Origin of the sequence: Pedobacter planticolens, assembly GCF_014172375.1 — a bacterium.
Lineage (GTDB): Bacteria > Bacteroidota > Bacteroidia > Sphingobacteriales > Sphingobacteriaceae > Pedobacter > Pedobacter planticolens.
Window position 1 is genome coordinate 1,384,115 of the sequence record NZ_WNXD01000001.1, and the last position, 57,671, is coordinate 1,441,785.

At 32.9% G+C, this 57,671-nt stretch carries 59 protein-coding genes (2 of these 59 running past the window's edge); 24 read left to right on the plus strand and 35 right to left on the minus strand.

Translation table 11 applies throughout. The features are described 5' to 3' along the window. A protein-coding gene (locus GM921_RS05640; protein WP_182921620.1) for a bifunctional 5,10-methylenetetrahydrofolate dehydrogenase/5,10-methenyltetrahydrofolate cyclohydrolase crosses the window boundary here: on the plus strand, positions 1-853 show its 3' portion. Its footprint begins 29 nt before the window's first position; the window shows 853 of its 882 coding nt (coding positions 30-882); the start codon falls outside the window, past its left edge; it ends in the stop codon at positions 851-853. Between the two features lie 7 nt (positions 854-860). On the opposite strand, the gene GM921_RS05645 is transcribed toward GM921_RS05640, so the two are convergent. Beyond that, the gene (locus tag GM921_RS05645; RefSeq protein ID WP_182921621.1) at positions 861-1,196 is read right to left on the minus strand and encodes a Rieske (2Fe-2S) protein; all 336 of its coding nucleotides are present in this window, start codon (positions 1,194-1,196) and stop codon (positions 861-863) included. A 46-nt stretch (positions 1,197-1,242) separates the two neighbouring features. Here GM921_RS05645 and GM921_RS05650 point away from each other — a divergent pair, with 46 nt between their 5' ends. From GM921_RS05650 to GM921_RS05660, 3 genes are read left to right on the plus strand one after another with little or no spacing between them, the layout of a single operon-like run. Further along, positions 1,243-1,866 (plus strand): 7-carboxy-7-deazaguanine synthase QueE, encoded by a 624-nt coding sequence (locus GM921_RS05650; RefSeq protein ID WP_182921622.1) that lies wholly within the window; start codon positions 1,243-1,245, stop codon positions 1,864-1,866. 50 nt (positions 1,867-1,916) lie between these two features. Then, the gene (locus GM921_RS05655) at positions 1,917-3,812 is read left to right on the plus strand and encodes an OmpA family protein (RefSeq protein WP_182921623.1); all 1,896 of its coding nucleotides are present in this window, start codon (positions 1,917-1,919) and stop codon (positions 3,810-3,812) included. Between the two features lie 5 nt (positions 3,813-3,817). Further along, complete coding sequence (locus tag GM921_RS05660; RefSeq protein WP_182921624.1) at positions 3,818-4,252, plus strand: DUF6526 family protein; 435 nt, start codon at positions 3,818-3,820, stop codon at positions 4,250-4,252. A gap of 1 nt (position 4,253) precedes the next feature. Here GM921_RS05660 and kdsA read toward each other — a convergent pair whose 3' ends face one another. Next, the gene (kdsA, locus tag GM921_RS05665) at positions 4,254-5,069 is read right to left on the minus strand and encodes a 3-deoxy-8-phosphooctulonate synthase (protein ID WP_182921625.1); all 816 of its coding nucleotides are present in this window, start codon (positions 5,067-5,069) and stop codon (positions 4,254-4,256) included. A gap of 38 nt (positions 5,070-5,107) precedes the next feature. Beyond that, positions 5,108-7,297, minus strand: coding sequence for a DNA helicase RecQ (recQ, locus tag GM921_RS05670; protein WP_182922245.1), 2,190 nt, complete (start codon positions 7,295-7,297; stop codon positions 5,108-5,110). An 87-nt stretch (positions 7,298-7,384) separates the two neighbouring features. Between recQ and GM921_RS05675 the strand changes: the two genes are divergently transcribed. Together GM921_RS05675 and GM921_RS05680 are read left to right on the plus strand one after the other, a co-directional pair. Next, positions 7,385-8,350: a KpsF/GutQ family sugar-phosphate isomerase gene (locus tag GM921_RS05675; RefSeq protein ID WP_182921626.1), complete on the plus strand. Its 966-nt coding sequence runs from the start codon at positions 7,385-7,387 to the stop codon at positions 8,348-8,350. A gap of 21 nt (positions 8,351-8,371) precedes the next feature. Further along, a complete protein-coding gene (locus tag GM921_RS05680; protein WP_182921627.1) occupies positions 8,372-9,463 on the plus strand; it encodes a mannose-1-phosphate guanylyltransferase in 1,092 nt (363 codons plus the stop codon). 278 nt (positions 9,464-9,741) lie between these two features. Here the strand turns inward: GM921_RS05680 and rlmB are convergent, their stop codons facing one another. After that, entirely contained in the window at positions 9,742-10,509 is a 768-nt protein-coding gene (gene rlmB / locus GM921_RS05685) for a 23S rRNA (guanosine(2251)-2'-O)-methyltransferase RlmB (RefSeq protein WP_182921628.1), read from the minus strand. A gap of 188 nt (positions 10,510-10,697) precedes the next feature. Here rlmB and dnaB point away from each other — a divergent pair, with 188 nt between their 5' ends. After that, entirely contained in the window at positions 10,698-12,263 is a 1,566-nt protein-coding gene (gene dnaB / locus GM921_RS05690; protein WP_182921629.1) for a replicative DNA helicase, read from the plus strand. An 89-nt stretch (positions 12,264-12,352) separates the two neighbouring features. Here the strand turns inward: dnaB and chrA are convergent, their stop codons facing one another. Together chrA and GM921_RS05700 are read right to left on the minus strand one after the other, a co-directional pair. Further along, complete coding sequence (chrA, locus tag GM921_RS05695; RefSeq protein ID WP_202985632.1) at positions 12,353-13,552, minus strand: chromate efflux transporter; 1,200 nt, start codon at positions 13,550-13,552, stop codon at positions 12,353-12,355. Between the two features lie 11 nt (positions 13,553-13,563). Then, positions 13,564-13,899 (minus strand): tetratricopeptide repeat protein, encoded by a 336-nt coding sequence (locus GM921_RS05700; protein ID WP_182921630.1) that lies wholly within the window; start codon positions 13,897-13,899, stop codon positions 13,564-13,566. 111 nt (positions 13,900-14,010) lie between these two features. Between GM921_RS05700 and GM921_RS05705 the strand changes: the two genes are divergently transcribed. From GM921_RS05705 to GM921_RS05725, 5 genes are all read left to right on the plus strand, one after another. Continuing rightward, positions 14,011-14,748 carry an electron transfer flavoprotein subunit beta/FixA family protein gene (locus GM921_RS05705; protein WP_182921631.1) on the plus strand — a complete coding sequence of 246 codons (738 nt, stop codon included), beginning with the start codon at positions 14,011-14,013 and terminating at the stop codon, positions 14,746-14,748. A gap of 68 nt (positions 14,749-14,816) precedes the next feature. Next, positions 14,817-15,785, plus strand: a complete 969-nt coding sequence (locus tag GM921_RS05710; RefSeq protein ID WP_182921632.1) for an electron transfer flavoprotein subunit alpha/FixB family protein — start codon at positions 14,817-14,819, stop codon at positions 15,783-15,785. A 48-nt stretch (positions 15,786-15,833) separates the two neighbouring features. Beyond that, positions 15,834-16,448 carry a bifunctional nuclease family protein gene (locus tag GM921_RS05715; RefSeq protein WP_182921633.1) on the plus strand — a complete coding sequence of 205 codons (615 nt, stop codon included), beginning with the start codon at positions 15,834-15,836 and terminating at the stop codon, positions 16,446-16,448. Positions 16,449-16,613: 165 nt separating this feature from the next. Further along, positions 16,614-18,002, plus strand: coding sequence for a nucleoside permease (locus GM921_RS05720; RefSeq protein WP_182921634.1), 1,389 nt, complete (start codon positions 16,614-16,616; stop codon positions 18,000-18,002). A 24-nt stretch (positions 18,003-18,026) separates the two neighbouring features. Then, complete coding sequence (locus GM921_RS05725) at positions 18,027-19,127, plus strand: DUF3667 domain-containing protein (protein ID WP_182921635.1); 1,101 nt, start codon at positions 18,027-18,029, stop codon at positions 19,125-19,127. A 70-nt stretch (positions 19,128-19,197) separates the two neighbouring features. Here GM921_RS05725 and GM921_RS05730 read toward each other — a convergent pair whose 3' ends face one another. The 10 genes from GM921_RS05730 to GM921_RS05775 all read right to left on the minus strand — a co-directional run bounded on the left by GM921_RS05730 (position 19,198) and on the right by GM921_RS05775 (position 27,938). Next, positions 19,198-20,484 (minus strand): citrate synthase, encoded by a 1,287-nt coding sequence (locus GM921_RS05730; protein WP_182921636.1) that lies wholly within the window; start codon positions 20,482-20,484, stop codon positions 19,198-19,200. A gap of 127 nt (positions 20,485-20,611) precedes the next feature. Further along, on the minus strand, positions 20,612-21,151 hold the full coding sequence (locus GM921_RS05735) for a DUF3347 domain-containing protein (protein WP_182921637.1): 540 nt from the start codon (positions 21,149-21,151) through the stop codon (positions 20,612-20,614). Between the two features lie 149 nt (positions 21,152-21,300). Beyond that, complete coding sequence (locus GM921_RS05740) at positions 21,301-21,795, minus strand: hypothetical protein (RefSeq protein ID WP_182921638.1); 495 nt, start codon at positions 21,793-21,795, stop codon at positions 21,301-21,303. A gap of 169 nt (positions 21,796-21,964) precedes the next feature. Then, positions 21,965-22,501, minus strand: coding sequence for a hypothetical protein (locus tag GM921_RS05745; protein WP_202985633.1), 537 nt, complete (start codon positions 22,499-22,501; stop codon positions 21,965-21,967). 82 nt (positions 22,502-22,583) lie between these two features. After that, on the minus strand, positions 22,584-23,711 hold the full coding sequence (locus GM921_RS05750) for a DNA adenine methylase (protein WP_182921640.1): 1,128 nt from the start codon (positions 23,709-23,711) through the stop codon (positions 22,584-22,586). A gap of 84 nt (positions 23,712-23,795) precedes the next feature. Beyond that, a complete protein-coding gene (gene miaA / locus GM921_RS05755) occupies positions 23,796-24,713 on the minus strand; it encodes a tRNA (adenosine(37)-N6)-dimethylallyltransferase MiaA (RefSeq protein WP_182921641.1) in 918 nt (305 codons plus the stop codon). 2 nt (positions 24,714-24,715) lie between these two features. Next, entirely contained in the window at positions 24,716-25,558 is an 843-nt protein-coding gene (locus GM921_RS05760; RefSeq protein ID WP_182921642.1) for a hypothetical protein, read from the minus strand. Further along, on the minus strand, positions 25,549-25,926 hold the full coding sequence (locus tag GM921_RS05765; RefSeq protein WP_182921643.1) for a DUF1801 domain-containing protein: 378 nt from the start codon (positions 25,924-25,926) through the stop codon (positions 25,549-25,551). Before GM921_RS05765 ends, GM921_RS05760 begins: the two co-directional genes overlap by 10 nt. A gap of 62 nt (positions 25,927-25,988) precedes the next feature. Continuing rightward, positions 25,989-27,074, minus strand: a complete 1,086-nt coding sequence (locus tag GM921_RS05770) for an MBL fold metallo-hydrolase (protein ID WP_182921644.1) — start codon at positions 27,072-27,074, stop codon at positions 25,989-25,991. A 396-nt stretch (positions 27,075-27,470) separates the two neighbouring features. Next, on the minus strand, positions 27,471-27,938 hold the full coding sequence (locus tag GM921_RS05775; RefSeq protein ID WP_182921645.1) for a YMGG-like glycine zipper-containing protein: 468 nt from the start codon (positions 27,936-27,938) through the stop codon (positions 27,471-27,473). Positions 27,939-28,300: 362 nt separating this feature from the next. Between GM921_RS05775 and GM921_RS05780 the strand changes: the two genes are divergently transcribed. Together GM921_RS05780 and GM921_RS05785 are read left to right on the plus strand one after the other, a co-directional pair. Further along, on the plus strand, positions 28,301-28,486 hold the full coding sequence (locus GM921_RS05780; protein ID WP_182921646.1) for a hypothetical protein: 186 nt from the start codon (positions 28,301-28,303) through the stop codon (positions 28,484-28,486). A 117-nt stretch (positions 28,487-28,603) separates the two neighbouring features. Then, positions 28,604-29,989 carry an MBL fold metallo-hydrolase gene (locus GM921_RS05785; RefSeq protein ID WP_182921647.1) on the plus strand — a complete coding sequence of 462 codons (1,386 nt, stop codon included), beginning with the start codon at positions 28,604-28,606 and terminating at the stop codon, positions 29,987-29,989. Between the two features lie 3 nt (positions 29,990-29,992). On the opposite strand, the gene GM921_RS05790 is transcribed toward GM921_RS05785, so the two are convergent. The 4 genes from GM921_RS05790 to GM921_RS05805 all read right to left on the minus strand — a co-directional run bounded on the left by GM921_RS05790 (position 29,993) and on the right by GM921_RS05805 (position 32,336). Further along, the gene (locus GM921_RS05790) at positions 29,993-30,331 is read right to left on the minus strand and encodes a hypothetical protein (RefSeq protein WP_182921648.1); all 339 of its coding nucleotides are present in this window, start codon (positions 30,329-30,331) and stop codon (positions 29,993-29,995) included. A gap of 54 nt (positions 30,332-30,385) precedes the next feature. Continuing rightward, complete coding sequence (locus GM921_RS05795; protein WP_182921649.1) at positions 30,386-30,769, minus strand: DUF3037 domain-containing protein; 384 nt, start codon at positions 30,767-30,769, stop codon at positions 30,386-30,388. Beyond that, a complete protein-coding gene (locus GM921_RS05800; protein ID WP_182921650.1) occupies positions 30,747-31,550 on the minus strand; it encodes a HipA family kinase in 804 nt (267 codons plus the stop codon). Before GM921_RS05800 ends, GM921_RS05795 begins: the two co-directional genes overlap by 23 nt. Before the next feature lie 99 nt (positions 31,551-31,649). Further along, on the minus strand, positions 31,650-32,336 hold the full coding sequence (locus GM921_RS05805; protein ID WP_182921651.1) for a DUF4397 domain-containing protein: 687 nt from the start codon (positions 32,334-32,336) through the stop codon (positions 31,650-31,652). Between the two features lie 348 nt (positions 32,337-32,684). Here GM921_RS05805 and GM921_RS05810 point away from each other — a divergent pair, with 348 nt between their 5' ends. The 7 genes from GM921_RS05810 (at position 32,685) to GM921_RS05840 (ending at position 43,170) form a co-directional block, all read left to right on the plus strand. After that, positions 32,685-33,491, plus strand: coding sequence for a PorV/PorQ family protein (locus GM921_RS05810; RefSeq protein WP_182921652.1), 807 nt, complete (start codon positions 32,685-32,687; stop codon positions 33,489-33,491). Then, positions 33,481-35,517 (plus strand): helix-hairpin-helix domain-containing protein, encoded by a 2,037-nt coding sequence (locus tag GM921_RS05815; protein ID WP_182921653.1) that lies wholly within the window; start codon positions 33,481-33,483, stop codon positions 35,515-35,517. The genes GM921_RS05810 and GM921_RS05815 overlap by 11 nt, the downstream gene beginning before the upstream one ends. A 5-nt stretch (positions 35,518-35,522) precedes the next feature. Next, positions 35,523-37,619 (plus strand): ComEC/Rec2 family competence protein, encoded by a 2,097-nt coding sequence (locus GM921_RS05820; protein ID WP_182921654.1) that lies wholly within the window; start codon positions 35,523-35,525, stop codon positions 37,617-37,619. Between the two features lies 1 nt (position 37,620). Next, positions 37,621-38,400 carry an enoyl-CoA hydratase/isomerase family protein gene (locus GM921_RS05825; RefSeq protein ID WP_182921655.1) on the plus strand — a complete coding sequence of 260 codons (780 nt, stop codon included), beginning with the start codon at positions 37,621-37,623 and terminating at the stop codon, positions 38,398-38,400. 18 nt (positions 38,401-38,418) lie between these two features. Beyond that, the gene (locus tag GM921_RS05830; protein WP_235969784.1) at positions 38,419-39,069 is read left to right on the plus strand and encodes a hypothetical protein; all 651 of its coding nucleotides are present in this window, start codon (positions 38,419-38,421) and stop codon (positions 39,067-39,069) included. A gap of 62 nt (positions 39,070-39,131) precedes the next feature. Then, on the plus strand, positions 39,132-40,997 hold the full coding sequence (locus tag GM921_RS05835) for an LTA synthase family protein (RefSeq protein ID WP_182921656.1): 1,866 nt from the start codon (positions 39,132-39,134) through the stop codon (positions 40,995-40,997). Between the two features lies 1 nt (position 40,998). After that, complete coding sequence (locus GM921_RS05840; protein ID WP_182921657.1) at positions 40,999-43,170, plus strand: S9 family peptidase; 2,172 nt, start codon at positions 40,999-41,001, stop codon at positions 43,168-43,170. A gap of 362 nt (positions 43,171-43,532) precedes the next feature. On the opposite strand, the gene GM921_RS05845 is transcribed toward GM921_RS05840, so the two are convergent. The 8 genes from GM921_RS05845 to GM921_RS05880 form a co-directional block, all read right to left on the minus strand. After that, positions 43,533-44,234 carry a DUF3307 domain-containing protein gene (locus GM921_RS05845; RefSeq protein ID WP_182921658.1) on the minus strand — a complete coding sequence of 234 codons (702 nt, stop codon included), beginning with the start codon at positions 44,232-44,234 and terminating at the stop codon, positions 43,533-43,535. Continuing rightward, complete coding sequence (locus GM921_RS05850; protein ID WP_182921659.1) at positions 44,235-44,846, minus strand: transcriptional regulator; 612 nt, start codon at positions 44,844-44,846, stop codon at positions 44,235-44,237. It abuts the gene before it with no gap. A 116-nt stretch (positions 44,847-44,962) separates the two neighbouring features. Beyond that, positions 44,963-45,673, minus strand: a complete 711-nt coding sequence (locus GM921_RS05855; protein ID WP_182921660.1) for an outer membrane beta-barrel protein — start codon at positions 45,671-45,673, stop codon at positions 44,963-44,965. A 154-nt stretch (positions 45,674-45,827) separates the two neighbouring features. Further along, positions 45,828-46,361, minus strand: a complete 534-nt coding sequence (locus GM921_RS05860) for a hypothetical protein (protein ID WP_317170966.1) — start codon at positions 46,359-46,361, stop codon at positions 45,828-45,830. A 79-nt stretch (positions 46,362-46,440) separates the two neighbouring features. After that, the gene (bioA, locus tag GM921_RS05865; protein ID WP_182921662.1) at positions 46,441-47,709 is read right to left on the minus strand and encodes an adenosylmethionine--8-amino-7-oxononanoate transaminase; all 1,269 of its coding nucleotides are present in this window, start codon (positions 47,707-47,709) and stop codon (positions 46,441-46,443) included. Continuing rightward, positions 47,706-48,584, minus strand: a complete 879-nt coding sequence (locus GM921_RS05870) for a CPBP family intramembrane glutamic endopeptidase (protein ID WP_182921663.1) — start codon at positions 48,582-48,584, stop codon at positions 47,706-47,708. Before GM921_RS05870 ends, bioA begins: the two co-directional genes overlap by 4 nt. Beyond that, positions 48,585-49,022 carry an NUDIX domain-containing protein gene (locus GM921_RS05875; protein ID WP_182921664.1) on the minus strand — a complete coding sequence of 146 codons (438 nt, stop codon included), beginning with the start codon at positions 49,020-49,022 and terminating at the stop codon, positions 48,585-48,587. It abuts the gene before it with no gap. Further along, a complete protein-coding gene (locus tag GM921_RS05880) occupies positions 49,019-49,996 on the minus strand; it encodes a cation diffusion facilitator family transporter (protein ID WP_182921665.1) in 978 nt (325 codons plus the stop codon). The genes GM921_RS05875 and GM921_RS05880 overlap by 4 nt, the downstream gene beginning before the upstream one ends. 116 nt (positions 49,997-50,112) lie before the next feature. On the opposite strand from GM921_RS05880, the gene GM921_RS05885 reads away from it, so the two are divergent. Then, the gene (locus tag GM921_RS05885) at positions 50,113-51,309 is read left to right on the plus strand and encodes a pyridoxal phosphate-dependent aminotransferase (protein ID WP_182921666.1); all 1,197 of its coding nucleotides are present in this window, start codon (positions 50,113-50,115) and stop codon (positions 51,307-51,309) included. A gap of 167 nt (positions 51,310-51,476) precedes the next feature. Here GM921_RS05885 and GM921_RS05890 read toward each other — a convergent pair whose 3' ends face one another. Further along, complete coding sequence (locus tag GM921_RS05890; RefSeq protein WP_182921667.1) at positions 51,477-52,724, minus strand: ABC transporter permease; 1,248 nt, start codon at positions 52,722-52,724, stop codon at positions 51,477-51,479. Between the two features lie 160 nt (positions 52,725-52,884). Here GM921_RS05890 and queA point away from each other — a divergent pair, with 160 nt between their 5' ends. Both queA and GM921_RS05900 read left to right on the plus strand, forming a co-directional pair. Continuing rightward, the gene (gene queA / locus GM921_RS05895) at positions 52,885-53,934 is read left to right on the plus strand and encodes a tRNA preQ1(34) S-adenosylmethionine ribosyltransferase-isomerase QueA (protein ID WP_182921668.1); all 1,050 of its coding nucleotides are present in this window, start codon (positions 52,885-52,887) and stop codon (positions 53,932-53,934) included. A gap of 73 nt (positions 53,935-54,007) precedes the next feature. Continuing rightward, positions 54,008-54,673: a 2-C-methyl-D-erythritol 4-phosphate cytidylyltransferase gene (locus GM921_RS05900; protein WP_182921669.1), complete on the plus strand. Its 666-nt coding sequence runs from the start codon at positions 54,008-54,010 to the stop codon at positions 54,671-54,673. Positions 54,674-54,733: 60 nt separating this feature from the next. Here the strand turns inward: GM921_RS05900 and GM921_RS05905 are convergent, their stop codons facing one another. The 6 genes from GM921_RS05905 to GM921_RS05930 form a co-directional block, all read right to left on the minus strand. Beyond that, positions 54,734-54,886 carry a lmo0937 family membrane protein gene (locus GM921_RS05905; protein WP_182921670.1) on the minus strand — a complete coding sequence of 51 codons (153 nt, stop codon included), beginning with the start codon at positions 54,884-54,886 and terminating at the stop codon, positions 54,734-54,736. A 141-nt stretch (positions 54,887-55,027) separates the two neighbouring features. Continuing rightward, positions 55,028-55,249, minus strand: coding sequence for a DUF2795 domain-containing protein (locus GM921_RS05910; protein ID WP_008240955.1), 222 nt, complete (start codon positions 55,247-55,249; stop codon positions 55,028-55,030). Positions 55,250-55,334: 85 nt separating this feature from the next. Continuing rightward, on the minus strand, positions 55,335-55,883 hold the full coding sequence (locus GM921_RS05915) for a cob(I)yrinic acid a,c-diamide adenosyltransferase (RefSeq protein WP_182921671.1): 549 nt from the start codon (positions 55,881-55,883) through the stop codon (positions 55,335-55,337). 54 nt (positions 55,884-55,937) lie between these two features. Next, positions 55,938-56,696, minus strand: a complete 759-nt coding sequence (locus GM921_RS05920; RefSeq protein WP_182921672.1) for an ABC transporter ATP-binding protein — start codon at positions 56,694-56,696, stop codon at positions 55,938-55,940. Positions 56,697-56,745: 49 nt separating this feature from the next. After that, positions 56,746-57,036 (minus strand): Asp-tRNA(Asn)/Glu-tRNA(Gln) amidotransferase subunit GatC, encoded by a 291-nt coding sequence (gatC, locus tag GM921_RS05925; RefSeq protein ID WP_182921673.1) that lies wholly within the window; start codon positions 57,034-57,036, stop codon positions 56,746-56,748. 5 nt (positions 57,037-57,041) lie between these two features. Further along, a protein-coding gene (locus GM921_RS05930) for a lysophospholipid acyltransferase family protein (protein WP_182921674.1) crosses the window boundary here: on the minus strand, positions 57,042-57,671 show its 3' portion. 93 nt of this gene lie beyond the right edge of the window; 630 of the gene's 723 nt are visible here — the last part of the coding sequence; the start codon falls outside the window, past its right edge — the gene reads right to left on this strand; its stop codon occupies positions 57,042-57,044.

Sequence of the window (57,671 nt, forward strand, 5' to 3'; positions counted from 1 at the left end):
AGAAAAGATAAAAACAGAAATCGCAGAAGAAGCAGCAGCTTTTTTAGCACAAAGTGGACGTAAACCTCATTTAGTTGCCATTTTGGTTGGTAACGATGGTGGTAGCGAAACCTATGTAGCTAGCAAGATGAAGAACTGTGAGAAGGTTGGTTTTAAATCTTCTTTATTTAGATATGATAATTCGGTTACTGAAACTGAGCTGTTAGCTAAAATTGAAGAAATTAATAAAGATGCAGATGTAGACGGTTTAATTGTTCAATTACCTTTGCCAAAACACATTGATCCAGAAAAAATTACTGAAACTATTGATTATCGCAAAGATGTTGATGGCTTCCATCCAGTGAATTTGGGTAGGATGATGCGTAATTTACCTTGTTTTATTCCTGCTACTCCTTATGGCATCTTATTAATGTTGCAAGCTTACAATATTGATACTACTGGAAAACATTGTGTCGTAGTTGGTAGAAGCAACATTGTTGGCAGTCCGATGAGTATTTTAATGGCTCGTAATGCAAATCCAGGAAACTGTACTGTAACGCTTACGCACAGTAAAACTCATAACTTAAAAGAAATGGTTTTGCAGGGCGATATCGTTGTGGCAGCAATCGGCAGAAAAAACTTTGTAACTGCAGATATGGTTAAATCAGGTGCAATTATCATTGATGTAGGTATCAACCGAGAAACCTCAACAGAAACTAAATCTGGCTTTAAATTATATGGAGATGTTGATTTCGAGAATGTAGTTCCAAAAGTATCATGGATAACTCCTGTTCCTGGTGGTGTAGGTTTAATGACAATTGTAGGTTTATTGAAGAATACATTGGCATCTGCTAAAGGAGAGATATATAGTTAAGGTATAATTATCCAAAAAATCTTTTCCATAAACTTTCTTTAAAACCTACATATAAACCATCTTTTTTCAATTTTGTTGGATAAATATTGATATAGTCTCCTTGTCCCTCGGCTCCTCTTCCAGTCGCTAAATTATATTCCCATCGATGAATTGGGCAGACAATATTTCCTTCTTTGCACCAACCCCCGCTTAAAATTCCACCAGCATGTGGACATGTATTTTGAATAGCTGAAAATTTTCCTTTATGTTTAATTACACAAATTTTCTTCCCATCGGCTTTTGCCATTTCTACAAAATCTTCTCTTTCAGTTTCTTGTTTTGACAAAACCTTTACCCAAATCATCTTTTCTGCTTTTTTGAATGTGTATATTTGCGCTCTAATTTACGAAATGGCACACAATATACCAGAAGATGGGACACTACTTCCTTTAATGGAAGAATTTTATACAATACAAGGCGAAGGATTTAATACAGGAAAAGCTGCTTATTTTATTCGTTTAGGTGGTTGCGATGTTGGTTGTCATTGGTGTGATGTTAAAGAAAGTTGGGATGCAGAATTACACCCGCTTACTTTAAGTGATGATATTGTAACAAAAGCTGATACTTTCCCAGGAAAAGCAGTGGTTGTAACTGGAGGTGAACCGTTAATTTATAATCTTGACTATTTAACTAAAAAGCTGAAAGAGCGAAACATTTTAACTTTTATAGAAACATCTGGTGCTTATCCTCTTTCTGGATCATGGGATTGGATTTGCTTATCTCCAAAGAAATTTAAAGCTCCAAGACCAGATATAACACCTTTTGCAAACGAATTAAAAGTTATCGTTTTTAACAAGAGTGATTTTGAGTGGGCAGAGAAATATGCCGAAACAGTATCTCCTACTTGTAAATTATATTTGCAACCAGAGTGGTCTAAATCAAAAGAAATGACGCCGCTAATTGTAGAGTATGTAATGGCAAATCCAAGATGGGAAATCTCGTTACAAACCCATAAATTCCTTAATATTCCATAAATATTCGATATTTTAATTACATTAGTCTAACAGCAAATAGCTTGATTTAGATGAATAAATATTGGATTTTCTTTTTATGTTGGATAACTTTTTCTGCAAGTGCACAAAATTCTACTAATAAAAAAGCGCAAGAAAGCTTTGAGGATGCTCAACAATATCTCAGACAAAATATTTACGAAGATGGTATTAAATATTTAGATGAAGCTATAAAAGCTGATCCAAAATTTCAATTAGCCTATATTCAGTTAGGTGATGTTTATCGTAGATTAAAAAATTATCCTAAGGCGAAAGAAAATTACCGCAAAGCTGTAAGTTCTGCGCCAACTATAGAACCTAGAATCTATTATGTTTTAGCAGAAAGCGAATTACTTTCTGGAGATTATGCAAATGCCAAAGCTAATTTTCTACTCTTTCAACAAAAATATACAGGTTCAGATCAAGATTTCATTAACAAGACAAAAAAATACCTTTTAGATTGTGATTTTGCGATAACTGCAATTAAGACCCCTACAAAATATGAGCCTATAAACATGGGATTTTATGTGAATAGCGCAAATCGAGATTATTTTCCTGCTCTGACTGCAGATGGTGAAACACTCATTTTTACAAGAGTAACCAATGGGAATGAAGATTTCTTTATTTCGACGAAAAAAGATAAAGAATGGCAAAAAGCACAACCGTTAAGTGATAAAATCAATACACCAAATTTTAACGAAGGTGCACAATCTATCTCCCCAGACGGGAAATACATATTTTTTACCGGTTGTAATCGCCCAGATGGCTTAGGTCGTTGTGATATTTATGTTTCTAGAAAAGAAGGAAACGATTGGGGGAAAGCCGTTAATTTAGGTAAAACAATTAATTCTGAATATTGGGATTCGCAACCTTCAATTAGCGCTGATGGAAATACGTTATATTTTGTAAGTAATCGTCCTGGCGGGATTGGGGGCTATGATATTTGGAAAAGTAATTTAACGGAGGAAGGAAAATGGACTGATCCTGTAAATTTAGGACCGAAAATTAATACGCCTTACGACGAAAATACTCCATTTATACATGCCGATGGTAAAACGCTTTATTTTTCATCAGATGGTTGGCCTGGCTTTGGTAATAAAGATATTTTTTATAGTCGCATGGCAGATAATGGAGAGTTTTCTACACCCACAAATCTTGGCTATCCAATTAATACATATAATGAAGAAATTGGTTTGATTGTTAGCGCTGATGGCTCCGAAGGCCTATTTTCTGCAAATATTGAAGGTGGTGGATTTGGCGATTTAGATATTTATCATTTTAAGCTTCCAGAAAAAGCTAAGCCTTTGCCCGTAACTTATGTTAAGGGAATTGTTCGAGATAAGGAAACTAAATCGTTATTAGAAGCAAATGTTTTAGTGATAGATTTAAAGACAAACACCCCAGTATTTAATGATTTCACCTCAAAAGAAACTGGAGATTTTTTAGCGGTTATGCCTATTGGAAGTGAGTATTCTTTTAATGTAGAAGCCGATGGTTATTTATTTAATTCACAACATTTTACATTAAACAAAACCAATACAAATGAACCTTATCAAATTGAAATATTATTGGATAAATTTAAAGTTGGCAGCGATGTTATTTTAAAAAATATCTTCTTTGAAACTAATAAATATGAACTTTTACCTCCATCTATAGTCGAATTAAATATATTAACTGATTTACTTAAAAAGTACGAGCATGTTTCGATAGAAATACAAGGCCATACTGACAATGTTGGAGTTGCAAAACAAAACGAAATTTTATCAGAAAATAGAGCTAAGGCAGTTTACGATTATTTAATTAACAACGGAATAGATAAAAAAAGACTTACATTTAAAGGTTACGGAGAAACTAAGCCACGTTATGATAATACTACGGAAGAAGGTAGGCAACAAAATAGAAGAACTGAGTTTACCATCATTAAAATTTAAATTATATGGAACAGAATTTTAAAAACCATACTCGCTTTGTACCTGGTTTTCACTTTGTATTAGGAACCCTAGTTATTGTAGGTTTATTGGGTGCAAGTATTGGTGTTTTTCATGCTGTAAATGGAAGCAAATTAGACCTACACAATGCCTTTTTACTTTTGATTTTGTTTTTAGCTGTAGCTTTATTGTTCTGGTATAGTAGAAATTTCGCTATTAAAGCACAAGATAGGGCTATACGAGCCGAAGAAAATCTACGTTATTTTTCTTTAACTGGTAAATTATTTCCTGCCGAATTAAAAATGAGCCAAATTATTGCTTTACGCTTTGCTCCAAATGAAGAATTTTTAGGCTTGGTAGACAGAACTGTTGCTGAAAAACTATCTCCAAAAGAAATTAAAATAGCTATTAAAAATTGGCGTGGAGATTATCACAGAGCATAAACTAAATAACTGCTTGTCTCACACGAATTAACTTCACCAATAAATCTTCCAATAAAGCTAAATTTAACATGTTTGCACCATCAGATTTTGCATTAGCTGGATCTGGATGAGTTTCTATAAATAACCCGTCGGCTCCTACCGCGATTGCTGCTTTTGCAATAGTTGCAATTAATTCTGGTTTACCACCGGTTACGCCACTACTTTGATTAGGCTGTTGTAACGAGTGCGTACAATCCATCACCACTGGTACGCCAAAGCTTTGCATTTCTGGTAAACCACGGTAATCTACAATCAAATCTTGGTAACCAAAAGTATTTCCTCTATCGGTAAGTACCACTCTATTATTTCCTGAATCTATAATTTTATCAACTGCAAATTTCATCGAACCAGCCGATAAAAATTGACCTTTTTTAACGTTTACTACTTTTCCAGTTTCTGCAGCCGCAATTAATAAATCTGTTTGTCGGCATAAAAAAGCTGGAATTTGTAACACATCTACATAAGCTGCCGCCATAGCCGCTTCTTTGCTTTCGTGAATGTCAGTTACCGTAGGAACATCAAATTCTCTACCAATTTTCTCTAGAATTTTTAATGCTTTTTCATCGCCAATACCTGTAAAAGAACTTCCTTTACTTCGATTTGCTTTACGGTAAGAGCCTTTAAAAATGTAAGGGATATTCAGTTTATCTGTAAGTGTAACTATCTTTTCAGCAATGCGCAAAGCGATATCTTCGCCTTCGATAGCACAAGGGCCAGCCATTAAAAAGAAATTATTAGAATCTGTATGTTTTAATTTATCAATCGAAAAGTTAATCATAGTAGTGTTTTACGTATCCTTAAAGGATTTTAGTTTTATTAGTTTCCTAATTCGGACATAAATTTAATCCGCATTAATTGTATTTCTTCGCGAGTATAATCGCTTTCGCCTAAATCACTTAGGGCTTCATCTATCGAATCGTTATCGGCTGCTCTAAAGTAATCAAATACTTCATCCTGTCTATCTTCATCAATTAATTCATCAACAAAATAGCCTAAATTTAATTTTGTACCAGAGTTTACAATCGCTTCAACTTCCTTTAAAATATCGAAATAAGTAATCCCTTTTGATCGAGCAATATCTTCCAAACCAATCTGTCTATCAATATTTTGGATGATAGAAACTTTTAATGCAGATTTATTTGCCTGAGTTTTAATCACTAAATCAATTGGTCTTTCAATATCATTATCTTCTACATATTTCTTAATGAGTTCGATAAATGATCCACCAAATTTTAATGCTTTACCATGCCCTACTCCAGAAATCTGCTTCAATTCATCCATTGAAATAGGATAATGCGTACACATTTCTTCTAACGAAGGGTCTTGAAAAACAACAAATGGAGGAACATTTTTTTGCTTAGCTATTTTTTTACGAAGATCTTTTAGTAAACCCAAAAGTTGCGTATCCAGCGCTCCAGTGCCATGTTTTACATCATCTTCATCATCATCAGCTGCGCTTTCTATTAACTCATTTAAAAGGAATTTTAAACTATAAGGATTTTCAATAAACTCTTTACCGCCTTTAGTCAAGCGTAATAAACCATAATTATCAATATCTTTCGAAACGAAATTATTTAATACCGCTTGTCTAATTAACGATTTCCAAAGAATTTCACCATCTTCTTTGCCTAAGCCAAATTCTGGAAGTTTATTTTGTTCATATGCAATAGTTTGAGCAGTTTCACTACCCATAAAAATATTCAGTAAATGGGTATCGTCAAATTTTTCGCCTGTGGATGCAATTAATTTTAGAAAAGTTAATAAATGAGGCTCAGCTTCAAAAGTTTGTTTTGGCTTTTTGCAATTATCGCACATGCAATTACAGCCTGTTTCATTAAAATTTTCCCCAAAATAATGTAATATCTGTTTTCTTCGGCATACGCCAGATTCAGCATAATCAATTACTTCTTTTAATATTTGAGTACCTATTTCACGTTCAGAAACAGGTTTATCCTTCATAAACTTAGCTAATTTATCTACGTCTTTTTGCGCATAAAAAGCTAAACAAACACCTTCGCCACCATCTCTTCCTGCCCTACCAGTTTCCTGATAATAACCTTCCATACTTTTAGGAATATCATGATGAATCACAAACCGTACGTCAGGTTTGTCTATTCCCATACCAAAGGCAATTGTAGCTACAATTACTTCGGCATCTTCCATCAAAAATTTATCTTGGGTTTCTGCTCTAACTTTCGGTTCTAACCCAGCATGATAGGGTAAAGCCTTAATTCCATTTAAGTTTAAAGCTTCTGCAACTTCTTCTACCTTTTTACGACTTAAACAATAAATAATACCAGATTTACCTGTATTATATTTAATGTATCTAATGATTTCTTTAATTACATCCCGTTTAGGCCTAATTTCATAAAACAAGTTCGGCCTGTTAAATGACGATTTAAACAACGTCGCATCGGTCATTTGTAGATTTTTGATAATATCTTGCTGTACTTTAGGCGTAGCGGTTGCTGTTAAAGCAATAATTGGAATTTCTTCTCCTAAACCTGTAATTACTTGTCGTATTTTACGGTATTCTGGTCTAAAATCATGGCCCCATTCCGAAATACAATGTGCTTCATCAACGGCAACGAAAGAAATTTTAAGCAATTTTAAAAACTCAATATTTTCTGCTTTGGCTAAAGATTCTGGTGCAACATATAGTAATTTGGTTTGCCCATCCAATAAATCACTTTTTACCTGAGTAATTTCTGTTTTATTTAAAGATGAATTAAGAAAATGCGCAATACTATCACTCCCACCAAATGCTCTTAATTGATCTACTTGATTTTTCATCAATGCAATTAACGGCGAAATTACAATGGCAGTACCTTCACTCATTAATGCTGGCAACTGGTAACATATTGATTTACCTCCGCCAGTTGGCATTATTACGAACGTATTTTTTCCTTCTAAAACATTGGTAATTATCGACTCTTGATCTCCTTTGAAATTATCGAAACCAAAGAAAGTTTGCAAATTATCAAACAACGACTTTTTCACGTCCATTTTTTGTGTCAAATATTCTGTGCTATTATTGTTCAAAATAACATAATTTTGCAGTAATTAAAGCATCAATATACTAATAAATTCTCTTTGAAAAGTAAAAAATCTATAATCGAAACCGCTATTTCAACTCTAAAGTTAGAATCAGAGGCTATTTTAAACCTTTTACAACACATTAACGAAGATTTTGTTAAAGTTGTACATGCCATTTTAAAGAGCAAGGGACGCGTAATTGTTACTGGAATAGGAAAAAGTGCAATTATCGCTCAAAAAATTGTAGCAACATTTAATTCTACAGGCACGCCAGCAATTTTTATGCATGCAGCCGATGCTGTACATGGAGATTTAGGAATGATCCAACAAGATGATATTGTAATTTGCTTATCTAAAAGTGGAAATACACCTGAAATTAAACTCTTGGCTCCTCTTTTAAAACAATCTGGTAATTTATTAATTGGCATGTTGGGTTCATTAAATTCTGATTTAGCCAAACAAGCCGATTTAATTTTAAACACAACTGTCGAAAAAGAAGCTTGTCCACATAATTTAGCGCCAACTACAAGCACAACTGCACAATTGGCAATGGGTGATGCTTTAGCTATATGTTTATTGGAAGAACGAGAATTTAATACAGAAGATTTTGCCCGTTACCATCCTGGAGGATCTTTAGGAAAACGCTTGTATTTAAAAGTTGGCGATTTAGCTGCAAAAAATGAAAAACCAAGTATTTCTCCTTCAGCTTCTGTAAAAGATGTGATTATTGAAATTAGCAAAAACCGTTTGGGTGCAGTTGTTGTTATAGCCGATGAGAAAATTTTGGGTGTAATAACTGATGGAGATATTAGAAGGATGTTAGAAAACCACACTAATATTGAAAATATAACTGCCGCAGATTTAATGAGCATTAATCCGAAAAGAATCGATAAAGATGAATTAGCTTTATTGGCTTTAGAATTAATCAAAAAAAACAATATTACTCAATTATTGGTTACCACAGGTGATACTTATTACGGAATGGTACATTTGCATGACCTTTTACAAGAGGGCATTATTTAAATTAAATTATCTTTGCAATACATGAATAAAAATAATTACGCATTAATTATGGCTGGCGGTGTTGGTAGCCGTTTTTGGCCAGTTAGCAGAACAGAATATCCAAAACAGTTTATAGATTTTTTCGGCGTAGGTAAAACGCTTATTCAAAGTACATATGATAGATTTTTACAGATCTGTCCGCCAGAAAATATCTTTATTGTAACCAATGAAATTTATGTTGATTTAATTAAAGAACAATTACCTCAACTCAATGAAAATCAAATTTTAGCTGAGCCAATTATGCGTAATACAGCACCTTGTATTGCTTATGGCTCAATGAAAATTGCTAAAATTAATTCAAGTGCGGTTATTGTAGTTGCACCATCCGATCATACGATTGCTAATCAAAATGGCTTTATACAAGCTATTGAGCAATCTATAGAAGCAGCGGAAAAAAATAACAGCTTAATTACTTTAGGAATTAAACCAAATAGACCAGATACTGGTTATGGTTACATTCAGTATATAAATGAGGTTTTAAAAACTGATGACGGCATACATAAAGTGAAAACTTTTACAGAAAAACCAAACTTAGAACTCGCTCAATCTTTTATTAAAAGTGGCGATTTTCTATGGAATGCTGGGATTTTTATCTGGTCTGCTAAAGCAATTAATCATGCTTTTGAAAAACATTTGCCAGATATGCATGAGATTTTTCAGCAAGGAAATTCGTTTTACAGCACCGCTAATGAAGCAGAATTTATTGCGAACGCTTATTTGCAATGCACTAATATTTCTATTGATTTTGCCATAATGGAAAAAGCCGATAATGTTTATGTTCTTCCGGCAGATTTTGGCTGGTCGGATCTTGGAACTTGGGCTTCCATTTACGAAATGGCTGAAAAAGATTATGTTGGTAATGCGGTTATTCCTTCTGATCAGGTAATGATGTTCGATTCTTCTAACTGCATGGTAAATGTACCAGGTGAAAAATTAGTAATCTTGCAAAGTTTGCACAATTATATTGTTGTAGAATCAAATAATACACTATTAATTTGTCCCCGCTCTGAAGAGCAAAATGTGAAAAACATTGTTGCAGACGTAAAAGCCAAATTCGGAAGTAAGTTTATCTAGAAGATTTTTTTGAAAAGCTAATGACGTGGAAATAGGTTAATTCAGTCCCGCCATCCGCTACAATTCCCAATGAAAAATCGGGATATTTTCGCTGCTGTCGGGTTTATTTTACGCAGTTTTATGCAATTATTTAGGTTTTACTTCCACAAGTTTAAGTTAAATAGCCCAGATTGAAGCGATATCCTTTTTGTAATGCTGAGCTTGTCGAAGCACAAAAAGATTTAGCGAAAAGCTGGACGAACTTTAAAAATAGCATTGGTATTTCGCTTCAAATAAAACTAGATAGTTCTCTGTCTAACAGCTTCATACAAAATAACACCCGCAGAAACAGAAACATTTAGCGATTCGATTTTTCCCGCCATTGGTATTTTAGCTAAATGATTTGCAACTCTTAACAAGTCGTTAGATATTCCTTCATCTTCCGAACCCATTACAATTGCAGTTGGCATGGTATAATCTGGAACATAAATTAAATCATTCGTTTTTTCGGTACACGCCACGATTTGCAAACCACTATCTTGTAAAAACAAGCAGATTTTACGCAAATTATCATGTCTACAAATTGGAATACTAAACAAAGCACCAGCAGATGTTTTTATGGCATCGGCATTAATTTGAGCAGCATTTTTTAACGGAACAACAATAGCATGAACGCCAACACAAGCGGCCGTACGAGCAATTGCACCCATGTTACGTACATCTGTTACGCTATCTAAAATTAAAATTAATGGTGTTTCTCCTTTTTCAAAAACTGATGGAATAATGTCTTCAATATTTTGATAAGTTATTGGAGAAATTACAGCAATAACACCTTGATGATTTTTTTGCGACATTCTATTCAATTTCTCAACTGGAACAGAATTTAAAGGGATTAATGTGCCATGAAGCAAGGTTTTTAGCTCTGTAAATAAATCTCCAGCTAAGCCACGTTGCAAATAAATGGTTTCAATATCTCGCCCAGCTTTAATCGCCTCAATTACAGCTCTTATACCAAAAACAAATTCATTATTTTCTTTTACGCGTTGTGGTCTTCTAAAATTATCCATACTTTTTAATCTGCTACAAAAGTAATTTAAATTAATTTCTATGGCGAATTGTTTAATCGCTTATTAACATTTAATTGTGTAGAAATAATATAAAGATGTTTAAACAATTAAAAAATGCAACAACTTAACTAACAGTCTGTTTAAAAAGATTTAAAAAATCAATCTTTCTTTTGTATATTTTTGTTGGTATGATTACCGATAACGAACCTCAAGGGCAAGGAAAATTTTCAACTTCAGCACGAAAAAGCAGACTTTCTACTTCTATGAACACGATGGGCAAAATACCGCCACAAGCAATAGATTTAGAAGAAGCTGTTTTAGGTGCTTTGATGTTGGAAAAAGATGCCTTATCAACCGTTATTGATATTTTAAAACCTGAAGTATTTTACGCAGAAGCACATAAAAAAATATTTGAAGCTATTCAACAATTGTTTCAAAAATCTAAACCTGTTGATATTTTAACAGTTACTTCAGAAATGCGCCAACAAGGCACTTTAGAGATAGTTGGTGGTGCGTATTACATTACTAATTTAACTAATCGTGTAGCTTCGGCAGCAAATATTGAGTACCATGCTCGTATTATTTCTCAAAAATATATCCAACGTGAGTTGATTAGAATATCGACTGAGATTATTACAAATGCATACGAAGACACAACAGATATTTTCGATCTATTAGATCACGCTGAAAAGAATTTGTTCGATATCGCCCAAAATAATTTGCGTAGAGATACGCAGAAAATGGACGAAATTATTAAACAATCTTTAGCTACGCTTGAAGAATTACGCACAAAAACTGATGGTTTAACTGGTGTTCCATCTGGATTTACGGATTTAGATAGAATTACTGGCGGTTGGCAAAAATCTGATTTGGTAATTATTGCGGCTAGACCAGCAATGGGTAAAACCGCTTTTGTATTGACTTGTGCTCGTAATGCTGCTGTTGATTTTAAAAAACCTGTTGTAGTTTTCTCACTTGAAATGTCATCAGTTCAGTTGGTTAATCGTCTAATATCTGGTGAAACCGAAATTGAGCAAGAGAAAATAAGAAAAGGAAATTTAGCAGAATGGGAATGGCAACAATTGCATAGTAAAATTGGAACTTTAACCGAAGCTCCACTCCTAATTGACGATACCCCTGCTTTAAATATTTTCGAGTTCAGAGCAAAATGCCGTCGTTTAAAATCGCAATACGATATACAAATGGTAATTGTCGATTATTTGCAGTTAATGCATGGTAAAGGAGAAGGTCAGAGCGGTGGTGGTAACCGTGAGCAAGAAATTGGTAGTATTTCACGAGCTTTAAAATCTGTTGCAAAAGAATTAGAAGTGCCTGTTTTAGCACTATCTCAATTAAGTAGAGCTGTAGAAAACAGACCTGGTCAAAATGGTAAGCGGCCGTTGTTATCAGATTTACGTGAATCTGGTTCAATTGAGCAAGATGCCGATATGGTATTGTTCTTATATCGTCCTGAATATTACGGAATTACAGAAGACGAAAATGGTCGTTCGCAAGCTGGAATTGGTGAAGTAATTATTGCAAAACACCGTAATGGTGAAACAGGAATTGTTCCACTTCGCTTTATTGGTAAATACGTGAAGTTTGCGGATTTGGAGGAAAACTTTATGCCACAAAATAGTTTTTCTTCAGAAAGCCAAATTATGCCATCACAAAATTTCGAAAAATCTTCAGGAAACGTAATTATCAGACCATCTAAAATGGATGATTTCTCCGATGAGGATGCGCCTTTTTAACTAAATTTTACCGCAAAGAATACTGAGAATTACGCAGAGAAAAGAAGTAAAAATTAGTCTTTGCGATTAGAAGTATCTTCTATAAGATACTAAATCAAAAAGCCTAAAACTATTCCTGCCAAAATAATAAATGGCGGACTTATTTTAGTAAAATTTAAGATTAAAAATGTTGATATTAAGATAGTTATAGGTAATAATTCAAATCCCATCGGTTTTATTAACAATATAAATGCTGCAATAATAAAACCAACACTTACTGCATTTATTCCAGCTAAAGAATACTTAATTCGGGTTATTTTTTTCAAATCATCCCAAAAAGGAACGATAAATAATACTAAAATTAATCCTGGTAAGTTAATGCCAAGAACAGCTAAGGCGCCACCAAGAACTTGCCCTGAAATGCCATATCCACCTTGTTTCATACTTAATGCACCAAGGTAACTTGTAAATGAAAATGTTGGCCCAGGTAAAACTTGTTGTACTGCAAAACCTGAAATAAAATCAGATTGCAATAAATAATGCTTCATTTCTACAAATTCGGTAAACATTAAGGGTACTAAAACTTGTCCGCCTCCGAATACGAAAATCCCGTTACGGTAAAAATTCTCGAACAACCTAATTGGCAAACTAAAAGGAGATGTTCTGTTGATAATTGCCCCTAACATTGCCATAAAAAGCAATACACCAATAAAATAAGATAGTTTTCTAGGATTGATATTCGCGAATAATCTTACCCTTATCTGCGCTTCATCTGTTGGTGTTCCAATTGCTGATGAAACCATTCCTCCTATTAAAATAGCCAAAGGAAATACATACGCGTTTCTTAAAACTAACGTGGCTACAACTGCACCAAACGCTAAAAAGATAGCTACTTCATTTACCAAAACTTTTCTACCTAAATTATATGCTCCATAAGCCACAATACCTAACGCAATTGGATGTATGAATTTTAAAATTTCAATAAAACGTTGTTTTTGATCAAGCATTGCATAGCTGATGGCGGCTAATGTCATAATCGCTGCCGATGGTATAATCCAAATTAAAAAGGTAAGAATAGCAAGTTTTAAACCACCTACTTTATAGCCAATGCCTACCAAAGTCTGTGTAGAAGCTGGACCCGGTAAAACTTGAGCTAGTGCATTTAACTCCAATAATTCTTCTTCGGAAATGAAGTGTGTATTTTTAACGAAGTATCTTAGCAAAAGAGAAATATGCGCTTGTGCACCACCAAAAGCGGTAAATGTAAAAAAAATTACATTCCTAATAAATAAGAGCTGTCTTTTTGCCAATGGATTTTTAATTAATCATCTTCATAATCTAAACCTGCTGCAGAATTGTATGCACCTTGCAATTCAGAAAGTGCATGCATATCTCTTTTCGCTCTAGCTGCTGCAATTCCTTTTTGATAAATCTCAATCGCTTTATCCTTTTGGGTATGTTTTTCATACAATTTACCTAAATGATAATAAGTTCCTATATAAGTCGGATGTTCATCAACGAGTTTCAAATAATAGGCAAATGCATTCTCAGTGTCATTTAATGAATTATATTCTGTAGCTAAAGCGTATAATATAAAGGGATCATTAGGTTCGTTGTTCAAAAATTCCAATAACTTGGCTAATCGTGTGTTTTGCATTTTAAATCCCTGCTTTTTTAATTAGATTTGCACAAAGAAAATTTAAAGAATCTATCGTTAGTAAAATAACTAAATTATAGGTTCATTACCTTTAAAAACAAATGTAAACGTATGAAAATATTAGTTTGTATCAGTAATGTGCCCGACACGACTACAAAAATAACTTTTACCAACGATAATACACAATTCAATACTGCTGGTGTGCAATTTATTGTAAATCCATATGATGAAATTGCATTATCAAGAGCAATTGAGTTATGTGAAGGTGGAAAAGGGACTGTTACGGTTATTAATGTGGGTGAAAGCGCTACTGAACCAACCATCAGAAAAGCATTGGCAATTGGAGCTGATGATGCAGTGAGAGTAAATGCAGTGCCAAGAGATGCATATTTTACAGCTTTTCAGATTGCAGAATATGCAAAAGCTAATGATTTTAACATGATTTTATGCGGAAGAGAATCTATCGATTACAATGGATCTCAAGTTGCTGCAATGATTGGTGAGTTTTTAGATATTCCGTCTATTTCTATTATTAAAAAATTAGATTTTGATGGTACAACCGCTACTATTGAAAGAGAAATTGAAGGTGGTAAAGAAGTGGTTTCGGTAACTGGTAAATTTGTTGCTAGTTGTGCAGAAGGAACTGCAGAGGCTAAAATCCCGAACATGAGAGGAATTATGTCTGCTAGAACAAAACCTTTAACAGTTGTAGAAGCTGTAGCCATTGAGGAATTAGGAAAAGTAACCAAATTTGAAACTCCTGCTCCTCGTGGTGCTGTTAAATTAATACCAGCAGAAAATGCAGAAGAATTAATCACTTTGTTGCATACTGAAGCTAAAGTAATATAGCCCCTAAAGGGAACTTGGATAATCAAAATATGTAAAATCTTCCCATTAGGGATTAGAAATAAAAATATATGTCAGTATTAGTATATGTAGAACAAGCCGATGGTAAATTTAAGAAATCTGTTTTTGAAGCAGTTTCTTATGCAAAAGCTATCGCCGATAATCAAAATACAAACCTAACCGCAATTTCTATTGGTAATGTTTCCGAAAGTGAATTGAAGGAATTAGGTAAATATGGTGCATCTAAAGTATTAAATGTTGCAGCAGATCAACTAAAAAACTTTGTAAATCAAGCGTATGCATCAGTAATTGCTGAAGCAGCAAAAAAAGAAAATGCAAATCTTATTGTTTTATCTAACTCTTTTTCGGGCAAAGGATTAGCACCTCGTATTGCAGTAAAACTTAAGGCAGGTTTAGTAGATGGAGCTGTTGAAATACCAAGTTTTGCTGGTGGATTTTCTGTTAAGAAAACCGCTTTCTCTGGTAAGGCTTTCGCAGTTACTTCTTTAACATCTGATAACAAAGTAATTGCTTTAAATCCAAATGCTTTTGGTGTAAAGGAAAAAGCTACTGATGCGGCAATTGAGAATTTCAGTCCAGAAATTAAGGCTACAGATTTAACTGCAATTGTTAAAGAAATTGTAAGAGCAACCAATAAAATCTCTTTACCAGATGCAGAATTGGTAGTTTCTGCTGGTAGAGGTTTAAAAGGGCCAGAAAACTGGGGAATGATTGAAGAGCTAGCTGAACTTTTAGGTGCAGCAACTGCATGTTCTAAACCAGTTTCTGATGCAGATTGGAGACCACATTCTGAACACGTTGGTCAAACAGGAATTGCAATTAGCCCTAATTTATATATTGCTATCGGTATTTCTGGCGCAATTCAGCATTTAGCTGGAGTAAGTTCATCAAAAGTAATTGTAGTAATTAATAAAGATCCAGAAGCCCCTTTCTTTAAAGTGGCAGATTATGGTATTGTTGGTGATGCATTTGAAGTTGTTCCAAAAATAATTGCTGCTTTAAAAGCACATAAAGGATAAATTTTTATAAACCTTACAGGTTTTGAAACCTGTAAGGTTTTAATTTATATGAAAAAAGTAAAACTCGATATAGTAGGCTTATCGTATAGCCAAACCCAATCAGGCGCTTATGCACTTGTTCTTGGTGAAGTAAATGGCCGTAGACGCTTACCAATTATTATTGGTGCGTTTGAAGCTCAAGCTATTGCGATAGAAATTGAAAAGATGACTCCTACCCGTCCATTAACACATGATCTTTTTAAAACATTTGCGCAAACCTACCATATCGAAATTTTAGAAATCATTATTTACAACTTAGTTGATGGCGTTTTCTTTGCCAAATTAATTTGTACTGATGGTCAAACTACTCAAGAAATTGATGCTCGTACTTCCGATGCCATTGCGTTGGCTGTACGATTTAATGCCACAATTTATACTTACGAATTCATCTTATCTTCTGCCGGAATAGTAATTGAAGGCAATGATTTTCTGTTTTTAGAAAATATCGATTCTATTGCAAAAGAACATAGTTCTGAAGATATGCAGACTTCTATTCCAGTTTCTGGTTACCAATCTTTAACTGATGAAGAATTACAACAAAAATTAGAAGAAGCATTAGCTGAAGAAGCTTATGAAAAAGCAGCTCGTATTAGAGATGAGCTGAATAAAAGAAATTCTAGCTAATAATTTTCAGCAAATATTTTAAAAAATAGGTACTTTCCTTCTCTTTCCACAATTTCATACTATGTATAGTTATTGTTTCAAAATAATTATAACTTACGGCTTTAATCCTCTTGAGGACAACAGAAGTTATAATTAATTGCCGAAAAAACCTAAAACCAAACTTATATGAATATCAAGTTTCGCTTAACCATCATGAGTTTCATGCAATTTTTTGTGTGGGGTGCATGGCTTATTACAATTGCTAATTATTGGTTTGGTACTAAACAATGGGATGGAGCACAATTCGGCTTAATTTTCGCAACTATGGGTTTTGCATCTCTATTTATGCCAACTATTACCGGAATAATAGCAGATAAGTGGATAAATGCTGAAAAATTGTATGGAATACTTCATATCCTATATGCAGCCACACTTTTTTATATCCCCCAAGTAGAAACTCCTACTGAATTTTTCTGGGTTATATTTTTAGCAATGTGCTTTTATATGCCGACAATTTCACTAAGCAATTCTATTTCTTATACCACCTTAAAGTCTGGCAATTTAGATGTCGTTAAAAATTTTCCTCCCATTAGAGTTTGGGGCACAGTAGGTTTTATAGCAGCCATGTGGATTACCAATTTAACAGGAAGTAAAGCAAATGCAAATCAATTTTATATTGCTGGTATTTCTGCTTTGGGACTTGGTCTTTATGCATTCTCTTTACCTAAATGTCCACCTTCTAAATTATTGGAAGAAAAATCTACTTTATCTCAAAAATTTGGACTAGATGCTTTTAAGCTATTTGCCGATTATAAAATGGCCTTGTTTTTTGTATTTTCTATGTTTTTAGGTGGAGCTTTACAATTAACAAATGCTTATGGTGATGTATTTTTAGATGAATTTAAGTTGTTTCCAATTTACGCTGAATCATTTGTAATTAAATACTCAACTATCATCATGTCTATTTCTCAGGTATCTGAGACTCTATTTATTCTGGCTATTCCATTCTTTTTAAAACGATTTGGAATTAAAAGAGTAATGGTTATTGCCATGTTAGCATGGGTTTTCCGCTTCGGTTTATTTGCTTATGGTGATCCAGCAGGAAACTTATGGATGATTATATTTTCGTGTGTTGTTTATGGAATGGCGTTTGATTTCTTTAACATTTCAGGATCTTTATTCGTAGAAACTTCTACTACAGCAAAAACACGTTCATCTGCTCAAGGCTTATTTATGATGATGACAAATGGATTTGGTGCAGTTTTAGGAAGTGTGGTTTCTGGCTGGATGATCCAAAAATATTTCACAAAAGCGTACACAAATATCCAATCGCTTGCCGAGCATGTTGGATCTACAGCAAATGATAAACACTTACTCAAATTTTTAGGTGATAAAGGAATAAATGTATTAGAAAATGGAGATTTAAGTAGAGCATTAGATGTAAAAGATTGGCATAATATCTGGCTTTCTTTCACCATTTATGCATTAGTTATTACTGTACTTTTCATGATTTTCTTTAAACACAAGCATAATAGAGCTGAAGTAGAGGCAATAGAAGCAATCAGTCATCATTAAAAATTAAAAATTTCCCTTAGATAGATGTCATCCGTAAAACATAGAAAAGAAAAAGATTGCCTTAATTGTGGCCATATAGTAGAAGAAAAATTTTGTACACATTGTGGACAAGAAAATATTGTTACCAAGGAAGATGCTTTTCACATGGTGACACATGCAATAGCAGATTATTTTCATTTTGAACATAAATTCTTCGGAACTATTGGGCCATTATTATTAAAACCTGGCAAACTAACCAAAGAATACGTTGCGGGGAAAAGAATGGCTTCCATCCACCCTATTCGTTTATATATTTTTATCAGTATTGTTTTCTTTTTAGTTATTCTTAGTGGTAATAAACCTGAAAAGGAAGAGGTCGAAGAAAAGAGTCCTACTTCGACAAACAAAACTCTTTCTCCTAAAGAAATTGACAGTTTGCAAGCAGAAAAGATTAAAGGTGTAGAAGAAGCGATGAAATATGTGCCAATAAAAGGTGCAGTAAGGGATAGCATCATAAGAGCAGCAAAAGAAGACATCAAAAAAGATAGCAGTAAAAGCAACACAGACATTAATTTATTAACTGGAAAGAAAAAGAGATGGAATAAAAGCTATTGGGTTACAAAAGATACTACTGTAGTTGAATATGAAAAACACCAACTGGCTTTACCAAAAGATAAAAGAGATGGATTTATTAAACATTACATTAATAAAAGAAGTTTAGAACTAAATCAATACCCAAATCCAGTAGAAAAATTAAAAGAAGATTTATTGCATAATATCCCAAAAATGATGTTTTTGCTACTTCCAATGTTTGCACTTATTTTAAAACTGGTTTATATTAATAAGAATAAATATTATTATGAGCATCTTATTTATTCATTTCATTTGCACTCGGCTATATTTTTAAGTGTGCTGGCAACTATTCTTTTGAAATGGCTATTTGGCTTTGTATATGATATTAGCGGTTGGCTGGCTTTCTTCTGTACGATTTATATTATTTGGTATATCTATCGCTCGTTAAGAACATTTTATGGCAGTACGAGATGGATAACTATCCTTAAAATATTTTTCCTAAGTTTTGCCTATACTATTGTATTTACATTTTGTTTCTTAATAATTATTGCGGTTAGCTTTGTAATGATTTAAAAAAATTGAGTTATAAAAAAGCCGATACTAACGAATTAGTATCGGCTTTTTTATTGGAATATTGTTTTAGTTATCTTTTGTTAATCTCTACAAAGTTCATATCTACATCACCAACATATACTTGACGAGGACGACCGATTGGTTCTTTGTTCTCATGCATTTCTTTCCATTGTGCAATCCATCCTGGTAAGCGACCTAAAGCAAATAGCACTGTAAACATATCCGTAGGGAAGCCTAATGCTCTGTAAATGATACCAGAATAAAAATCTACGTTTGGATATAACTTACGGTCTATAAAATAAGGATCACTTAATGCTGCTTCTTCTAGTTTTTTAGCAATCTCTAATACTGGATCATTAATACCTAATTTTTCTAAAATATCATCGCAAGCTTTTTTAATAATTTTAGCTCTTGGATCGAAGTTTTTATACACACGGTGACCAAATCCCATCATACGGAATGGATCATTTTTATCTTTTGCTTTATTAATCCATTTTTCAGTATCGCCACCATCTTCTTTAATTAATTCAAGCATTTCGATAACAGCCTGATTAGCGCCACCATGCAGTGGACCCCATAAAGCAGAAATACCAGCAGAAACTGATGCATATAAATTACAATCTGAAGAACCTACCATTCTCACTGTAGAAGCTGAACAGTTCTGCTCATGATCTGCGTGTAGAATTAACAATGTATTCATTGCACTCACTACAACAGGGTCAATTTCAATTTCTTCTGTACGTTGACCAAAAATCATATTCATGAAATTGGTTACATAATCGTATTTATTTTTAGGATAGATAAGTGGATGTCCTAATGATTTTTTATAAATAAAAGATACAATCGTAGGGAATTTAGCCAGCAATTTAATCATCGTTAAATTCATTTCTTCTTTTGAAGAATTTGCATTTAATGATTCTGGATAAAATGTAGATAAAGAACAAACTAACGAAGCCAATTGTGCCATTGGATGAGATTTAGAAGGATAACCATCTAAAAATTTCTTCATATCCTCATGAATTAGCGTATGTCTGCTAATTTCATTTTGAAAACTTTCTAATTCTTCTTCTTTTGGTAGTACGCCATATATCAACAAGTAAACAACTTCTAAAAAAGTAGATTTCTCTGCTAATTGTTCAATAGGATAACCGCGATACTTTAAAACACCCAATTCTCCATCTAAAAAAGTAATCGCACTTTTTGTAGATCCTGTATTTTTATAGCCTAAATCTAGTGTAATATGACCTGTAAGATCTCTTAATTTTGAAATATCGATGGCTTTCTCACCTTCTGTTCCAGTAATAACTGGAAACTCATACGTTTTACCGCCTATCTTAATTTCTGCAATATCTGACATATATTTTATAATTTATATAATAACAAAAATAGTTAATCTGTTTCTAAAATTCGACTTTTAAACCTAACAATGCTGTTAAATTGATGTTAATTCTTGGCAAAAAACACATCAATATTAGCTTTTAAAATTATTTGGCTTTAATTTCCTCAACAACCGCACCGCACTCCATCATTTCGCTTCCATAATATGGATTTTGAATTTTCTTCTCTGAAGCCAACCAATCACCGCCATCACCTTTGTTAGCCATTGGACAATGTTGAATAAATATAGTTCCTGAACTTAGTTCTGCATGTTTAAACAATGCAATGACATCAGAACTCAATGCGGTAAATTCTTTACGCTGTGTTACAATATCTTTAGCATTTTCGATTTTATGAGCCGTAACAGCAGTATTTTCGCAACCACTATAGGTTATAAGTTCGGCCGCTAAAGCTTTTGAAGCAGTTTGTGCATCTGTTAATTTTGAAGCTACCAAAGCATCTTTTAAATTAATATAACTACTATAGATACTTTGTAATTTTGCATCTTTAAAGTTAATGTTTGTGGCGGCAACTACTTCTGTTTTATGAGTAGTACTATCTTTAGACTCGGTAGATTTGTTTGAAGTATTAGTGCAAGCCATCAATACTGATAAAGCTGCAACTCCAAAATATTGTTTTGTTTTCATTTGTATTTGGTTCTTTTATTGGCTAATTCTTTATAATTAACCAGATAATTTCATAGATTTTGTTTTTTGCTCAAAATAGCATTTATAATTTTAAAATAACAAAAAAAGCCCTCGAAATTCGAGGGCTTTTAAAGAAAATTAGATTTTAATTATAATTTAAAACCGTAAGCTAAACGTATACCAGCATAACCTATGCTACCATTGTTTGAATATCCTTCATATTTAGCAGCTAAATCTAAACCATTACTCCATGAATAACCAATAGCTGGAGAATAAACAAAAGAAGTTCCAGTATTATCACCTACTGAAAATGCCGCCCCTGCCTCTGCCAATCCATAAGCTCCAGAACCAGAATCGTTAAAGAAATATTTTAGCCCAGCTTTAACAGGAATAAAACCAAAATTTAAATCTGTATCTTTAATTGCAATATTTGTATAACCTGCTGTTATTGGCACAGATAATTGCTTATCGATATCAAATTGATAACGTAAATCACCACCTATTGCAAGACCAGTCCCACTAGAAGTTCCAGCACCTACATTTAACCCAATACCGAATTTCGGAGATTGTGCCTTAACATTAACTGAGAAAAATAAAGCTACTACAGCTACTGCAGAAGCTAAGAGTTTTGTAGAGTTTTTCATTTTTTAAAATACTTTGGTTAAGTTTAATTGTAATCAGGCTTTATTGCCTAATTATTCTAATTTAAACAAATTGCATGCCATGAGTCAAAAAGAAAAACCGAATAGTTAATAACATATTAACATTTTATAGATTTTAAATCTATAAAAATCACCTAGTTAACTAAATTTTCTACAGCTTATTTTCCCAAATTTTAAGTTCATTTAGGCTAAAATGATAATTGACAGTTACACCTTTATGTTCACCATCTACTACATCACCTTCACCACTTTTACGCCGAAAACGTCTGTTGTCTTTTTCTTGTTGCCATATTGGTTTTAGTTCTGAAACCAAACGATAATAGTAGCGCTCTTCATCATAAGGAATAATACATGGTCGATTTAGTACTACCCAAAAAATAAAGATTTGTAATTTATCAGATTTCTCTAACTCAAAATAACGTAGCAAATCGCTCAGATTTAAGGCAACAGTTTCAGAAGGTTTTAATCCGCTTTGCGGGATGAATTTTTCTACACTCATAAAAGTACGTTGCTGAACTTTTACTTCGATATAAAACGTAACTCCATTTTTTGTTTCAACTTTAACATCTGGATAACCTTTTTCGGTTGTTTTACTAGCGCTAAAAACAGTTGAAGAATTGATGTGATGAATTAGTTTTTGTTCGAAATGTTCTGAAAAATTGACATCCTTCTCAAATACATAAGTCATTTTACTAATACTATCACAGGGAGTTGGGCAAACTTTGCAATTAAACACATTCGGACTTATTTGCAAGTAAGATTCCATTTAATTAATAATTGGTTATGATTAAATGAGTGGCATCTCTATTATTTCTACCACGAACATTATAGGTATAGCTCTTACTAAAAGTTGTAATTTTCACTTTAGAGTGAGTATATATTTTGCGAATAAATTCTGTTTCTTTAATTACAACCATCCATTTTGCTGGGTTTTGAATAAGAAATGTCGCTAATCGTTGTTGATCGCTTTGCGTAAAAGCACTTTGATCGTATTCTGAAAATTCGCTATCGTATGGTGGATCCAAAAAGATAAAGTCAGTAGTTTTTAATTCTAACTGATTTAAAAAAGCTTCAAAATCTAGATTAAAAATTGATGTATGTTTAAATAACTCTGTAACCTTTACATCAAATATATTTTCAGCCTTTTGGCGAAAATTTTTCCTGTTGTAAGCAATGCCCCCATAAGGGATATTAAACTCACCCTTGGCATTAAATCTAAACATCGAACCATAGCAAAATTCTCTTACAAAATACCAGTTAGCAGCTGCTTTAGCCGGTTTAAGCTGTAAAGTTTGAGTGTATTGTTTGTTTAATAATGCTCTAAAAAAGAGATAAGCTCCACTTCTAATACCAGTTTCAAAATGCGATTTAAGTTCCTCGTTATTAAAATTTCGTCCTTCCTTTTCGCAAATTCTTTTAATACGCCTAGCTTTATCCGCCATGCTGGCCAATAACATTTTTTTAAATAAATCAATATCAATAATAAAATCTTGATTATTGAGCAATAATTCAGCTTTTAAAGCATGAGTTAAATGCACTAATAAAGCATCATTTAATTGATCTGAAGGAATATTTTTCTGTATAAAACTGGCAAAGATAATAGCACATTCATTCCACAGTTTTGTGGTAAGATTGCCCAGCTCATCCCAGGCAGTTGCGTAATTAAAAAGCTCAGTTTTAAATTCCTTATGATCAATTTGTTTATAAAAATTAATTAGATCAGTACTTTTATCATTTATAAACGATTGAACTTTAGGTTGCAACGCAAAAAACACACCTCCACCACCAAAAAACGGCTCAATATATCTATCAAATTCAGGAATAAACTCAGAGAATAAGGCAAACTCACTATACTTTCCACCTGTCCATTTAATAATTGGCCGCAATTTGTTATTCATTTAGTATTTATACTTTTAAGGATAGTATTGAGCCTGCAAAAACTCAATTATTCGTGGACGAATATGCAATTATTTTAAATCAAATTAATGTTGCAGATGATCAATTACGATTTCTTTTAGTTGAATTACATTTTCATCAGCATTTAACCATTTAATTTTTACGCCATCTTTTTCCATTTTCCTGAAAAAAGTCATTTGTCGTTTAGCGAATTGACAAATCGCTGTTCCTAATCTTTCTTTAAGCGTAGCATAATCCATTTCATTAGTTAAATAAGATGTAATGAATTTATATTCTAAACCATAAAATGTTAACATTTCTTTATCAATTCCTTTTGCCAATAGACTTTCAACTTCTTCTATTAATCCTGTTTTTAGCCTTTCATTTAATCTATTGATAATTCTTTCTCGCCTTGTTTCCACATCACTTTGTAAACCAATTAGTATAGGATTAATTGTTGGTCTAACAACCTGAACTAATTCATTGTGCGTTAAATAATCGGCTATTTCTATTGCCCGAATTAAACGTTTTGAAGATGAATAATCAGCATGTAATCTTAATTTTTCTAGATAAGAATTTAGCTTTTCTTGTAATTGCTCTTTTGTAAAAGCTTGAATTTCATTCCTTAAAATCTCATTTACCGGAATAGCTGTGTATTCATGGTTTTGCAAAATACTATGGATATACATTCCCGTTCCTCCGCAAAGAATTGGTAATTTATTTCTGTCGGATATTTCACTAAACGCAGTATAAAAATCTTCTTTAAACGCATTTACATGATATTTTTCTCCAGCTTCTCTGATATTAATTAAATGGTAAGGAATAGTTTTTCCATTCAATTGATATTCATTTAGATCTTTTCCTGTACCAATATCCATATCTTTAAATACCTGCCGACTATCTGCACTGATTATCTCACCATTTAATTCATCGGCCAATGCCACTGCTAATTTGGTCTTACCTGATGCCGTTGGCCCTAAAATAATTAATAAGTTTTCAGACATGCTTAAAATAGTAAGTGATATTTTAAATTACCTGTATTAAATAGTTTAGTATAACCATTTAATGCTAAGAAATCGTCCAAATTTAAATTGTTTTGTGCTTCAAAATCCAGCAGTATATTTTTTGGCAAGCGATGAGGAAAATAGCGAACCAACGTTTCATTATTTACATATAAAAATGCTGGTTCCGTAATTTCACTTACTATAAATCTTAATTTATCATAGCCCTTACCTAACGACCAATCTCTATCGGCATACGTCATTAAGTCATTTAGTTTGATTTGCTTGGTAAAATGTTTAATCAGTTTGCTTAATCCACCTACAATTGTCAATCCACCCTTAGATGCAAAACGCACTAATTCAGCCGATTGATAGTTTTCGCCTTTACTTTTCATCGGCCTTGCCTCGCTAAAACTAGCTAAGCCAATTATTTCATGATCAGCTATTAAACCAAAACTATATTTTGCTTTCACATAACCTTGTAAATGATTTTCAGTTAAAAAATTACTTGTTTGTTTTTGAGTTAATGTCTCAATTTTAGCTTTACGACCGTGAAAACTTTTATTAAGGCCTAAAAACGAATAAAGTCGATTTAACACTTGAGTTCTTTTGGCTAACCAAACGTCTTCCCAAAGGTGAATTAATTGGATGTCGTTTTTTTGGTATTTTGCTTGTAATGCTATTAATTCTTCTGGGTTGAAGTTATTATCTAATGGCACCAAATGAATTAATACCTGTTTATTACATTCAACAATAAAATAAGGTTCTACTTGAACAGTCTGTACCTGATGATGAAAATTTTGTACAGTTAAAAAGAAATCTTCTTGCCAAAAAGAATTTAAACCCACCCTTTTTGCTTGTAAATTGTAAATCCTTTAGCCAATGCATCTGTTATTTGGTCTAGCAATATATCATCTAATTTTTTGATGTGGAAACATGCTTTTCCTTTTAAAAGCTGTAATAAACTTGGATGAAAAAGACCTTTTGTTTCTGCCTCAGCGTAAACTGGCATGAAATAAAATCCTACGTGTCCTTTTAAAATTTTTACACCAGCAAAATAAACTTCGTCTTTTTTCCTTCCATCTATATCCACATCTTTCTCACTCCAAAGCTCATAAACTGTGTCACTATTTGTACGAGCCGTAAATCCATTGGCGGTATACGGCTGTAAGGCTGCTCTAATGGTCTGAAAAATTTCTACAAAATCTGTTTTCATGGCTCTGGCTTTATCTTGTTAAGAACAACACTAATTTACCACCAATTGTTCATTTAAACAATTTATAAATTTATCCACCAATGTGATGAAGGATGATTTTCTTCTAAAAAAAATGTCTCGCCAATTTTTGGTGTGATCACAGGAAAACTGATTTCTTCAGCTCTTTTTGTTAATCGCTTTATAGGTTCATCCCAATCGTGTAAAGCTAATCTAAATTTGCCCCAATGCACTGGCAATAGTGTTTTGGCTTTTAAATCAATACTTGCTTGCACCAATTCTTCAGGAAACATGTGAATTAATGGCCACATTTCGTTGTATTGTCCGCATTCTAAAATTGCTAAATCAAATGGCCCATATGTTTCGCCTATAGTTTTAAAATGTTGATCGTAACCAGAATCTCCTCCTAAATAAATTTTATTATTTTTTGTTTTAAGGATAAACGAAGACCATACTGTCTGATTTCTTTTAAATCTTCTGCCAGAAAAATGTCTGGCAGGTGCCGCAGTAAAACTGATATTTGCCAAAGGCGATATTTCCTCTCCCCAAACCATTTCAGTAATTTGATTTGATGAAACACCCCAATGCTCTAAATGTGATCCTACACCTAAAGAAGTAACAAATTGTGAGGTTTTACCTTTCAATTTTAAGATGGAAGCATAATCTAAATGGTCATAATGATCGTGTGTAATTAAAATAATGTCTAAGTCTGGTAAATCTTCAATTTTGAGGAAATCTGTACCAGGAAAATTCTTTGTACCCAAAAATTGAAAAGGTGATGTTCTTTTACTAAAAACTGGGTCTACTAAAATATTTATCCCATCAACCTGAACTAAATAAGAAGAATGCCCAAACCAAGTGATTTTCAGTTTTTCTGAACGATTAAAATCTGGTATTTCATGAGGAATGGAATGTTTCGGTGTACTATTTGGATTTCCTTTTATCATTTCCTTGATAACCATCCAATAAGATACATCATCTGGAAGTGCAGGTGTTGGAGATTGGTTTTCAACTGCTCCATTTTTATAATTAGGCAGATTCATTATTTTTTTCAGTCTTTCTCCTTTGGGTAGTCGACCAAAAACTGGCAGGTTTAAAATATAAACTGAAATAAGAATTATGAATATAATAGCTAATATGAAATAGTACATTTTAAGGTTATTGAAATTAATATGCAATGATATGTACAATTTTAATAGTGTCCTATTAACAGAGTATAAATCAACTGTAAAAACTGAGGTTTATTAAGCTTTTTATTCGCTTCGTTTTTGTGCAAAATGATCTTTTTTAAAACGGCCTTAGGACTGGGTTGGGTCGGGGTTAGTTCGGACTTGGTTCGGAGTTAGTTCGGACTTGTGACAATTCAATCCGAACCAAGTGCGACTGAAGTGCGAGTTAAATTCGAAGTAATAGTTAAGCTACTACCAACTAGTAAAAGTGTAATAAAAGGAGGCTTTAGCAACAAGCTATAGTTTCCAACTTTAAGCAATAAAAAATGCCCATGCAGTTTACAAACTGCATGGGCATTTTTTTAATGTAATTATATATTAGTTTTTAGGTTGTACCCTACCGCTTTTTCTATCTTGAGCTCTACCAATTGCGTAACCAGCACCAGCGCCAGCTAAACCACCTATAATTGCTCCTCTACCATCTTTCTTATCAATTAAAATACCACCTAAAGCACCTACACCTGCACCGATTGCTGTTCCTTTAGCTGCATCACTCCATCCTTTTTTCTTAGCTGCTGTAGTTGTACCTGCAGATGTAGTTGTAGATGAACCACTTGATGAATAAGTAGATGAAGCGCTACGTCTTGCGGCAGCTAATTCTGCTTGATGTTTTTCTTCTACTAATTGTTGTTGTTTTACAACTTCAGCACGTTTAAAACTATCTAATCTTAAACTGTCTTTTACAGCTGTAATTGCTTGTTGTTTTGCTAATGCCTCTTCTTTGGCACTGTTGCCACATGAAGCTAAAACTGTAGCCAATGCAACTATTGCGAATATCTTTTTCATGTTCAATTTTAATTTAGTGTTAATTATGTTTGGTATAATGTAAAAATGATGCCAAGATTTTAATTTGTGAATAAATAATTTTAAAAATCAAACCTTAGTATACTAACATAACAATAGTAATGGCATTTTAGTTTTTCGCGAAAAATGCCTATATTTGCGCCAACGGAATATCAATATACTTTTCTCTATACAATACCTACTGGGCAATTATTTGTTCAGCATTCCAATCTTTAGCAGGTCAACCGTTGCCATGCAGGATAAAATATAACGTAGCGATCTAATTCATTTTTAACAAAACGCGTTAAAAGATCAACAAAAGGTAAACTCAGAGAACAGTCGGTTTTTAATTAATACACTATTATATGGCAAAGTCTCAGGCAACTTTCATGAAAAAGCAGTTAGAAAAAAATAGACAAAAGAAAAAAGAAGATAAGTTAGAGCGTAAGCTAGAACGTCAACAAAACTCTACAGGTGGCGATTTAGATAGCATGATGGCTTATGTAAATGAATTTGGAGAAATCGTTTCTACTCCTCCTGATAAGAAATAAACACTCACACAACTCTCGCTAAAACCGCGGGAGTTTCTCTACAATTTTCTCAAAAAATTCAATTCTTTGGGTTAAAAAATGATATCTTGCCTTCATAGCTAAGGAAAGAATTTATACATGAAATTAACCATTTGGGGAGCTGCACAACAGGTAACTGGCAGCATGCATTTATTGCAAACAGACAACTACTCCATACTTATAGATTGTGGCCTAGATTACGAAAAAGGCACTTATCAGGAAGAAAATCAATATTTTCCGTTTGATCCAGCATCGATTGATTTGGTGATATTAACTCACGCTCATATCGATCATTCTGGTAATTTACCTACGCTTTTACGCATGGGTTTTGAAGGGCAAATTTTATGTACTTCGCCTACGGCAGATTTAGCAGAATTGCTTCTATTAGACTCGGTTAACATATTTCTTGGCAAACAAAACAGAAAATTAAGAAGTAAACGAGGATTTGCAGGTCCGCAACCATTATACTTGCAAAAACATGTAATGGAAACTGTAAGTCGCTTTGTGACCATTAGTTTTAATAAACCATTTAAAATTAACGGGGCTATTGAATTAACTTTTATCCCAGTAGGACATTTATTAGGTGCTGCTGCTGTTATTTTACAGGTTATAGAAAATGGAATAACAAAGAAAATTGCTTTTACAGGCGATATTGGTCGGAAAAATTATCCTGTATTAATAGATCCACAACCTTTACCACAAGTAGATTATTTGGTATGCGAATCTACTTATGGTGGGAGATTACATACTACGGATACTACTTTACAAGAAAAACTGATAGAAACCATTAATGAGACTTGCATTAAAAGTCCAGGAAGGCTGATTATTCCTGCTTTTAGTATCGGAAGAACTCAATCTTTAGTGTTTACTTTAAATCAGATTTTTAGTAAAGGATTACTCCCTCCTGTTCAGATTTTTGTAGATAGTCCATTGGCAAATTTTGCCACCGATGTTTATCGAAAGCACCATGAATTGGTAAATGAAGAGGCAAAAGAGTTTTATAAAACCAAAGGTGATGAATTTGAATTTGAGAACTTAATTTATGTACATGATCGTAAAGAAAGCCAATCCGTAAGTAATTATTTAGAGCCTTGTATCATTATTTCATCCGCTGGAATGCTAGAAGGAGGTAGAATTCAAGATCATTTATATTATAATATTCAGAATTATTATTGCACCATTCTATTTATAGGATATTGTGCCAAAGGAACATTAGGAGACCGATTATTACGTGGAGATCCTATTATCCGTTTACGAAATCGCGACTTAATGGTTTATGCTTCGATAAAGAAAACTGACCTATTAAGTGGACACGGAGATCACAATGATTTAGTTCAAACCGTAAAGCAGCAAGACCGACAAATCTTAAAAAAGGTATTTTTGGTGCATGGAGAAACTAAAAGTATGTCGGCATTAGCAACCGCATTAACAGATGAAGGTTATACTGTTACAATTCCCGAAAAAGGAGAAGAAATAATTCTTTAAGGATTATACTACTAAATAAACGTAAAATTTATTATTTCTAATGGGTTGTCCTTTGATGGATAAACTTTCTCCTTTATAATCACGAGTTGGTTTAATTACAAAAGGTTCATCAGAGGTAGCTAATTCATCGAAAGCAATTTTTAAGCGATCAATATGTGTATCAGCATTTACTCTCCATTTTTTATCCATATACCAGAAATAGGCAAAAACATTTCTTGTACCACCTTTCAATTTACCATCAAGCCTAATATGTGCCATATTTGCTTTCTTTAAGGGTTCAACAGCTTTTTTATAGAAGGTTTTAAAGTCTTTAAATTCTGGGATAGTTTTAACCTCGCTCATTTATTTCGATTTTTGTGCAATTTACATCATTTAAAATGCAATTAGAAATTACTGTTAAAGTACCAACTGCTGAAATAGCTTTTGCAAAGTTTCTTCGGGATCAATACAAAAGCCAGGATGCACTTTAGACGCCTGTACCACAGTGCTTCTAGTAGCGGTGAGCCAACGAAAACGAGAAGCTATATCTAATTGACCAATTGGACCAGCTTCTGCCCCACCAACACAGATTTTCTCTATCGCTGTTAAGTTAGAAAGGATAATAGCTGTTTCAACATCACAAGCAAAAGCAGATAAACGAGTTTCATTTACATCAAATACACACTTCAAAAATTTCTGGCCAGCACAATACAAAATCACCCCAACATTGAGGAATTCTTCACGTTCTACTCGTGGTACAACGCGAATTACTGCATACTCAAATAAGTGTTTCTCTGGCATGTTGTGCTTCTTTTACAAAAATATCCGAATGAGCAATTCTTGTGTTTAAAAATAGAGCATATGCATCTCTTTGAGCTTGGCTACTCTGAAATATATCTTCATTTAGCCATTCGTCTGGTATTAAATTCAATATATTCTCAATAATTTTTGGGGTTAAAATAGAGCTGAAGTTAGTATTAACTTCCTCTAATTGGCTAGCTTGAGGTAGCAATACATGGTCTTTTACCAATACAAAAGGTCTTTTTGCTTGTTCTTCCCAATTTTGCCATGAGTGATGAAAATATAAAGATGCACCATGATCAATTAGCCATAATTCTTTATGCCAAAGCAACATATTGGTATTACGAGCAGTACGATCCATGTTTGTGAGCAAACAATCTAGCCACACTATTTGTGATGCAAGTAAAGGATCTATTTTAGTTACCGTTGGATCAAAAGTAATAGCGCCAGATAAATAATGTAAGGCTAAATTTAAACCAACACTAGCTTTAAGTAGATCTTGTATTTCTTCATCAGGTTCTGTTCTGCCAAAAGCTTCATCTAATTTAGCAAATACTAATTCTGGAACCTTTAATCCTAACGAACGAGCAAGTTCTCCTCCAATAATTTCAGCTATTAACGCTTTATGTCCTTGTCCAGCTCCACGAAACTTTAATACATATAAAAATCCATCGTCTGCTTCTGCAATTGCGGGCATAGAACCACCTTCACGTAAAGGTGTTACATACCGAGTAACATTTACAGTTCTAATTTGTAAAGATGGACTATCTGTTAAGGTCATTTAACTGGCTTATTCATCAAAAATAGAAAAATTTACCATTTGTTAAGACACAAAAAAGCACTGCTTACTAGCAATGCTTTTAAAATCTTCGAGCTATTTTTAATTCTGTACTATAACATGATAGTTAGCGGTTGTAGTACTTGCAGCATCAAACCAAATGGTATAAATTTTTCCAGATGCAAATGTTGCACCAGAAATAGCTGTTGAAGTAGCAGAACCTAAAACAGTAACATTCAATGCAGTATTAGCATCAATAGTAGTGTAAACCGATCCATAACCAAATGTTAAACCAGTAGTTAATGAAGCGCCACCTGCAGCAACTACGTTAATTGAATTAGTTAAAGCTGAGCCTACATTAATAAATCTAACTTTAGATTTTCCTGAAGCTGGTGCGGTATTATCTTCTTCATATCCGTTAATTTGAGCACCACCAGCGGCATTGGAATAGTAAAATACAGTATAAGAAGCATTTGTTTTGATACCTACATTAGCTGTTACATTTGCAGTAGTTGAGCCTGAATTTCTAAATGAAATAGTGCTTGCCCCCGCTTGAGCTGTTAAAAAGTTACTACTTTCTCCATAAGCGACCGCAGATGTTGTCAATTTGGTATCTCGTTGATAAAAATCTTGAGGATTTGATCCTTGTACAGAATTTACTACCCTTAAGTTCGCATTCCCTTCTACTATAACGTCGTTGTTATTTTTTTTACAAGACGAGATTACTATGGCTATCATACAAATCATCGTAAGTACGACTGCCGATTTTTTGCTAAATATCGTTTTCATTAGATTAAAATTTAGTTAGTTATTATTCAAAATATTATCAAATACCAAGCCAATATAGCATGAATTACACCTATTATTTACATAACAAATTTTATTTAAGCAATTTTATTTTGTTCAATTTAATCTTTCCATAGAAATAAAAAATGCATTCGTTTTATAACTGAAATAAAAAATTTATTATCTAAAATTCAAATAAATATACCAAAATAGAAATTTTATTAACCTATACTAAATTATATTTCTAATAACGAACTTTAATTCTGATAAAATATTAATTTTAAAATTTAATTCTAAAATTAATATTTAATTATTTATAATATTTTGTATACATTGGTTTTACCTAAACCTATGAACAAACTATTTATACTTTTTTTAGTGCTATTAATTAGCCTAAATTTTTGTTTTGCACAAAACAATCTTGGTCCACGATTAACTGCTATGGGCAACAATAGCGCTGCGGTTAAAGATATATGGAGTTTAAATGGAAATATATCAGGTATATCTTATTTAGAATCCCCTACTGTTGCTATAAACTACACAAAGTATCTAATTGATAATGAATTGAGTAATCAATCAATTGCATTTGTTTTGCCACTCAAAAACAATTATTTGGGAGTAAGTTTTAACCGCTACGGAATTGCCGCATACAATGAAATTAAAGCAGGTTTTGCATTAGCTAAAAGATTTGGAAAAAAGTTATCAATTGCTATAAAAGGGAATTATCATCAATTAAAAATAAGTAATTACGGATCAACAACGGGGTTTTCTGTTGATGTTGGAGCAATGTATGATTTAAACGAGCAAATTACTTTAGGAGTTAGTTTAAATAATCCGTCTTTTCAAAAATATAGTAGCAGAGAAATTGAAACAAAAATTCCAAGTACTATTCAAGTTGGTGCATCTTATAAAGCATCTGATAAAATTTTAATCGCTACTACTATAAGTAAAGATTTTAACGCTGCAATTGATGTTGGTTTAGGCATCGACTATAAATTGTTAGATCTCATCAGTTTAAGAGGCGGTTTAACTGCTAAACCTTTTAAACACTACGCTGGCTTCGGATTGAATTATAAAAAATTTGTGATGGATATGGCAGTTGAAAGCGATTCACATTTAGGTTACACTCCTCAACTAGCTCTTACGTATGCGTTTTAGACTTTTACTCCTGTTTTTATTCATTGGTTTTGTAGCAAACGCCCAAACTCATGAAGATAATTTCATTAAAGATTTGATAGAGAGTTTAGCCGAAAATCTACCCGACGATTATGATCTTTCTGAATTAGAAGACAAGTTAGTTTTCTTACAAAAACATCCCATTAATTTAAATAATACAAATCCAGATGAATTAAAAGGTTTAATCTTTTTATCTCCATTGCAAATCAGTAATCTTTTTTCTCATCTAAAAACTAATGGAAAACTGATAGATATTTTAGAATTACAAAGTATACCCGATTTTGATATCACAACAGTTGAAAGACTTCTGCCATTTGTAGCCTTAAATCAGTCTGATTTAGTTGATCGTATTACCTATAGAAACCTATTAAACTTAGGTGATAATGATTTGGTCTTACGTTTTGGAAGAGTTTTAGAAACACCAAAAGGTTTTACAGATTTACCTGGAAGCCATTATATTGGCTCACAAGAACGGTTTTTATTGCGATATAAATATAATTTCTCCAATCGTATTTCAGCATCATTAATTTTTGAGAAGGATGCAGGAGAACAGTTTTTAAAAGGAACTAAACAATTGCTTCTTGATTATCAATCTGCCCATATTGCTATTTTTAACACTGGCCGATTTAAAAAAATAGTTTTGGGCGATTACACCTTGCAATTTGGTCAAAGTTTAACATTATGGTCGGGTTTCGCCTTTGGCAAAGCACCAGATGTAACCAGCGTTGCCAAAAAAGATGTTGGTTTAAAACCATATACTTCTGCAAACGAATATTCTTTTTTTAGAGGAATTGCCACAACAGTTACTCTTGCGAAATACATAGACTTCACTCCTTTTATATCTTCTCGGAAATTAGATGTTAGCTTAAGCTTAAATAACGATGGTGAAGAAGTTCTTTCTAATGTTAATGAAACTGGTTTACACAGAACAGCGACCGAAATTAAAAACAAAAATAGTTTGTCTCAGCAGTTATTTGGAGGTGTTATTCAATACCAAAAAGACAACTTAACTATTGGAGCAATCGCATACCATTCTATTTACAGCAATAAATTTATTACAGGAAATGAAGTTTATCGAAGTTATAATTTCGTTGGTAAAAAGCTGACTAACATTGGTCTACATTATAATTATACCCATAAAAATATTTATTTCTTTGGCGAAGCTGGAAAAAGTCTAAATGGAGGTTTAGCTTATGTAAATGGTGTTTTAGTAAGCCTTTCTGCAAAAGTATCCGCTGTGCTTTTACACCGAAATTACGATGCTAATTATCATAATTTTTTTAATCAGGCAACTGCTGAAGCCAGCGAAGCACTAAATGAAAAAGGATTTTACGCTGGTTTAAATATCACACCTGTAAAAGCTTGGGCAATTGCTATTTATGCTGATTATTTTAAATTCCCTTGGTTAAAATTTAGAGTTGATGCACCTTCGGATGGGTATGAAGTTTTAGGGCAAGTAACTTACACTCCTACAAAAACTTTTAAAGCAGTTTTACGGTATAAATCTGAATTAAAACAGCAAAATACCGATTTGGATGTTCCAATTAATTATTTGGATGATGTCAAAAAGGAATCGTACAGAGCAGATGTAAATTGGCGATTGAATAAATCACTTAGTTTTCAAAACCGATTAGAAGTTTCTCTATTTAAAATAGGCAGTACAAAAGCTGAATTTGGTTATTTAATTTATCAAGATGTAGGTTATTCTCCATTATTTTCTAAAATCTCTGGAAACATAAGACTTGCTTATTTTAACACACCATCATTTAATAGTAGAATTTATGCATATGAAGACGATGTACTGTACAATTTCACCTTTGGCATGTATAATGGAAAAGGATTTAGAACCTATCTAAATCTTAAATACAAACTTATAAAACGAGTAGATATTTGGGCTAAATATGCATTATTCTGGTACAATAACGTAGAAACAGTTGGAACTGGGTTAGATGAAATAAATGGCAATAAAAAAACCGATGTTAAACTGCAATTACGCTATCAATTTTAAAAATTTTGACATTCAAATCTGAAATTGTTTTTGTAAGAATTTTACTACCATTTATACTGGGTGTTTGTTGCGCTTATAATTTTCAAAACCATTTATTAATTGTTTTATTATTGACATTAAGCGTAGTAGTACTAATTTATTTAACTGTTATTAATATATTTTATAAAACGTTAAAAGCTTATAATTTTAAGGGCATAACCGGCATATTTTTCTATTTCTTTTGCTTCACATTAGGTGGATTGATTTGCTTGGTAAATACTCAATCTTTAAAAAAAGATTATTACGAAAATCAGCAATTTGACTATTTAAAAGTTTGGGTGAATAATGAGCCGCAACAAACAAATGATATTTTACGGTTTGAAGTTGTTGTTACAACTGGTTATACACTTAACAAATCTCAAAATGTAAGCGGAAAACTATTGATTGCTTTAAAAGTTGATAGCTTAAATCCTGTAAAGTTAAATTATGGAGATGAATTGATTATTTCTTCAAAAAACTTACCTGTAGAGCCATCATACAATCCATCAGAATTTGATTTTAGAGCTTGGTTGGCTGCAAAAAACGTATATCACCAAACATTTATTAACCAAAATCACTTAATAAAACTGAATAGCAATAAAGGCAATCCAGTTATAAAATATGCCATTGAAGTACGGCAAAGACAGGTTGCCATTTACAGAAAACTGATACATAATAATGAAGCTTTTGCCGTTGCATCGACTTTAGTTTTGGGTTATAGAGCAGATTTAAGTAAAGAAACTTTAGCCGCATATAGTAAAACTGGAACAATACACGCTTTATCAGTATCAGGAATGCATGTTGGCATTATTTACATCTTTTTAAATTGGGCATTATTCTTCTTGGATAAGAAAAGAGCTTTGAAGATTTTTAAACTAGTATTAATCTCTTTCTTAATTTGGTATTATTCACTTTTAACAGGGTTTTCTCCATCTGTTCTTCGCTCTGCAATTATGTTAACCGTTTATATTTTGGCAAAAGCATTCAATAAAAATAGTAACAGTTATAATATACTGGCATTTACAGCTTTTTGTTTATTGGTGTATAGTCCTTTCTTAATATGGGATGTTGGCTTTCAGCTTTCTTTTTTAGCAGTTTTTGGCTTGATTTATTTACAGCCTAAAATTTACAAATGGTTTTATATTAAAAATAAATGGTTAGATAAATTATGGGCAACTATCGCATTAAGTTTAGCCGCACAAATTGCCACTTTTCCGTTAAGCATTTACTATTTCCATCAGTTTCCGCTGTATTTTATTTTTAGCAATTTATTTATTCTGCTTCCATTAACAGCAATGATGTATTTGGGAATTGGAATTTTAATGCTACGTCTTTATTTTTTAGCACCAATTTTCGAATGGATAATTAATTTCACTAATGCTGGCCTAAAATGGATTGCAAACCTCCCCTTTTCGGGCATTACGTCTATTTGGCTTAACCAATGGCAATTAATTTTATTAAGTTTTACACTAGTTATTTTTATCATTGCTTTAGTAAATTATAAGAAAAAACTCCTTGTCGTTTCTATACTTTCCATCTTAGTTTTTCAGTCATTTGCTGTGTATTATAAAATATCAGCTTTGCAGCAGAAAAAGATTATGTTTTTTAGTCTCCGCAAAAATTATGCTGCCGCTTTTATAGATGGAAACAATGCAATTCTATTAACCGATTTAACCGCTAATAACAAAAATTTCGAATTCTTTGTTAAACCAGCACTAGATCAAATGCAAATTACAAACATCCACTTTGTGAAATGGGAACAGGATACGGTATTAAATACGTTTGTTAAAAAAGAGCATCAGCTTACCTTTCATCAATATCATATTTTATTGTTAGATGATGATTTTAATTACAAAAAAATCGATCAATTACCCAAATTTGAAAGCATTTGGTTACATCAAAATCCACGAAAAAGCATAGCTGATTTACGTTCTGAAGTTCTATTTTCAACTTTGCTAATAGATGCAAGTAATAAGGATTATATGATTAAGCGTTACGAGGAAGAAGCAAATAAATTTCAGTTAATAGCTCATATTTTAAAGAAAAATAATTCATATTTGATAGACCTTAACGTATTAAAATAACATGGTTGAAGAACTTGTTTTATATAAAGTAGCTGATAGAATTGCACATATTACACTAAATCGTGTGGATAAACGCAATGCGCTAAATCCAGAATTAGTGAGTTTATTGACGGATTATATGCTAAAAGCAGCCGAAGACGATGAGGTTAAAGTAATTATTTTAAAAGCTAATGGCGATACATTTAGCGCAGGAGCAGATCTTGCGTATTTGCAACAATTACAGCAAAACTCGTACGAAGAAAACTTGGCAGATTCTAATCGTTTAAAAAACCTGTTTACTACAATTTCCTATTTACCAAAAATTGTAATTGCTCAGGTAGAAGGACATGCAATTGCTGGTGGATGTGGTTTAGCAACAGTTTGTGATATTATTTTTGCAGTTCCTGAAGCAAATTTCGGCTATACAGAAGTTAAACTAGGATTTGTACCAGCAATAGTTTCTTGTTTTCTACTACGCAAAACAAGCGAAACTATTGCTAAAAAGCTTTTATTAACTGGAGATCTTTTTCCAGCGGAAGAAGCACTAAAATATAACCTGATTACTTTTGTAACAAAAAGAGAAAATATAGCTCAAAGTGTAACTGATTTTGCAGTAAGTTTGTGCAACAATACCTCCGCGAATGCGTTAATGGTAACCAAACAGCTCATAAATCAAACAACTAATTTAGGATTAGAAAAGAGTTTGGAAATGGCTGTACAAATTAATGCAAGAGTTAGGGAAAGTGATGATTTTAAAAAAGGAGTTTCATCTTTTCTTAATAAGGAAAAAATTAAATGGTAAATAAAATCTAAAATTAATATGATGTTTAAATCTATGAAAACTGGCGTTTTAGCCGCAATCTTAATTAGCTCAGCAATAGTTGCTAATGCTCAAAAAAAATTAACTGAAGGTTCTTTAGTGTATGGTATTGAATATAAAATCGATGCCCCTGGAGCTCCTGCAGAAAACAAAATAAAATTTAATGGAGATATTTCTAAAATGGAAATTGAGGCTGGACCTGCATCAATTGGTGTTTTCATGGATCTTAAAGGTGGAACTGGTTTGGTTTTGGTAGATGTACCAGTTGCTCAAATGCAAAAAGCGGCTAAATTAACCAAAGCTGATGTGGAGGAAATGAATGCAAAAAAACCTAAATTATCTGAATTTAAAGCAACGGGTGAAAAAGCGGTAATTGCTGGTTATAATGCAGAAAAATACACCTACAAAAGTGATAAAGATGATGCAGTAATGTGGCTAACTACAGAGCTAGAATTACCTTTAAACATGGTTACTGCTGACTTTAAAGACGTTAAGGGTACTGTAATAAAATACTCAGATTCTAAAGCGACAATTACCTTAAAATCTGTTAGTGATGCTAAAGTAGGTGCACTTTCTGTAACAACTATTCCAAGTGGATACGACGAAATTACCTATGCAGAATTAAAAGCAATGCAAGGCGGAGGAGAATAATATCTCTCTCAATACTATATTAAAATCAGGTTTTTATTCATGGCTTTTATTAAATTGCGTCAATGTTTAAAAACCTGATTTTTTTTGCTCGTTTTTTTCTGTTTTGGTTATTGTTTTTTGCGGTAGATAGATTAGTTTTTCTTTCCATCTTCCATAAAAAACTAAGAGAAATACCTTTTGGAGAAAGAATACCAACCTTTTATTACGCATTAAGGTTAGATTTATCAATGGCGGCTTATTTAGCTGTAATTCCATTGCTAGTTTTTTTATTTTGGTACTTTACTAAAAGAACATCGCTTAACTTTAAATGGGTTTCCGTTTACAATAAAGTTTTAATAGTTCTTTTTGGCTTTTTTTCAATTGTAAATTTCAATACGTATCGCGAATGGGGCATTAAAATAAATTATAGCGCCTTGGCTCCCATTATAGAAACGCCAAAAGAGGCTATGGCATCTAGTGGTTCCTCTCCTTTTATGTTTTCCATGTTTATTTGGGCAATATTAATTGGATCAGGTTTTTATCTCAATTTTATTCTCCTAAAAAAGCAAATCAATTTTGTTAAAACTCCAATTTTGATAAAATCTATTGTTGCTATTTTATTATTAGGATTTAATTTTCTAATAATTAGAGGTGGTGTTGATGTAGCTCCAAATAACCAAAGCATGGCTTATTTTTCAAAGTATGAGATATTAAATCACGCTTCACTTAATACCGAATGGAATTTAATATCGAGCATCTTAGCGTCAACAAAAACTAATAAAAATCCTTATTTATATTTTGATAACGCAGCTGCAGAAAAACAAATTTCTGAATTATACAAAGTTGAAAAAGACACCACTATTTCCATTTTAAAGACTCAAAAACCTAATGTTGTTATCTTTATTTTAGAAAGTTTCACAGCAGATTTAACCAAAACATTAGGCAATGAAGAAGGTATTACACCTAATTTTGATAGTTTAATAAACAAGGGCGTTTTATTTACAAATATTTATTCAGCAGGAAACCGTACTGATAAAGGGCTAATAGGTACATTGAGCGGTTTCCCAACATTAGGAACAGGAAGTATAGTGAAGTGGCCAGAAAAAATGCAAAAAATTCCAGCTATCAGTCAAAAACTCTATCAAAATAAGTATCAAACTTCATTTTATTATGGTGGTGAATCTGAATTTGATAATTATAAAGCATTTCTACTAAGTCACAATTATCAGAAACTGGTAGATAAACACAGTTTTGAGAAAAAGGATATGAATTCGAAATGGGGAGCTTATGATGGACTTGTTTTTAATAGGCAATTACAAGATATCAATCAGGAAAAACAACCTTTCTTTTCTACCATTTTGTCTTTAACCAATCATGAACCATTTGAATTACCTACGACCCCTAAGTTTGGAAATAAAGATATTATTCAGAAGTTCAAAAGCACAGCTTATTATACAGACTCTTGTATAAATGATTATTTAACAAAAGCCAAAAAGCAATCTTGGTATAAAAATACACTGTTTATCTTTATTGCAGATCACGGTCATTTGTATCCAAAAAACAAGTACGAGATTTTTCAACCTCAACGTTATCACATTCCCTTACTTTTTTATGGGGATGTAATTAAAGATGAATATCAGGGAAAGAAATTTGATAAAATTGGAAGTCAGCAAGATGTTGCAGCTACTTTATTGGCTCAATTAAACATTCCACATAAAGATTTTTTATGGAGTAAAAACCTACTGAATCCTTACAGTAAACATTTTGCTTTCTTTAGTTGGGATAACGGTTTAGGCTTTATTAATGATAACCATTGTGTTACATTTGATAACATTGGCAAAAATATTTTGTACAATAGCAACCCGAAAGATAGCGCACAAACACAAATAAATCTTAATTTAGGTAAATCCTATTTACAATCTGTATATCAACAATTTATAAAACTATAGTATGAAACTAACTAAACTATTTATTGCTATTGCAGTTGTGGCCTTTATTGGCAACGGCAATGTAAAAGCGCAAAGAGGTGGCATTAACTGGACTAAAGATGGGAACAGTTATTATCAAAATGCTGGTGGAGAAATCGTCACCATTACTTTACCAAAAAATGAAAGCAAAACAATTGTAAGTAGAGCATTACTTACTCCAGCAAATGCTTCCAACCCTTTAAATGTAAGAAGTTTTCAATTAACTGTTGACGGTACAAAAGCACTTATTTACACTAATACCAAAAGAGTTTGGCGTCAAGATAGTCGTGGAGATTATTGGGTAGCAGATATTGCAAATAATACCTTAAAACAAATTGGAAAAGGCAAACCAGTTTCTTCATTAATGTTTGCTAAGTTTTCTCCAGACGCAACTAAAGTAGCTTACGTTAGCGAGCACAATGTTTACGTAGAAGATTTAGCTACTGGAGCAATTAAAGCATTAACTACTGATGGAACTTCTAGAATGATTAACGGTACATTTGACTGGGTTTACGAAGAAGAATTTAATTGTTTAGATGGTTTTAGATGGTCTCCTGATAGCAAATCAATTGCTTATTGGCAAATTGACGCAACTAAAATCAAAAACTTTTTAATGATTAACAACACCGATTCTATCTATTCTTTTACCGTTCCTGTAGAATATCCAAAAGTTGGTCAAGATCCTTCAGCTTGTAAAATTGGTGTGGTTGATATCGCAACTGCAAAAACAAATTGGTTAGCAGTTCCTGGAGATAATATCCAACATTACATCCCTCGTATGGATTGGATTCCGAACACAAACGAAGTTATTTTGCAACAATTGAATCGCGAGCAAAATGAAAGCAAATTATTTATTGCAAATGCTACAACTGGCTCAGTAACGGAAATTTATAAAGAAAATGATAAAGCTTGGATAGATCCACAAGATAGTTTTGTGTGGTTAAATGGAAACAAAGAGTTTGTTTATCAAACCGAAAAAGATGGTTATACGCATTTATATCGCGTTAACAGAGATGGCAAAAAAGAAACATTAATTACCAAAGGCAACTATGATGTGATTAGCGTTAACTTAATTGACGAGAAAAATAACACAGTTTATTTTATGGCTTCGCCAACAAATGCCACTCAAAAATACTTATACAAAACTAAATTAGATGGAAAAGGAAAGCTAGAAATGGTAACTCCTTCTGTCCTACCTGGCACACATAGTTATTCAATTTCACCAAATGGCTTATACGCTCGCCATAGTTACAACAGCTCGGTGGTTGCTCCAGTAACAGAGTGGATGAATTTTACGACCAATAATCCATTAACTATGGAAGGAAGTATAACGAACCAATTAGCTAAACAAACGCCGCCAAAAAACAAAGTAGAATTCTTTAAAGTAACTACAGAAGATGGAGTTGAAATGGATGGTTGGATGAAAAAACCTGATAATTTCGATGCTACTAAAAAATATCCTGTTGTATTTTACGTATATGGCGAACCTGCTTCACAAACTGCTGCAGATGTTTGGGGCGCTGGCAGAAACGGCTTATACGTTGGTGATATGGCTAAAGATGGCTACATCTATATTTCTATGGATAATCGTGGCGCTCCAGTTCCAAAAGGTGCAGCATGGAGAAAAGCGATTTACAAAAACATCGGTGTAATCAATATTCGCGATCAGGCAATGGCTACTAAAAAATTATTGGCAACCTATTCATTTATGGATAAAGATCGCGTTGCAGTTCACGGCTGGAGCGGTGGCGGTTCATCAACCTTAAACTTATTATTCCAATATCCTGATATTTATAAAACTGGTATCGCTGTAGCGGCGGTTGCCAACCAATTAACTTACGATAATATTTATCAGGAGCGTTACATGGGCACTCCTTTTCCTACCACAGAGGCCTATGTAAAAGGTTCTCCTATTACATATGCTAAAAATTTGGTTGGAAATCTATTGTACATTCATGGTACTGGAGACGATAATGTTCATTATCAAAATGCAGAAATGTTGATTAACGAATTGGTTAAAAACAAAAAAGTATTCCAAATGATGAGCTATCCAAATCGTACACATGGTATTTTTGAAGGCGCAGGAACAAGTGAGCATTTAGCTTTAACTTATACTAAATTCTTAAAAGAATACTGTCCACCAGGAGCTAGATAGTCCAAATTATAAAAAGCAAAAAACCTCAAGTATTTAATATTTGAGGTTTTTTTATTTGAAAAGCAATTTCAGTATTTCATTTGATACTTCACTCCTGCCCTCGCTCCAATCTTTTTGGCATTGTCATGCTGAGCTTGTCGAAGCATCTGCAACAAAAAGTATTTCCGCTAAGTCAGGTTTAAATTATGCAAGTCTTTGCTACTAGTTGTGGTTTCCTTGCACAAGCTTTAGTTAAATAGCCCAGATTGAAGCGATATACTTTTTAGATGTCATCCTGAGCGTAGTCGAAGGACAATCTAAAAAGATTTAGCGAAAAGCTGGATTACCTTTAACCATTACAATAAAATTGCGCTTCAAAAAAATTACAAATTGATATTCATAACAGTCATGGCTACAATTAACGCAATACCGAAGCTCAATAAAGTACCAATAAGCACATATTCGGTGAGTTTAATATCGTGTGCTTCTTTTAAATCCCCAAACCTAAAAATAGATTTTGCAGCTAATAAAAACCCAACGGCTTCGAAATGATGCGTGCATACAAAAAGATAAATAAGCAAACGCTCTAAAATACCAATGAATTTTCCGGCATCTTGTAATGAACTTGATGCTTTGCTAGGAATCCATTTAGCAATAATTACTCTGATAAATATGGCAGCTGGAGATATTAAAAATAAAGCACCGAGCAAGAATAACCAAAATTGTGCGTTTTCTAAAAAGTTTAGGCTAATTGCTGGCTGATAGAAATAGTTCCAACAGCTTACAATTACTACAATGTGAAGAAATTGATCAACAAAAAACCAAATTCGTTTCGTTTTTTCCTTTTGGAAAAGGAGTTTAATCACATCTATTATACCATGAAATAAACCAACTACGAGCGCTATTTTCCAAGAATTTAAGGAAAGGAAAATCAAAAATATTAATAAAATATGAATGGCAATATGCAAATAAAGCTTATCCGATTTTAGCTTCTTTTTTTCCTTTTCTGCTACCCAAGAGTTAGGTTGAAGAAAGAAATCACCCAATACATGAGCTAATAAAAGTTTAAGCAAAACGATTTCCATTTATTTTTTAATTAGTTTACTAATTTGGTTGCTGTATTTACTTTCTAGTTCCATTATTTCTGTAAAATGTGCTCTTTTTAAAGCCTCACTTACCGACGATTGACTTCTACCAGATATTTTTGCAATCTTATCTTGGTTAGTGTTTTGATTTTCAATGGCATATTTAACCATTTCTGCAGAAATTTGCCCCCAACTATCCATGGCAATTAATGCCAATCGAATAGAGAGATTTATATCTTCATCGTACTTTGGCCAAGGCGTTTTAATAGCCATATTTACCTTACTTAATTTGAGCGCATCAAAAGCAGATCCAGAGTTAATAAACACCTCTCCGTTAGCCTCACTCACCTTTTCAGCGCTAATGCTTTTTTTACCAATACCAATTCCTATCCTAACATCTGCCTTTTTCAAGGTTTTAATACATGCCTTAATATAAATGGCATTTAACAAGGCATCTTTAGCATTTAATTCTACTTGAAAACTATCCCCTCTAAAGATTTCCCACTTAACATTTTTACCAAATAAGCCTTCCAAAGCGCTTTTTAGTGTATTAATCCATTCTTCTGGCAATGCCCTAGAATTAATTATATCTCCTGTTAGTACAGCTATCATTTTACTAATATCAGGTAAATACCCGATATTTCCAATTATCGGCTAATTACCCGATATTTCACTTTATCGGTTAATTAGCCGATAATTTTTCAAGAATATCATGGGATAATCCAAAATTAAAAACCAATACTTAAGCCAATTGCAAGGTTAAAAGCACCTGTACTTTGCTTCACTTCTTGTTCTACTGGTGCATCAGCTGGGTAGCTATAAGTTGAAAATTTTGGTTGGGCGCCATTATAGTCTCCACCCAATTTTAAAGCCATTCTATTGTCTAAACTATATTTAAATGCCATTCCTAATGAATAAGTAAATGAATTTACTGATGTAGACTCTTGAGAAGAATTGAAAGATCCCATACCAGGAATAAAAACATTAACATCTATTTTAGGTGATGAAGTTGATTGCAGCCCTGCTAAAGCTCTTACTTCAAAGTTTAATTTTTCATTTTTTGTAAGAGGAACTGTATGAAATATGCCGGCCATGATAGATCCTGTTTTCCATGCAGTAGTTTTCATACTTAAACTTGCACCTGTGCCATCTGGAACAGCATATGCGCTTAAAGCATTTTCGTCAACACTATGAAGACGACCTTGTAAACTTACTATTCCGCCAAAATATTTAGAAAATGTATAACTATAATCAATACCTAAAAAACCTCCAATCTTGGCTAAACCTGAGTTTTCATTTGATATATCTTTATCTCCAAAATCTCCCAATGGGAAACTTGGTCCTATAGAAATACCTATAGCAGATTTTTTGGTTATTGTTTGTGCATTTACATTAAAATACAAGAACGTGATTAGGCCCAGTAATAAAGTTTTCTTCATAAGAATTTGAGTAAATATCTGATTTTATCTATGTCTAAAATAACAACTATTATCTATAATTAAAAATTTAGTTGGTTTTTAATTATAGATAATAGCGTAAAAATTAGCAGTTTAAGGGTGCCACAGAGAGGTGGGAAATAAATCGAAAAACAAATTAAGCTGAAACCTCTTTTCCAAGCCCAATTATCCAATTATCAAACATCTCTTGTTCAATTTTGATAATTTCATTGGCGTGTTTTTCCCATTCTGGAGAAAATTCTTTTAGTTGATTTAGCATTTCTTCTAAATGCCCCTCTTCTTCCAAAATAATTGATTTTACGGTTACACGGCTTTCTTTTGCACTCAAAATATCTTGGTAAATTGGGTATAATTCATCTGCTCTAACTTCAATAGCGTAGGTTACAAATAGGTAGGCAGCGAATTTTAAATCATATCCTGATAGGTTAAACTGATTTTTTAAGTACCTACATACCTGAACATCTAAAGTATTTAAATAAAACTTAGTATGGTTTGGTGCTAGTAATTCTGCATTGCTATATGTCTTGCAAAAGTTTTCGTCGAGCTTTGCTAATTGCTTTTTTAAGTAATATGCATGGCGATGTTCTTCTGCTGCGTGTTTTAAAATAAGCAGAGTTACTTCTTCTTTATGTTCTGCTGCTGATATCTTTTTCGCACCTGCATTTTCCATATAAGACAGGGTATTTAACCATTTGGAATGCAGAACATTATCGTTAACTATATTTTCTAAAATTGAGGATAAGTGCATATTATATTTCTTCTAAAGCTTGTTGAATTGTTTGGTAAATGTACGTCAAATCATCATTAGAAATGATATACGGTGGCAATATGTAAATAATATTTCCTAATGGCCTAAGAATAATCCCCCTAGTTAAAAAGTAGTTATAAAGCTGATCTCTCAATCCGCTTAAATAAGAAGTATCGTTTCCTGTTTCCCACTCTAAAGCTATAATAGTTCCGGTTTGTCTAATGTTTCTAACTTTTGGATGGTTTTTAATTTGATTAAAGAATTGCTTGTGCTGTTCTTCAACTCTTTTAATATTAGCTAAAGTTTCAGCCGCTAACAAAATATCTAAACTTGCTAAAGATGCTACGCAAGATATTGGGTTTGCTGTAAATGAATGACCATGATACAAGGTTTTCAACTTATCATCGCTTAAAAAAGCTTCGAAAATTTTCTGATTACAGCTCGTAACCCCTAAAGGCATGGTGCCGCCTGTTAAGCCCTTACTTAAACAAAAAATATCTGGGTGATTAATTAGCTGTTCGCAAGCAAAATAAGTTCCTGTGCGCCCAAAACCCGTCATTACTTCATCAGCAATAGTTAGTACATTGTTATCTATACAAGTTTTTAACAATTGATCTAAATACTTGGCCGCGTACATTTGCATGCCGCCAGCGCCTAAAATTAAAGGTTCAAAGATGAAACAAGCCAGTTGAGAAGAAAGATTTGAGATTTGAGATTTAAGGCTAACTATATTTTTCTCGTTTGGTAAATCGATAAACTCAACATCAAACAGCAAATCATTAAATGGATTAGTAAAAATACTTCTCCCGCTAACAGACATGGCGCCAAATGTATCTCCATGGTAGGCGTCTTTAAATGCTAAAACTTTCTTTTTATGGAGATTTCCAGAATTATTCCAATACTGCAAACACATTTTAAGGGCAACTTCTACCGCTGTAGAACCATTATCAGTATAGAATATTTTTTCTTGTTTACCTGGTAATAAAGGCAATAATCGCTCTGCAAGCAAAACAGCTGGCTCATGTGTAAAACCAGCAAAAATTACGTGTTCTAATGTTGTTAATTGTGCAGAAACCTTTTCTGCAATGTGCGGATGTGCATGACCGTGAATATTTACCCACCATGATGAAACTGCATCAATATACTTTTTCCCATCCTCATCAAATAAATAAACGCCTTCTCCCCTAACAATGGGAATAGGCATTTGGGCATTTTTCATTTGTGTATAAGGATGCCAGATTACTTTTTTATCTCTTTCTACTAAACTCATTCTATAGCGGTTTCTTCCTCAAATTCTTCTTCAAAAACAGTTTCCATTGGCTTTATTTTATAGCGAACTAATAGCCAAATTATTAAAATTGATATTATAATTGTGCAAAATATAGAACCTTCAATACCAAAAACACCACCAGAAAGAAAGCTTTGACCAACTGGCTTGGCGAATAATACACCTGGCGTATCAATACCACTAACTTTGTAACCTAAAAGGATTCCTTGTGTAAAATTCCAACCAAAATGGATACCAATTGCCCAACTTACATTTCGTTTTTGCAAGGTATAAGTGGAAAATAATGCACCTGCTAAAGCGATATTCAGCATTGCTAGTGCATTAAAACCTGGATTTGCTAAATGTACCAATCCGAATAATACACTGTTTAAAATAATGGTTATACTAATTGGATATCGCTCTGCAAAAGTAAATAAAGGAAATGTTCTAAACATTAATTCTTCAAACAGCGCAACAATGATAAAATATAGCAAATAACCAAAAAACAGAAGTGCGCTGATTTTAGATATAGAAAATATGACGTTACCATTTAACAACAACATACCGCCACACAACATAATAAGCACAAAACCAATTAAACTTCCTTTTAAAAAACTAGAAAATGATTTTTCTTTTAGCACGAATACAGTTCTAAAATCTACTGTCGGAAAAACTTTAAAAATCATTAAAAGTGCGCCCAAAACTGCCACTACAGTAGATCCTTCTAAAAGTAAATCAGCTAATAAAGATTTTTTATCAATAGAAATGAAGTCAAATTGAGCAATTATTCCAAAAGGCAATAAGCAAAGGAAAATAAAAATTACAAAAAGGATAACCTTAGAAATTGGAGTTAAATAGTATAAAATCTTCTCTCCCATCTATGTATTTGATTTTTTTAAAAGTTTTACTACTGTTTTATCTGTTTTAAAAGTAACATCATTCTCGCTTAACTCATTAATATTTACCCATCTAAAAGATTGATTTATATCCTCATCAAAGTCGAAAACCCTTGTTTTAAATGGTAGTTGTAAAGGTTGTGTTGCTGCAACCAAATAATAAATACTAATTACTTGACTATCATTAAAAGAAGATTTCTCGTAAAAATCAGTAGTATAAAAATGACCAGTTACTTCAATTTCTGCATTGCATTCTTCTATAAATTCACGTTTAAGCGCATCAATTAAGCCTTCGCCTAATTCCAATCCTCCACCAGGAAATTTGGTGAAGTTTTGACCGTACTCATGTTCATCGCTTAATAAAACTTCGTTTTTGACATTAATAAGCAATCCGTAAACTCTTACATTAAAATAACTCATTGACTAAAATGTTTTTGATTTTTGGTCACATTTTCCATATCCCATTTAATTTCTGCTCTAAACTCTTCTTGTCTCACACCGCAATTTTGCATTTTACAATAATTACAACATGCTGGTAAACATGGGTCTGCATGAATAAACAGCTCTGTCTTATGCGTACCAGAAGCATTAATCAATTTATCTATGCTAGAAATTTCATGATGAACTGTATTTAAATCGAAGTAATAAGGCAAAGTAACATGACAATCTACGTGTAAATCTGCACCATATTGTTGAGCTCGTAAATTATGAACATCAATCCAGCTTTCTTCCCTATTCTCTTGCAAAATTACCACTATATCTTTTACCAGCTCAATATTACTTTCATCCATTAATCCACCAACAGATTTTCTGGTCAATTTATATCCATTAAAAATGATGTATAAGCCTAATGCAATTGAAATTATGCCATCTAGCCAATAAATTTGAGTTAATTGAATTAAAATTATCCCAATAACCAAACCTCCACTACTAATAGAATCAGTTAATAAATGTTTGCCATCAGCTTCTAAAGTAATCGAATTGTTCTTTTTTCCAGTATTAATTAGATAAAAACCTACTATCAAATTAACCAAACCAGTAGCGCCAATTATAATAGCACCATCATACAATTGTCCAATTTCATTCGGATAAATTAAATCATAACTAGATTTTAAAATAATGATAATACCTGCAATTCCAATCAATACGCCTTCCACAAAAGCAGAGAAAAACTCTACTTTTCCATGTCCATACGGATGATTCTTATCCTTAGGTAACGTGCTTAAATAAATACTGTAAAACGCAAAGGCACTGGCTAATACATTTACAATACTCTCTGCCGCATCTGTAAGAATGGCGTTGGCATTTGTTAAGAAGTAAGCAACGAACTTTGCCAACATCAAAATAATACTTACGCAGAGCGAAATGAGTATGGCTTTCTTTTTAGGTTGCAAATTGAGTGATTTTAGATGTCAAAAATACAGTTAAAGCACGAAATTTTAAGAAAAAGTATCTTTTTTTAGCACCTAATTGCAATTGGTTTTTATATTTGCGCATTCACAAAAATATTATGACTTTTTTATCCCAAAGAATCAACAACTTATCCGAGTCTGCAACACTTAAAATGACTAAACTTGGTCGCGAATTAGCGGCAAAAGGCATTAACATTATTAGCTTAAGTATTGGCGAACCAGATTTTAACACTCCAGACCATGTAAAAGAAGCTGCTAAAAAGGCTTTGGATGAAAACTACACACGTTATTCTCCTGTACCTGGCTATCCAGAATTGCGTCAAGCTATCGTAAATAAGTTAAAGAAAGAGAATAATTTAGATTATGATATTTCTCAAATTGTAGTTTCTACAGGAGCAAAACAATCCTTATCAAATGTAATTTTAACATTAATTAATCCAGGTGAAGAAGTAATTATTCCTACTCCGTATTGGGTTTCTTATTCTGAAATGGTAATACTTGCAGAAGGTAAATCAGTTTTTATTGATACGGATATCGAAAGTGATTTTAAAATTACACCCGAGCAATTAGAAGCTGCAATTACACCAAAGACTAAACTTTTCATGTTTTCATCGCCTTGTAATCCAACTGGGTCTGTGTATAGCAAAGCTGAATTAGCGGCATTAGTTAAGGTTTTCGAAAAATATCCAAACATTTTTATCCTATCGGATGAAATTTATGAGCATATCAACTTTGTTGATCAACATGAATCGATTGCACAATTTGATAGCATTAAAGAACGCGTAATTATTGTAAATGGTTTTTCTAAAGCTTTTGCAATGACAGGTTGGAGATTAGGATATATCGCGGCTAGCAAAGAAATTGCAGCTGCTAATGATAAAATGCAAGGTCAAACTACTTCAGGAACTTGTTCTATTGCTCAACGTGCTGGTATTGTGGCTTATGAGCAAGGTTTAGAAACTGTTCTAGAAATGAAAAAGGCTTTCGCCAGACGCAGACAATTAGTTTATGAATTATTAAATGATATTCCCGGAGTAAAAACAAATTTACCTGATGGAGCTTTTTATTTCTTCCCAGAAATCAGTTCATTCTTTGGCAAAAAAGATGCAGATGGAAATGTAATTAAAGATTCTGCTGATCTAGCTTTATATTTATTAAATGTGGGTCATGTGGCAACTGTTGGCGGTGATTCTTTTGGTAATAACAACTACATCCGTTTATCTTACGCTGCATCTGACGAAAGTTTAGTAGAAGCATTAAGAAGAATTAAAGAAGCATTAGCGTTGTTAAAATAATCCCTATCCCCTAAAGGGAACTTGATATAACGTAAATAAAAAAGGAGCAGATGTAGAATTTGCTCCTTTTTTATTGTAATAACTATTATTTGAATCTTGCTATAAACAATAGAAAGAAATTCCCCTTTAGAGCCTGCTCCGATTTTATATCGGAGGGATTTAGGGGTTTAAGATCGTATTGCCTCTACCGGATCTAACCTTGAAGCAGAAAACGCTGGCCAAAAACCAGCAATTAAACCAATACCCACTGACCAACCTAAACCTTTTACCACATTTTTAAGGTATAAAATTACTTCAACATCAAAAACATGCGTAAATAGCAGCGTTAGTAAATACACTAGTCCAAGGCCTAAAAGTCCACCCATTAAACATAGAGCTACGGCTTCAAATACAAATTGCAGTAAAATAAAATAGTTTTTGGCACCTAATGATTTTTGAATACCAATGATATTTGTACGTTCTTTTACGGAAACAAACATGATGTTTGCAATGCCGAAACCGCCAACCAACACAGAAAATCCACCAATAATTAAACCAGCAATATCAACCACGCCAAACATAATATCTAATTGATTAGAAAGCATGGTGGTTTTATTTAATGAAAAATCATCCTCCTGACCTGGCTTTAAACGACGAATAGAACGCATTTGACCTTTCAATTCTGCTTCAACTTCTTCTAAAGCTATATTTTCTTTTCCTCGAACTGTAACTTGAGGATTATATCTTTCATTATTAATATCAAAAATACCTTTAGCTAAATTTAATGGAATAAGCACATTTTTATCTTGCGACATACCCATCATATCCTCGCCTTCTTTTTTAAATACACCAACAACAGTAACCCTTCGCCCCATCACCTTAATTTGTTTACCAACAGGCTCTTCACCCTCAAATAAACCTTCGGCAATTTCTGCACCTACAATACAAACTGGCGAACCAGATTTACTTTCATTTTCTGTAAAATACCGTCCATCCTGAAATTCTAAATCCCATGTTAAATTATATTCTTGCGATGCAGCGTTTAAGCTTGCTCCCTCAACAGAATTACTACGATATTTTAACGTACGACTATTTGCCGAAACTTCATATGAAACGCCTTGCGCCATATCCATACGGTCTTTAAGTGCTAAATAATCTCTTAATGATGGTTCTGGGCGATTTACATATTTCCACCAAGGAAAATTCCCACTAAAAATCCATGGCCATTTTTGCACAAATAAAGTGTTAGATCCTAATTTATCTACGCTACTTTGAATTTTATTGCGCATGGTATCAACACCTGTTGAAACTGCAATAATGATAAAAATACCAATTGTTATCCCTAATAAAGATAGCGCAGTTCTCAGTTTATTCTGACGAAGTGCATCCCAAGCAAACCTGAAACTTTCGCCAATTAGTCTAAATATCATTATCATACTGTTTAGACCAAAAATACCTAAAAAGGTTACAGTTACTCAACTATAATATAAAAAATACATAAGAAATGATTCGGGTTGCATCGTTCCTAATTATTAATTATAAAAAACAGAATTATAATTAGTAAATTTGCGCCCTAATTTACTACATCAAAAAAACATGAAGTTATCTCAATTTAAGTTTAATTTACCTGAATCGCTCTTAGCGAACAATCCTGCAGAAAATAGAGACGAAGCCCGTTTAATGGTTTTGCACAAAGATAGTGGCAAGATTGAGCATAAAATTTTTAAAGATGTTTTAGGGTATTTTGATGACAAGGATGTAATGATCCTTAACAACACAAAAGTTTTTCCTGCTCGTTTATATGGCAATAAAGAAAAAACTGGTGCAACTATCGAAGTATTTTTATTACGCGAACTAAATAAAGAATTACGTTTATGGGATGTTTTAGTAGACCCAGCTCGTAAAATCCGTGTTGGAAATAAATTATATTTTGGTGATGATGATTTATTAGTTGCCGAAGTTGTTGATAATACTACATCACGTGGCCGTACTATTCGTTTCTTATTTGACGGTACTGACGAAGAATTTAGAAAAAACGTTGAAATTTTAGGTGAAACACCTCTTCCAAAATATATCAAACGTAAAGCTACTGCACAAGATAAAGAGCGTTATCAAACAATTTACGCTAAAAATGAAGGCGCTGTTGCAGCTCCAACTGCTGGTTTACACTTTAGCAGAGAGTTAATGAAACGCTTAGAATTAAAAGGCGTAGAATTTGCAGAAGTTACATTACACGTTGGTTTAGGCACTTTTAGACCTGTTGAGGTTGAAGATTTGACTAAACATAAAATGGATTCGGAGCAGTTTATTATTGAGCAACCAGCGGTTGATACTGTAAATAAAGCCTTAGAAGAAAAAAGAAGAATTTGTGCAGTTGGTACCACATCAATGCGTGCTATCGAATCTGCAGTTTCATCTGGCAGAAAATTAAAACCTGCTAACGATTGGACTAGTAAATTTATCTTCCCTCCTTATGATTTTAGTATTGCAAACTGCATGATTACTAATTTCCATACACCAGAATCAACTTTGTTAATGATGGTAAGTGCTTTTGGAGGTTACGAAAATGTAATGAATGCATACCAAGTAGCGTTAAAAGAGAAGTATCGCTTTTATAGCTATGGCGATGCGATGCTAATTATATAGCTATTAGTCGTTTGTATTTAGTAGCTAGACTGATGCCTAATTACTAAATACAAACATCTTTATACTCGAATTCATGAAGTACTATGCAATAATTGTTGGGGGGGGGTCTGGTAAAAGAATGCAGAACACAATTGCTAAGCAGTTTTTATTGCTAAAAAATAAGCCAGTGCTCATGCATACGCTATCGGCGTTTTACGCTTCTTCTTTCAAACCCGAAATTATTCTCGTTTTACATGCTGATCTTCATCAATATTGGGAAGAGCTTTGCATGAAATATAATTTCGATATCCCGCATGTATTAATTAGAGGAGGTGAACAAAGATTCCACTCTGTGAGAAACGGTTTAATGACGATTAAAGGCGAAGGAATTGTAGCTGTACACGATGCAGTTAGACCTTTGGTTAGCTCGAGACTTATTGCTAAAGCCTATGAAATTGCGGAAGATACAGGAAATGCCGTCTCTTGCATTAAACCAAGTGATTCGGTAAGAAGAGTGAAAGAAAACAGTGAAAGCAAGGTAATTAATAGAGATGAACTGGTTTTAATACAAACCCCTCAAACATTTGAAATAAGTCAGTTAAGAACAGCTTATCAACAGCATTATAAACCTAAATTTACAGATGATGCTAGCGTAGTTGAAAAAGCTGGATTTAAAATTAATTTGATTGAAGGAGAAAGAAATAATCTAAAAATCACTTATCCTGAAGATTTAGAATTAGCTAATTTATTATTGAAATAGAAAGCTTTAACAAAGTAAAACTTTGTTAAAGCTAATTTCTTACTGAGAAGAAATTTATTTTTAGGCTGACCCTCTAATTACTCTTAAAATAACAGCTATAATTGCTATCACTAATAGAATGTGAATAATACCTCCCGTATAAAAATTTCCAAGGAAGCTGATTGCCCAGATGATTACCAAAATTACTGCAATTACATAAAGTAGATTTCCCATAACATTTAATTTTTTAGTTAATTTTTAGGTTTATAATATCTTTTTATTTGATTTCATAAACATTAACAACAGTTGCCCTAAATTGTTCTGGAAAATAAAAAAAGCCTCCGATAATATCGGAGGCTTTTAATCACTTAAGATTTAATATTCATCTTCGTTGAAGAAGAAGTCATCTTTGGTAGGATAATCTGGCCAAATTTCTTCTATCGTTTCGTAGGGCTCACCATCATCTTCTAAGGCTTGTAAATTTTCAATCACCTCAACAGGTGCACCAGAACGAATACCGTAATCTATTAATTCGTCTTTTGTTGCAGGCCATGGAGCGTCTTCCAAGTGCGATGCGAGTTCTAATGTCCAATACATATTCTTAATATTAATTTATTCTTAATTCTGAAAGCGCAAAAGTATGTTAAAAAAAATGAGCAAAACAAATATTTTTTTCCACCATTTAAATTCGTGGTATCCAGATGTTTTCTGCCGTTTTAGTATCTGCGCTCAGTTTACGTGCCAAAACAAACAAATAATCGCTTAATCTGTTTAAATAGATTGTAATATTGTTGTCAACAAAACTTTCTGCTGCCAATTGAACCGTTAATCTTTCGGCTCTACGGCAAACACAACGAGCTAAATGACAATAAGATACAACTGAATTTCCTCCCGGGAGGATAAAATGTTTCAGTTCGGGTAAAACTTCATTCATCGTATCTATTTCTTTTTCTAAAAGTGTGATATCACTTTCAAGTAAATCAGGAATTTTCATTTTTGAGCGTTCAGGGTCTGATGCCAACGAAGAACCAATTGTGAATAACCTATCTTGAATTTCTTTCAGTATTTGTTGGTGATGTGCATCAATATCTTGACACATAACTAAACCGATGTATGAATTTAACTCATCAACTGTACCATAACTTTCAATACGCACATGATATTTCGGCACTCGTGTACCGCCAATTAATGAAGTTTGACCTTTATCGCCAGTCTTGGTGTAAATTTTCATACCCCGAAATTAAATGTTAAAAATTCTAAAGTCCCCTTCGGGAGATTTAAGGGCTTAATTTATTTTCTCAAAATCATCACCCTTTTCTTCTAAATTAGTTAAACGTGGTGAAACTGTTTTGATATCTTCATTCAAGTAATCTTTCTCAATCAAACCATCACGCATACGCACAATTCGGTGTGCATGTTGTGCGATATCTTCCTCGTGTGTAACTAAAATAATGGTATTTCCCTTACTATGAATTTCTTCTAGCAAGCCCATAATTTCTATCGAAGTTTTGGTATCTAAGTTACCTGTTGGCTCATCGGCCAATATAATAGAAGGATTATTAATTAATGCTCTAGCAACGGCTACACGTTGACGTTGACCACCTGAAAGTTCATTTGGTTTGTGCGTTACACGATTACCTAAACCTACGTTTTCTAAAGCTTTTGTAGCACGTTCATCACGCTCTTTTTTACCTGCACCAGCGTAAATTAACGGCAAAGCAACATTATCTAAAGAAGTAGAACGAGGTAATAAGTTAAATGTTTGGAAAACGAAGCCAATTTCTTTGTTACGAACTTCTGCTAACTCATTATCAGTCATGTGACTAACGTTAATTCCGTTTAAAATATAATCGCCTTTACTTGGTGTATCTAAACAACCTAAAATATTCATTAAAGTAGATTTACCAGAACCTGAAGGACCCATTAAAGCTACAAATTCTCCTTTTTCAATGGTTAGCGTTACAGATTTTAACGCGTGAATAACTTCTGAACCGATAACGTATTTACGACCTATATCTTTTATGGTAATGAGTGTGTTCTGCATTGTTTTTTCTTTTTAGACCAGCTTTGCCTAGGCAATGTTACAGTTGAGTTTACTTTTCTATTATTTTGGGTACTAAGAAGAAACTTTCAATATGTTTCGCAGCATTTTTCAATCCGTCTGCAACACTAATTTCTTGCTTTGCAATATCTTCTCGCCAAACGTTAACTTCTTCATTCATATACACTAAAGGTTTTACGCCAGTGGTATCTAACTCGTTAAGCTTTTCCATAAAAGTAAGTATCTTATTCATTTCTACGGTTAATGTATCAACCTCGTTATCTTTTATAGCAATTCTCGCTAAATCAGCAACTTTATGAACGGTTTGTTTATCTATTATCATTTATGTTATAGTTTACTGTTAATCTTTTTAAAAACTTCATCCTTTAAAACATCTGCATTATCTCCTGCCAAAGTTACGGTAGAAATTGGTTCATGAACATAAATATCTACAATTCCTGGTCTTGTACCATATTTTAATCCGTTATCCCACATAAATTGCCAAAGGTTTACTACACTCACTGGAACAATTGGAATATTATAATCAATGGCTAATCTAAAAGGCCCATTCTTAAACTCTTGCAAAACTGGCGGATATACATCATCAATTCTTCCCTCTGGAAAAATAATTAAACTCATTCCATTTTCTAAATTTTCGCCAGCTTTTTTAAATGCTCTAAATGAAGAAATTTTACTCTCACGAGAAACTGCAATATCAATTGTTTTAAAAAAAATGCCTAAAACGGGGTTTTTCTTCAATTCTTCTTTGCCCATAAAATGATATCTGCCTTTGGCAAGCAAGCAAAAAACAATAATATCTAAATTAGAAGAATGGTTGGCGCAATAAATATAGGTTTGGTTTTTATCGAGTTTCTTTTCGAATTGAAAATTGAAAAAAATACCAGTTGTTGCCGTAACTAAAAATGAAAACGACGTTCTGGCTTTGTTTAAAAATGAATAATACTTAGGGTTTCGCGT

Excerpts from the sequence above, each read along its gene's own strand:
- dnaB (WP_182921629.1), top strand. The coding sequence starts at position 10,698 with ATGATTACCGATAACGAACCTCAAGGGCAAGGAAAATTTTCAACTTCA.
- bioA (WP_182921662.1), bottom strand. The coding sequence starts at position 47,709 with ATGAGTTTAGTAGAAAGAGATAAAAAAGTAATCTGGCATCCTTATACA.
- GM921_RS05805 (WP_182921651.1), bottom strand. The coding sequence starts at position 32,336 with ATGAAAACGATATTTAGCAAAAAATCGGCAGTCGTACTTACGATGATT.
- GM921_RS05800 (WP_182921650.1), bottom strand. The coding sequence starts at position 31,550 with ATGACCTTAACAGATAGTCCATCTTTACAAATTAGAACTGTAAATGTT.
- GM921_RS05750 (WP_182921640.1), bottom strand. The coding sequence starts at position 23,711 with ATGAATAACAAATTGCGGCCAATTATTAAATGGACAGGTGGAAAGTAT.
- GM921_RS05860 (WP_317170966.1), bottom strand. The coding sequence starts at position 46,361 with ATGGAAAATGCAGGTGCGAAAAAGATATCAGCAGCAGAACATAAAGAA.
- GM921_RS05885 (WP_182921666.1), top strand. The coding sequence starts at position 50,113 with ATGACTTTTTTATCCCAAAGAATCAACAACTTATCCGAGTCTGCAACA.
- GM921_RS05855 (WP_182921660.1), bottom strand. The coding sequence starts at position 45,673 with ATGAAGAAAACTTTATTACTGGGCCTAATCACGTTCTTGTATTTTAAT.
- GM921_RS05815 (WP_182921653.1), top strand. The coding sequence starts at position 33,481 with ATGCGTTTTAGACTTTTACTCCTGTTTTTATTCATTGGTTTTGTAGCA.
- GM921_RS05745 (WP_202985633.1), bottom strand. The coding sequence starts at position 22,501 with ATGACTTATGTATTTGAGAAGGATGTCAATTTTTCAGAACATTTCGAA.
- GM921_RS05735 (WP_182921637.1), bottom strand. The coding sequence starts at position 21,151 with ATGAAAACAAAACAATATTTTGGAGTTGCAGCTTTATCAGTATTGATG.
- GM921_RS05835 (WP_182921656.1), top strand. The coding sequence starts at position 39,132 with ATGTTTAAAAACCTGATTTTTTTTGCTCGTTTTTTTCTGTTTTGGTTA.
- queA (WP_182921668.1), top strand. The coding sequence starts at position 52,885 with ATGAAGTTATCTCAATTTAAGTTTAATTTACCTGAATCGCTCTTAGCG.
- GM921_RS05830 (WP_235969784.1), top strand. The coding sequence starts at position 38,419 with ATGATGTTTAAATCTATGAAAACTGGCGTTTTAGCCGCAATCTTAATT.
- GM921_RS05705 (WP_182921631.1), top strand. The coding sequence starts at position 14,011 with ATGAAAATATTAGTTTGTATCAGTAATGTGCCCGACACGACTACAAAA.
- kdsA (WP_182921625.1), bottom strand. The coding sequence starts at position 5,069 with ATGATTAACTTTTCGATTGATAAATTAAAACATACAGATTCTAATAAT.
- GM921_RS05795 (WP_182921649.1), bottom strand. The coding sequence starts at position 30,769 with ATGCCAGAGAAACACTTATTTGAGTATGCAGTAATTCGCGTTGTACCA.
- GM921_RS05905 (WP_182921670.1), bottom strand. The coding sequence starts at position 54,886 with ATGGGAAATCTACTTTATGTAATTGCAGTAATTTTGGTAATCATCTGG.
- GM921_RS05920 (WP_182921672.1), bottom strand. The coding sequence starts at position 56,696 with ATGCAGAACACACTCATTACCATAAAAGATATAGGTCGTAAATACGTT.
- GM921_RS05655 (WP_182921623.1), top strand. The coding sequence starts at position 1,917 with ATGAATAAATATTGGATTTTCTTTTTATGTTGGATAACTTTTTCTGCA.
- GM921_RS05780 (WP_182921646.1), top strand. The coding sequence starts at position 28,301 with ATGGCAAAGTCTCAGGCAACTTTCATGAAAAAGCAGTTAGAAAAAAAT.
- gatC (WP_182921673.1), bottom strand. The coding sequence starts at position 57,036 with ATGATAATAGATAAACAAACCGTTCATAAAGTTGCTGATTTAGCGAGA.
- GM921_RS05875 (WP_182921664.1), bottom strand. The coding sequence starts at position 49,022 with ATGAGTTATTTTAATGTAAGAGTTTACGGATTGCTTATTAATGTCAAA.
- GM921_RS05740 (WP_182921638.1), bottom strand. The coding sequence starts at position 21,795 with ATGAAAAACTCTACAAAACTCTTAGCTTCTGCAGTAGCTGTAGTAGCT.
- GM921_RS05810 (WP_182921652.1), top strand. The coding sequence starts at position 32,685 with ATGAACAAACTATTTATACTTTTTTTAGTGCTATTAATTAGCCTAAAT.
- GM921_RS05775 (WP_182921645.1), bottom strand. The coding sequence starts at position 27,938 with ATGAAAAAGATATTCGCAATAGTTGCATTGGCTACAGTTTTAGCTTCA.
- recQ (WP_182922245.1), bottom strand. The coding sequence starts at position 7,297 with ATGGACGTGAAAAAGTCGTTGTTTGATAATTTGCAAACTTTCTTTGGT.
- GM921_RS05710 (WP_182921632.1), top strand. The coding sequence starts at position 14,817 with ATGTCAGTATTAGTATATGTAGAACAAGCCGATGGTAAATTTAAGAAA.
- GM921_RS05765 (WP_182921643.1), bottom strand. The coding sequence starts at position 25,926 with ATGAAAACAGATTTTGTAGAAATTTTTCAGACCATTAGAGCAGCCTTA.
- GM921_RS05720 (WP_182921634.1), top strand. The coding sequence starts at position 16,614 with ATGAATATCAAGTTTCGCTTAACCATCATGAGTTTCATGCAATTTTTT.
- GM921_RS05910 (WP_008240955.1), bottom strand. The coding sequence starts at position 55,249 with ATGTATTGGACATTAGAACTCGCATCGCACTTGGAAGACGCTCCATGG.
- GM921_RS05645 (WP_182921621.1), bottom strand. The coding sequence starts at position 1,196 with ATGATTTGGGTAAAGGTTTTGTCAAAACAAGAAACTGAAAGAGAAGAT.
- GM921_RS05650 (WP_182921622.1), top strand. The coding sequence starts at position 1,243 with ATGGCACACAATATACCAGAAGATGGGACACTACTTCCTTTAATGGAA.
- GM921_RS05915 (WP_182921671.1), bottom strand. The coding sequence starts at position 55,883 with ATGAAAATTTACACCAAGACTGGCGATAAAGGTCAAACTTCATTAATT.
- GM921_RS05715 (WP_182921633.1), top strand. The coding sequence starts at position 15,834 with ATGAAAAAAGTAAAACTCGATATAGTAGGCTTATCGTATAGCCAAACC.
- GM921_RS05730 (WP_182921636.1), bottom strand. The coding sequence starts at position 20,484 with ATGTCAGATATTGCAGAAATTAAGATAGGCGGTAAAACGTATGAGTTT.
- GM921_RS05700 (WP_182921630.1), bottom strand. The coding sequence starts at position 13,899 with ATGCAAAACACACGATTAGCCAAGTTATTGGAATTTTTGAACAACGAA.
- GM921_RS05900 (WP_182921669.1), top strand. The coding sequence starts at position 54,008 with ATGAAGTACTATGCAATAATTGTTGGGGGGGGGTCTGGTAAAAGAATG.
- GM921_RS05725 (WP_182921635.1), top strand. The coding sequence starts at position 18,027 with ATGTCATCCGTAAAACATAGAAAAGAAAAAGATTGCCTTAATTGTGGC.
- GM921_RS05770 (WP_182921644.1), bottom strand. The coding sequence starts at position 27,074 with ATGTACTATTTCATATTAGCTATTATATTCATAATTCTTATTTCAGTT.
- GM921_RS05825 (WP_182921655.1), top strand. The coding sequence starts at position 37,621 with ATGGTTGAAGAACTTGTTTTATATAAAGTAGCTGATAGAATTGCACAT.
- GM921_RS05790 (WP_182921648.1), bottom strand. The coding sequence starts at position 30,331 with ATGAGCGAGGTTAAAACTATCCCAGAATTTAAAGACTTTAAAACCTTC.
- GM921_RS05785 (WP_182921647.1), top strand. The coding sequence starts at position 28,604 with ATGAAATTAACCATTTGGGGAGCTGCACAACAGGTAACTGGCAGCATG.
- rlmB (WP_182921628.1), bottom strand. The coding sequence starts at position 10,509 with ATGGATAATTTTAGAAGACCACAACGCGTAAAAGAAAATAATGAATTT.
- GM921_RS05890 (WP_182921667.1), bottom strand. The coding sequence starts at position 52,724 with ATGATAATGATATTTAGACTAATTGGCGAAAGTTTCAGGTTTGCTTGG.
- GM921_RS05870 (WP_182921663.1), bottom strand. The coding sequence starts at position 48,584 with ATGGGAGAGAAGATTTTATACTATTTAACTCCAATTTCTAAGGTTATC.
- GM921_RS05660 (WP_182921624.1), top strand. The coding sequence starts at position 3,818 with ATGGAACAGAATTTTAAAAACCATACTCGCTTTGTACCTGGTTTTCAC.
- GM921_RS05680 (WP_182921627.1), top strand. The coding sequence starts at position 8,372 with ATGAATAAAAATAATTACGCATTAATTATGGCTGGCGGTGTTGGTAGC.
- GM921_RS05840 (WP_182921657.1), top strand. The coding sequence starts at position 40,999 with ATGAAACTAACTAAACTATTTATTGCTATTGCAGTTGTGGCCTTTATT.
- miaA (WP_182921641.1), bottom strand. The coding sequence starts at position 24,713 with ATGTCTGAAAACTTATTAATTATTTTAGGGCCAACGGCATCAGGTAAG.
- GM921_RS05850 (WP_182921659.1), bottom strand. The coding sequence starts at position 44,846 with ATGATAGCTGTACTAACAGGAGATATAATTAATTCTAGGGCATTGCCA.
- GM921_RS05845 (WP_182921658.1), bottom strand. The coding sequence starts at position 44,234 with ATGGAAATCGTTTTGCTTAAACTTTTATTAGCTCATGTATTGGGTGAT.